This is a genomic window from Limosilactobacillus agrestimuris (assembly GCF_943193105.1).
Taxonomy (GTDB): Bacteria; Bacillota; Bacilli; order Lactobacillales; family Lactobacillaceae; genus Limosilactobacillus; species Limosilactobacillus agrestimuris.
The window spans coordinates 1-57,671 of sequence record NZ_CALPCW010000004.1 but is presented as its reverse complement, the minus strand read 5'-3'; the positions used below and the strand labels follow the sequence as shown (position 1 = coordinate 57,671).

The 57,671-nt window shown below is 39.7% G+C and carries 60 protein-coding genes, 1 tRNA gene, 1 pseudogene and 1 other annotated feature (1 of these 63 running past the window's edge); of the genes and pseudogenes, 55 read left to right on the top strand and 7 right to left on the bottom strand.

Going from position 1 to position 57,671, the window contains the following annotated elements; genetic code table 11:
- From NFR46_RS04045 to NFR46_RS04035, 3 genes are all read left to right on the top strand, one after another.
- On the top strand, nt 1–292 hold the 3' portion of the coding sequence (locus NFR46_RS04045) for an MltG/YceG/YrrL family protein (RefSeq protein ID WP_251574925.1). The gene continues 53 nt to the left of window position 1, outside the view; the window shows 292 of its 345 coding nt (coding positions 54–345); its start codon lies beyond the left edge, outside the window; the stop codon is at nt 290–292.
- Nucleotides 293–373: 81 nt separating this feature from the next.
- The gene (gene greA, locus NFR46_RS04040) at nt 374–850 is read left to right on the top strand and encodes a transcription elongation factor GreA (protein ID WP_191684334.1); all 477 of its coding nucleotides are present in this window, start codon (nt 374–376) and stop codon (nt 848–850) included.
- A gap of 269 nt (nt 851–1,119) precedes the next feature.
- A complete protein-coding gene (locus NFR46_RS04035) occupies nt 1,120–1,518 on the top strand; it encodes a HesB/YadR/YfhF family protein (protein ID WP_191684335.1) in 399 nt (132 codons plus the stop codon).
- Between the two features lie 72 nt (nt 1,519–1,590).
- Here the strand turns inward: NFR46_RS04035 and NFR46_RS04030 are convergent, their stop codons facing one another.
- Nucleotides 1,591–4,224 (bottom strand): YfhO family protein, encoded by a 2,634-nt coding sequence (locus NFR46_RS04030; protein WP_251574924.1) that lies wholly within the window; start codon nt 4,222–4,224, stop codon nt 1,591–1,593.
- A gap of 186 nt (nt 4,225–4,410) precedes the next feature.
- On the opposite strand from NFR46_RS04030, the gene NFR46_RS04025 reads away from it, so the two are divergent.
- From NFR46_RS04025 to NFR46_RS03995, 7 genes are all read left to right on the top strand, one after another.
- Nucleotides 4,411–6,492 (top strand): peptidoglycan D,D-transpeptidase FtsI family protein, encoded by a 2,082-nt coding sequence (locus NFR46_RS04025; protein WP_251574923.1) that lies wholly within the window; start codon nt 4,411–4,413, stop codon nt 6,490–6,492.
- A gap of 137 nt (nt 6,493–6,629) precedes the next feature.
- Nucleotides 6,630–6,779 carry a 50S ribosomal protein L33 gene (rpmG, locus tag NFR46_RS04020; RefSeq protein WP_182581617.1) on the top strand — a complete coding sequence of 50 codons (150 nt, stop codon included), beginning with the start codon at nt 6,630–6,632 and terminating at the stop codon, nt 6,777–6,779.
- Between the two features lie 118 nt (nt 6,780–6,897).
- Nucleotides 6,898–7,455, top strand: a complete 558-nt coding sequence (locus tag NFR46_RS04015) for a 5-formyltetrahydrofolate cyclo-ligase (protein WP_251574922.1) — start codon at nt 6,898–6,900, stop codon at nt 7,453–7,455.
- Nucleotides 7,455–8,117 carry a rhomboid family intramembrane serine protease gene (locus NFR46_RS04010; RefSeq protein WP_251574921.1) on the top strand — a complete coding sequence of 221 codons (663 nt, stop codon included), beginning with the start codon at nt 7,455–7,457 and terminating at the stop codon, nt 8,115–8,117. Before NFR46_RS04015 ends, NFR46_RS04010 begins: the two co-directional genes overlap by 1 nt.
- A gap of 5 nt (nt 8,118–8,122) precedes the next feature.
- Entirely contained in the window at nt 8,123–8,359 is a 237-nt protein-coding gene (locus tag NFR46_RS04005; RefSeq protein WP_251574920.1) for a YqgQ family protein, read from the top strand.
- A gap of 30 nt (nt 8,360–8,389) precedes the next feature.
- Entirely contained in the window at nt 8,390–9,352 is a 963-nt protein-coding gene (locus NFR46_RS04000) for an ROK family glucokinase (protein WP_191684341.1), read from the top strand.
- Between the two features lie 18 nt (nt 9,353–9,370).
- Entirely contained in the window at nt 9,371–9,784 is a 414-nt protein-coding gene (locus tag NFR46_RS03995; protein ID WP_251574917.1) for a rhodanese-like domain-containing protein, read from the top strand.
- A gap of 160 nt (nt 9,785–9,944) precedes the next feature.
- Here NFR46_RS03995 and NFR46_RS03990 read toward each other — a convergent pair whose 3' ends face one another.
- Nucleotides 9,945–10,121 carry a DUF3042 family protein gene (locus tag NFR46_RS03990; protein ID WP_102169472.1) on the bottom strand — a complete coding sequence of 59 codons (177 nt, stop codon included), beginning with the start codon at nt 10,119–10,121 and terminating at the stop codon, nt 9,945–9,947.
- Between the two features lie 99 nt (nt 10,122–10,220).
- Here NFR46_RS03990 and miaA point away from each other — a divergent pair, with 99 nt between their 5' ends.
- The 4 genes from miaA (at nt 10,221) to NFR46_RS03970 (ending at nt 15,727) form a co-directional block, all read left to right on the top strand.
- Nucleotides 10,221–11,144 carry a tRNA (adenosine(37)-N6)-dimethylallyltransferase MiaA gene (gene miaA, locus NFR46_RS03985; protein ID WP_251574915.1) on the top strand — a complete coding sequence of 308 codons (924 nt, stop codon included), beginning with the start codon at nt 10,221–10,223 and terminating at the stop codon, nt 11,142–11,144.
- 242 nt (nt 11,145–11,386) lie between these two features.
- On the top strand, nt 11,387–12,730 hold the full coding sequence (gene glnA, locus NFR46_RS03980; protein WP_251574914.1) for a type I glutamate--ammonia ligase: 1,344 nt from the start codon (nt 11,387–11,389) through the stop codon (nt 12,728–12,730).
- Nucleotides 12,731–12,893: 163 nt separating this feature from the next.
- Nucleotides 12,894–14,396, top strand: a complete 1,503-nt coding sequence (gltX, locus tag NFR46_RS03975) for a glutamate--tRNA ligase (protein WP_251574913.1) — start codon at nt 12,894–12,896, stop codon at nt 14,394–14,396.
- A 155-nt stretch (nt 14,397–14,551) separates the two neighbouring features.
- A complete protein-coding gene (locus NFR46_RS03970) occupies nt 14,552–15,727 on the top strand; it encodes an aminotransferase class I/II-fold pyridoxal phosphate-dependent enzyme (protein ID WP_251574910.1) in 1,176 nt (391 codons plus the stop codon).
- A 136-nt stretch (nt 15,728–15,863) separates the two neighbouring features.
- On the opposite strand, the gene NFR46_RS09385 is transcribed toward NFR46_RS03970, so the two are convergent.
- Nucleotides 15,864–15,989 carry a hypothetical protein gene (locus NFR46_RS09385; RefSeq protein ID WP_259409229.1) on the bottom strand — a complete coding sequence of 42 codons (126 nt, stop codon included), beginning with the start codon at nt 15,987–15,989 and terminating at the stop codon, nt 15,864–15,866.
- 212 nt (nt 15,990–16,201) lie between these two features.
- Here NFR46_RS09385 and NFR46_RS03965 point away from each other — a divergent pair, with 212 nt between their 5' ends.
- Genes NFR46_RS03965 through NFR46_RS03955 form a run of 3 tightly spaced genes read left to right on the top strand, consistent with a single transcriptional unit; the run spans nt 16,202 to nt 18,605 of the window.
- Nucleotides 16,202–17,089, top strand: a complete 888-nt coding sequence (locus NFR46_RS03965; protein WP_251574905.1) for an exonuclease SbcC — start codon at nt 16,202–16,204, stop codon at nt 17,087–17,089.
- Entirely contained in the window at nt 17,076–18,062 is a 987-nt protein-coding gene (locus NFR46_RS03960) for a hypothetical protein (protein ID WP_251574903.1), read from the top strand. Before NFR46_RS03965 ends, NFR46_RS03960 begins: the two co-directional genes overlap by 14 nt.
- A gap of 15 nt (nt 18,063–18,077) precedes the next feature.
- On the top strand, nt 18,078–18,605 hold the full coding sequence (locus NFR46_RS03955; RefSeq protein WP_251574901.1) for a hypothetical protein: 528 nt from the start codon (nt 18,078–18,080) through the stop codon (nt 18,603–18,605).
- Nucleotides 18,606–18,656: 51 nt separating this feature from the next.
- Here NFR46_RS03955 and NFR46_RS03950 read toward each other — a convergent pair whose 3' ends face one another.
- Entirely contained in the window at nt 18,657–18,800 is a 144-nt protein-coding gene (locus NFR46_RS03950; protein ID WP_251574899.1) for a hypothetical protein, read from the bottom strand.
- 519 nt (nt 18,801–19,319) lie between these two features.
- Nucleotides 19,320–19,393, bottom strand: a tRNA-Arg gene (locus NFR46_RS03945).
- 182 nt (nt 19,394–19,575) lie between these two features.
- On the opposite strand from NFR46_RS03945, the gene NFR46_RS03940 reads away from it, so the two are divergent.
- The 16 genes from NFR46_RS03940 to recN all read left to right on the top strand — a co-directional run bounded on the left by NFR46_RS03940 (nt 19,576) and on the right by recN (nt 30,852).
- Nucleotides 19,576–20,220: a TetR/AcrR family transcriptional regulator gene (locus NFR46_RS03940; RefSeq protein ID WP_251574898.1), complete on the top strand. Its 645-nt coding sequence runs from the start codon at nt 19,576–19,578 to the stop codon at nt 20,218–20,220.
- Between the two features lie 264 nt (nt 20,221–20,484).
- Nucleotides 20,485–20,555: a sequence feature (ribosomal protein L21 leader region), on the top strand.
- A gap of 15 nt (nt 20,556–20,570) precedes the next feature.
- Nucleotides 20,571–20,879, top strand: a complete 309-nt coding sequence (rplU, locus tag NFR46_RS03935; protein ID WP_191684352.1) for a 50S ribosomal protein L21 — start codon at nt 20,571–20,573, stop codon at nt 20,877–20,879.
- 14 nt (nt 20,880–20,893) lie between these two features.
- Complete coding sequence (locus tag NFR46_RS03930; RefSeq protein ID WP_251574896.1) at nt 20,894–21,220, top strand: ribosomal-processing cysteine protease Prp; 327 nt, start codon at nt 20,894–20,896, stop codon at nt 21,218–21,220.
- 25 nt (nt 21,221–21,245) lie between these two features.
- Nucleotides 21,246–21,527 carry a 50S ribosomal protein L27 gene (rpmA, locus tag NFR46_RS03925; RefSeq protein ID WP_251574894.1) on the top strand — a complete coding sequence of 94 codons (282 nt, stop codon included), beginning with the start codon at nt 21,246–21,248 and terminating at the stop codon, nt 21,525–21,527.
- 111 nt (nt 21,528–21,638) lie between these two features.
- Nucleotides 21,639–22,715 carry a M24 family metallopeptidase gene (locus NFR46_RS03920; protein WP_251574892.1) on the top strand — a complete coding sequence of 359 codons (1,077 nt, stop codon included), beginning with the start codon at nt 21,639–21,641 and terminating at the stop codon, nt 22,713–22,715.
- Between the two features lie 96 nt (nt 22,716–22,811).
- Nucleotides 22,812–23,183: a hypothetical protein gene (locus NFR46_RS03915; protein ID WP_251574891.1), complete on the top strand. Its 372-nt coding sequence runs from the start codon at nt 22,812–22,814 to the stop codon at nt 23,181–23,183.
- Between the two features lie 44 nt (nt 23,184–23,227).
- Nucleotides 23,228–23,398 (top strand): hypothetical protein, encoded by a 171-nt coding sequence (locus NFR46_RS03910; protein WP_251574888.1) that lies wholly within the window; start codon nt 23,228–23,230, stop codon nt 23,396–23,398.
- 123 nt (nt 23,399–23,521) lie between these two features.
- Nucleotides 23,522–23,959 (top strand): Asp23/Gls24 family envelope stress response protein, encoded by a 438-nt coding sequence (locus NFR46_RS03905; RefSeq protein WP_182581597.1) that lies wholly within the window; start codon nt 23,522–23,524, stop codon nt 23,957–23,959.
- Complete coding sequence (gene nusB, locus NFR46_RS03900) at nt 23,959–24,378, top strand: transcription antitermination factor NusB (RefSeq protein ID WP_251574887.1); 420 nt, start codon at nt 23,959–23,961, stop codon at nt 24,376–24,378. Before NFR46_RS03905 ends, nusB begins: the two co-directional genes overlap by 1 nt.
- A 131-nt stretch (nt 24,379–24,509) precedes the next feature.
- Complete coding sequence (folD, locus tag NFR46_RS03895) at nt 24,510–25,367, top strand: bifunctional methylenetetrahydrofolate dehydrogenase/methenyltetrahydrofolate cyclohydrolase FolD (RefSeq protein ID WP_251574886.1); 858 nt, start codon at nt 24,510–24,512, stop codon at nt 25,365–25,367.
- On the top strand, nt 25,360–26,697 hold the full coding sequence (xseA, locus tag NFR46_RS03890; protein WP_251574885.1) for an exodeoxyribonuclease VII large subunit: 1,338 nt from the start codon (nt 25,360–25,362) through the stop codon (nt 26,695–26,697). Before folD ends, xseA begins: the two co-directional genes overlap by 8 nt.
- Before the next feature lie 2 nt (nt 26,698–26,699).
- Nucleotides 26,700–26,993 (top strand): exodeoxyribonuclease VII small subunit, encoded by a 294-nt coding sequence (locus tag NFR46_RS03885; RefSeq protein ID WP_251574884.1) that lies wholly within the window; start codon nt 26,700–26,702, stop codon nt 26,991–26,993.
- 1 nt (nt 26,994) lies between these two features.
- Complete coding sequence (locus NFR46_RS03880; protein WP_420908579.1) at nt 26,995–27,870, top strand: polyprenyl synthetase family protein; 876 nt, start codon at nt 26,995–26,997, stop codon at nt 27,868–27,870.
- A gap of 8 nt (nt 27,871–27,878) precedes the next feature.
- Nucleotides 27,879–28,700, top strand: a complete 822-nt coding sequence (locus NFR46_RS03875; protein ID WP_251574880.1) for a TlyA family RNA methyltransferase — start codon at nt 27,879–27,881, stop codon at nt 28,698–28,700.
- A 6-nt stretch (nt 28,701–28,706) separates the two neighbouring features.
- Nucleotides 28,707–29,159: an arginine repressor gene (locus tag NFR46_RS03870; RefSeq protein WP_251574879.1), complete on the top strand. Its 453-nt coding sequence runs from the start codon at nt 28,707–28,709 to the stop codon at nt 29,157–29,159.
- Between the two features lie 10 nt (nt 29,160–29,169).
- Entirely contained in the window at nt 29,170–30,852 is a 1,683-nt protein-coding gene (gene recN, locus NFR46_RS03865; RefSeq protein WP_251574878.1) for a DNA repair protein RecN, read from the top strand.
- A 194-nt stretch (nt 30,853–31,046) separates the two neighbouring features.
- On the opposite strand, the gene NFR46_RS03860 is transcribed toward recN, so the two are convergent.
- Nucleotides 31,047–31,376, bottom strand: a complete 330-nt coding sequence (locus tag NFR46_RS03860) for a hypothetical protein (protein WP_251574877.1) — start codon at nt 31,374–31,376, stop codon at nt 31,047–31,049.
- Nucleotides 31,377–31,535: 159 nt separating this feature from the next.
- On the opposite strand from NFR46_RS03860, the gene gmk reads away from it, so the two are divergent.
- The 22 genes from gmk (at nt 31,536) to ffh (ending at nt 57,179) form a co-directional block, all read left to right on the top strand.
- The gene (gene gmk / locus NFR46_RS03855) at nt 31,536–32,156 is read left to right on the top strand and encodes a guanylate kinase (protein WP_182581587.1); all 621 of its coding nucleotides are present in this window, start codon (nt 31,536–31,538) and stop codon (nt 32,154–32,156) included.
- Nucleotides 32,153–32,371, top strand: coding sequence for a DNA-directed RNA polymerase subunit omega (gene rpoZ, locus NFR46_RS03850; protein ID WP_251574876.1), 219 nt, complete (start codon nt 32,153–32,155; stop codon nt 32,369–32,371). The genes gmk and rpoZ overlap by 4 nt, the downstream gene beginning before the upstream one ends.
- 166 nt (nt 32,372–32,537) lie before the next feature.
- Nucleotides 32,538–33,740 (top strand): bifunctional phosphopantothenoylcysteine decarboxylase/phosphopantothenate--cysteine ligase CoaBC, encoded by a 1,203-nt coding sequence (gene coaBC, locus NFR46_RS03845; RefSeq protein WP_251574875.1) that lies wholly within the window; start codon nt 32,538–32,540, stop codon nt 33,738–33,740.
- A gap of 10 nt (nt 33,741–33,750) precedes the next feature.
- Nucleotides 33,751–36,180 carry a primosomal protein N' gene (gene priA / locus NFR46_RS03840; protein ID WP_251574872.1) on the top strand — a complete coding sequence of 810 codons (2,430 nt, stop codon included), beginning with the start codon at nt 33,751–33,753 and terminating at the stop codon, nt 36,178–36,180.
- Between the two features lie 19 nt (nt 36,181–36,199).
- Nucleotides 36,200–37,153, top strand: coding sequence for a methionyl-tRNA formyltransferase (gene fmt, locus NFR46_RS03835; RefSeq protein ID WP_251574871.1), 954 nt, complete (start codon nt 36,200–36,202; stop codon nt 37,151–37,153).
- Nucleotides 37,143–38,495, top strand: a complete 1,353-nt coding sequence (gene rsmB, locus NFR46_RS03830) for a 16S rRNA (cytosine(967)-C(5))-methyltransferase RsmB (protein ID WP_251575078.1) — start codon at nt 37,143–37,145, stop codon at nt 38,493–38,495. The genes fmt and rsmB overlap by 11 nt, the downstream gene beginning before the upstream one ends.
- 18 nt (nt 38,496–38,513) lie before the next feature.
- Nucleotides 38,514–39,254 (top strand): Stp1/IreP family PP2C-type Ser/Thr phosphatase, encoded by a 741-nt coding sequence (locus NFR46_RS03825; protein WP_251574870.1) that lies wholly within the window; start codon nt 38,514–38,516, stop codon nt 39,252–39,254.
- A gap of 3 nt (nt 39,255–39,257) precedes the next feature.
- Nucleotides 39,258–41,159, top strand: a complete 1,902-nt coding sequence (pknB, locus tag NFR46_RS03820; protein ID WP_251574868.1) for a Stk1 family PASTA domain-containing Ser/Thr kinase — start codon at nt 39,258–39,260, stop codon at nt 41,157–41,159.
- Between the two features lie 11 nt (nt 41,160–41,170).
- The gene (rsgA, locus tag NFR46_RS03815; protein ID WP_251574866.1) at nt 41,171–42,055 is read left to right on the top strand and encodes a ribosome small subunit-dependent GTPase A; all 885 of its coding nucleotides are present in this window, start codon (nt 41,171–41,173) and stop codon (nt 42,053–42,055) included.
- Nucleotides 42,056–42,067: 12 nt separating this feature from the next.
- Nucleotides 42,068–42,721 (top strand): ribulose-phosphate 3-epimerase, encoded by a 654-nt coding sequence (rpe, locus tag NFR46_RS03810; RefSeq protein WP_251574858.1) that lies wholly within the window; start codon nt 42,068–42,070, stop codon nt 42,719–42,721.
- A 60-nt stretch (nt 42,722–42,781) separates the two neighbouring features.
- Nucleotides 42,782–43,438: a thiamine diphosphokinase gene (locus tag NFR46_RS03805; protein WP_251574857.1), complete on the top strand. Its 657-nt coding sequence runs from the start codon at nt 42,782–42,784 to the stop codon at nt 43,436–43,438.
- A 130-nt stretch (nt 43,439–43,568) separates the two neighbouring features.
- The gene (gene rpmB / locus NFR46_RS03800) at nt 43,569–43,754 is read left to right on the top strand and encodes a 50S ribosomal protein L28 (protein ID WP_003713527.1); all 186 of its coding nucleotides are present in this window, start codon (nt 43,569–43,571) and stop codon (nt 43,752–43,754) included.
- 202 nt (nt 43,755–43,956) lie between these two features.
- Nucleotides 43,957–44,319: an Asp23/Gls24 family envelope stress response protein gene (locus tag NFR46_RS03795; RefSeq protein ID WP_182583333.1), complete on the top strand. Its 363-nt coding sequence runs from the start codon at nt 43,957–43,959 to the stop codon at nt 44,317–44,319.
- A gap of 25 nt (nt 44,320–44,344) precedes the next feature.
- Entirely contained in the window at nt 44,345–46,051 is a 1,707-nt protein-coding gene (locus NFR46_RS03790; RefSeq protein ID WP_251574856.1) for a DAK2 domain-containing protein, read from the top strand.
- 82 nt (nt 46,052–46,133) lie between these two features.
- Nucleotides 46,134–48,170: an ATP-dependent DNA helicase RecG gene (gene recG / locus NFR46_RS03785; RefSeq protein ID WP_251574854.1), complete on the top strand. Its 2,037-nt coding sequence runs from the start codon at nt 46,134–46,136 to the stop codon at nt 48,168–48,170.
- A gap of 13 nt (nt 48,171–48,183) precedes the next feature.
- Nucleotides 48,184–49,191 carry a phosphate acyltransferase PlsX gene (gene plsX / locus NFR46_RS03780; RefSeq protein ID WP_191684378.1) on the top strand — a complete coding sequence of 336 codons (1,008 nt, stop codon included), beginning with the start codon at nt 48,184–48,186 and terminating at the stop codon, nt 49,189–49,191.
- 58 nt (nt 49,192–49,249) lie between these two features.
- On the top strand, nt 49,250–49,504 hold the full coding sequence (gene acpP / locus NFR46_RS03775) for an acyl carrier protein (protein WP_191684379.1): 255 nt from the start codon (nt 49,250–49,252) through the stop codon (nt 49,502–49,504).
- 84 nt (nt 49,505–49,588) lie between these two features.
- The gene (gene rnc / locus NFR46_RS03770; RefSeq protein ID WP_251575076.1) at nt 49,589–50,287 is read left to right on the top strand and encodes a ribonuclease III; all 699 of its coding nucleotides are present in this window, start codon (nt 49,589–49,591) and stop codon (nt 50,285–50,287) included.
- Nucleotides 50,288–50,292: 5 nt separating this feature from the next.
- Entirely contained in the window at nt 50,293–53,856 is a 3,564-nt protein-coding gene (smc, locus tag NFR46_RS03765) for a chromosome segregation protein SMC (protein ID WP_251574852.1), read from the top strand.
- Between the two features lie 16 nt (nt 53,857–53,872).
- Nucleotides 53,873–55,360 (top strand): signal recognition particle-docking protein FtsY, encoded by a 1,488-nt coding sequence (gene ftsY, locus NFR46_RS03760; protein WP_251574847.1) that lies wholly within the window; start codon nt 53,873–53,875, stop codon nt 55,358–55,360.
- Between the two features lie 19 nt (nt 55,361–55,379).
- Nucleotides 55,380–55,721 carry a putative DNA-binding protein gene (locus tag NFR46_RS03755; RefSeq protein ID WP_251574843.1) on the top strand — a complete coding sequence of 114 codons (342 nt, stop codon included), beginning with the start codon at nt 55,380–55,382 and terminating at the stop codon, nt 55,719–55,721.
- 3 nt (nt 55,722–55,724) lie between these two features.
- Nucleotides 55,725–57,179, top strand: coding sequence for a signal recognition particle protein (ffh, locus tag NFR46_RS03750; RefSeq protein ID WP_251574842.1), 1,455 nt, complete (start codon nt 55,725–55,727; stop codon nt 57,177–57,179).
- Between the two features lie 115 nt (nt 57,180–57,294).
- On the opposite strand, the pseudogene NFR46_RS03745 reads toward ffh, so the two are convergent.
- Nucleotides 57,295–57,671 (bottom strand): annotated as a pseudogene (locus NFR46_RS03745) (IS30 family transposase); the annotation flags it as partial.

Genomic DNA, 57,671 nt, shown 5'->3' with positions numbered 1-57,671 from the left:
AATTCTTGTATGTTGTGGACTAGGGATTCACCAGTATTTTAATTATGCGTTAAAACCAGTTGATCCTTCTTCAAAGCGGATTATTCATGTTGAGATTCCTAAAGGAGCAACCGATCATCAGGTAGGAGTAATCCTAAAAGGCAAACGACTAGTACGGAGTAGCTTCGTTTGCGATTATTACTTACAAACGCATAAGGAAGCTGGGGTAAAGGCTGGAACCTTTAAATTAAAAGGCTCATATTCAACACCGCAGATTGTTAAGATTTTACAAGAATCCCGCGAAAGTCGTTAAAATTATTTTAGAATAAGCATTTACAATTACTTAAACAAATGGTAATTTACCAGTGGATACAAGATAGGAGTGTGTAATTAAATGGCTGAAGAAAAAACATTTCCAATGACCTTGGAAGGAAAACAAAAGCTTGAACAAGAACTAGAAGACCTTAAATTGAAGCGTCGTCCAGAAGTTATTAAACGAATTAAAATTGCTCGAAGCTATGGTGACCTTTCAGAAAACTCTGAATACGAATCAGCAAAGGATGAACAAGCCTTTGTTGAAAGTCGGATTTCTCAAATTGAAAATATGCTTCAATACGCTGAAATCATTGATAATGAAGATGTTGATAAGGACGAAGTATCAATGGGTCGGAAGGTAACAATTCAAGAACTTCCCGATGAAGAACCTGAAAGCTACCAAATTGTTGGTGAATCTGAATCAGATCCATTTGCTGGTAAGATTTCTAATGAATCACCAATGGCTAAAGGGCTTCTTGGTCATAAAGTCGGTGAAGAAGTTGAAATTGAAATTCCTAACGGCACGATGAAAGTTAAGATTTTAAGTGTAGAATAGGAAGCTAGGAATTAGTCTTATCGAGAAAATGGTTGGCTAGCCTATCAGGGTTCCCGCAATTGGAGTTGGAGACTATTAGTGACAGATGAGCGTGAGAAAAAACAAAACGTTTTTTCTCACGCTCATTTCATTTTAAATCGCCATTAAATGACAATATTAGTTAATACTGACTATTTCATTAAGTTTTACCTTTATTCAGCGAAAAGAATATCTTTCTTATCAATGAAAGTGCTATCATAAAGTATGATAACCGGAGGGATGTGAAAAATATGAAAATGATTATAACCGATGCCGCTAATGACTGGTTTAAGGATAATCTCGGATTAGAAAATGGCGGTGGAGTGAAGTTTTATGGAAAGACATATGGTTCAACTGAAGTTCACCATGGCTTTTCACAAGGTTTTGCTCGGGAAGATGTTCCAGTTTCACCAATTCTTGAAGTAAAAAAGGATAATATTAATTATCATATTGATAACCTCGATGAATGGTTTTTTAAGGGATTAATCATGACTGTTGACTACGATAAGAAGTCTGATGGTCCAGTTTTCCATTTTAAGCATGAAGATGGAGATACAACTCCTGACGTGGCTGGGCTGGATAAAGATTCAGATGATCATGCTGATAATAAGGCAGATGCCTCAACTGGTGCCTCAGCTCAATGGAAGTAAATTAATTGTAGTGGATAAGTAAAATCGACCCCAAAGTGCGGACTTTACGTACTTTGGGGTCGATTTAGCTTTTTAGTATTTAAGCCTTCTCCTATTCAATTGGGAGAGGAAAAGTGCTGATAAGAGGCTGAGGAGACTAATGATCATTCCAGTAACAAGGTATGGTGGTCGGTAGTGTAGAGTAATGTGGTGGGTTCCTGGCTTAATCTTGAGGGCTAAGAATGTTCCAATTACTTTTTGACACTTTACCGGGTGGTTATCAATTTTTGCGTGCCATCCTTTATCATAAGGGATGGTTGTCATTAATACTCCCTGATCTTTTTTAATATTAACTGTTCCTTTAAGGGTAGTTGCACTTGCCTGACTAAGCTTTAATGGTGACCGCTGTAGTATTTTAAGGTCATGATTAAATGCTTGTTGATTTAAGCGGTACAAACTAACATTTTGCATCCATAGTTCGGAATGCTTGAGGTGGAAGGTAACAATAATTTTTTGTCCCTTTTGGTGGTGAGCAACGTTCATAATTACGGTATCTCGATATGTTTGGTATTGACTAAAATGACGATTATTAACAGTAATTGAAGCATCATCTTTAACGTTTGGACCAATAGTTAGGTAGTATGAATCGTTAGTCGTAGGGATAATCTCCAACTTCACGCTAGCTCCTTCAGATTGATGTTCTTTTTTGAAGACAGAACCGGTGATTTGTTCAGCACTTTGAACATTTTGAAAATCAACTTGGTTAAAGTTTTGAACTTCAAACAATGGTTTTGGTGAGTTTGCTAGGTCTTGGTAGATCTCAGATTGATAAGCCACCGGATCATAGGTGTCATGAGTTGAATTAAGAATCCGTGAATTAGCACCAAATGCAATTGGAAGTGCAGCAGTATTTTTCCGGATTCCAATATTGTTAGTTACTGCGATCGGTTTTTGAGTATTCCAGTCAGGACGATACCCGGACAATGGTAAGAATGGTTTTGGACGATCAGGATCAATTACAGCCATTGTATAACGGAAGCCTAATAATGAATCAGTTACCTGGGTTCCGTTATCATATGATACGAAGCCATCGCCAGCTGGTTGGCCAATCGCTCCCATAAATGCCGGAAGACTTGGGACAATGGTTGAACCAAAATGATCACCACCATTAAAGCCACTTTGAAGGGGGTCATCTTTAGTCCGCATAAAGGTCTTAGCGATTCGATAAAAACCATGGTCAGCGTGTTTAACCTTTGTAGTAGCGTTATTCAGTGCTGTGGTATACTCGCCAAATTCTGGCTGACTAACGTATGAAATCTGGTTTAATGCAGTGTAAGCACTAGTTGAAATATCGCAAGTTGCTATTAGTACTAGCAAGAGGTCGCTCATGATTGGGGAAGCCGAACGGGAAATCCCCAAGAAAATAATGCTAACAATTGCAAGACCAAGGCCAATGAATTTTTGACTATTGTTAATATATGAAACGGTTAATGTTTCAACATATGTGAAGGTAGCAAGAGTAAGAATTAGTAAAATTGCGAGTTGCCATTTTGATGGTTGAAATTCTTTTTGAAGGCAGGTAGCTGCTAGAAGAATGACCCAGAAGCAGAAGATAAATGAAAATCTTGAGGGATACCATACAGGAAATTGTCCGATATGCCAAAAGAGATCGAGTGGTTCATAGTAAAATGAAAGAACAAAAAAAGCGGTAATCAGAAAAGCAATGATCCGTTGCCCTAGGTTAATTTTTCGGTTTAAAAAGTATAACGTTAAACCAAACATCATTAACATTCCAACGTAAATATTGGCTTGACCACTAGGCATTTGGTTAAAATTGAATGATCCCGGGACAAGCTTAGCCAAAAGTTTTAAGGGATCGTATTCAAAGTGACTCCTAATATGATTATTAGTATATGTGCCCTTGCTTTGAAGAAGGGAATAAATAGTTGGCAATAATACAAAGCAGCTGATCCCAACCGCAATCAACGAAGAAAGAATATAACGGCCAAGTGCTTGTAGACGTGCTTTCCAAGCATTAATTAGTGGGAGCTGCCAGATAAAAAGGAGAATTGTAAAGAGACAGATCATCCAAGCCATATAATAGTTATCGATGATCATGATAGTGAGCCAACTAATATAGCAAGAGAATTTGCGAGCAAAGATAACCTGGTGGAGTCCCCAAACAATTAACGGTAGGATAATCATGGCATCTAACCAGAGAAGGTTCAGTTGGTTAGCAATGATCCAACCATTTAAAGCGTATGCAGTGCTAAAAGCAAGGATTCGGATTCCAGATTGGAGCTTGCTTTTAGTTAATAGCCACGCAAATGATAATCCTGAAAGGCCATATTTTAATAAGGTTAATACTAAAACACCGCTAGAAAGGTGGGCTGCTGGAAAGAAAAGAAGAATTAGGTTGAGGGGACTCCAAAGATAATAGGCATTGGTTCCCCACATTTCCCCGCCAAGACTCTTACTGAACGAATAAATAAATTCGCTTGGGTGGTGTAACAGCGTCCGTCTAAAATAGGCAAAAAAGTCAATATATTGCTGACCAAGGTCGACTGTTAGTAAGGTGCTTTTCCCAAAGGGAGCCATAGAACGATAAGCAAAATAAGCTCCCATTATGAGTATTGGAAGGAAAAAGCTGATTAATAAAATATGTTGTTTTTTTAGTTGAGAACGGAATTGCACAAAATGTCCTCCTAAATAGAATATCTTTGTCATTATATACCGAATTCATTAACTATGAATGTGAAGGTTCTGTTAAGTTTCGGTGATTTAGTCGTTTGTGTATTCATTTTTGCATCAATAAAGTGTATGATTGCATTTTGGTAAGTTAGGTTTAACTGCCAAATGAGGCAAAATTTGCTACAATAGAAATCATCACGGTAAAAGGAGAAGTTTAATACTGTGAAGTTTTTTGATCGAATTACGAACTATTTTAGTTCAAATAAAGGTAAACATAAAAATGCCCAATCCATAATTCCCTCACGGTTGAACTTATTGCTTTGGATTGTTGGAATATTGCTGTTAATGCTCGCTGGTCGTTTATTCTACCTCCAGATTCTTCATGGATCATCATATAAAGCTGAGGTTAAGCGGTCAGATACCACTATTCAGACAAATAACGTTCAACGGGGGATGATTTATGATAGTCGTGGCAAGGTAATTGTAGGTAACCAGACTCACCAAGCGATTACCTATACTAAAAGTTCTAACGTAACTACCGACCAACTTTATAAAATTGCTAACCGCTTAGGGAGATATATTACCGTAAGTAATAGTGATACTCGGTTAACTGATCGGAATGAGGAAGACTATTATTTAGCAGATAAGAGTAACCTTAAGCAAATTACTAAAAAGCTAAATCTTTCAAAAGATGCTAGTGATGATGAAAAGTATGATGCTGCGTTGAAATACTTGGAGAATCATCCAGATGAATGGCATTTATCAAGCCATGAAAAGAGTAATGCGCGGATTTATGCAGCGATGACAGGAGCATACTCATTATCAACAACTTACATCAAAAAGTCTGGAGTTACTAGTAAAGAGCTTGCCAGAGTTGGTGAACATTTAAACCAGATGCCTGGTGTTAAAATTGGAACGGCTTGGACAAGAAACTATCCTCAAGGAAAGGACTTTCAATCATTAACCGGAACGGTCTCATCATCTGGGTTGCCAGCTGATCAGATCAATAGCCTTCTTTCTCAGGGATATTCAAGAAGCGATAACGTTGGTCAAAGTTACATTGAAAAGATGTTCCAAGGTACTTTAGTTGGTTCTAAGTCACAGACTCAAGTGACTACTAGTGGAAGCAAGGTTACTAATGAGACTGTTAAGTATCCTGGGAAAAAGGGTGATAACCTTGTTCTAACGATTAACGCTAAGTTCCAAAAACGCGTTCAACAAATTTTAGAGCAAAATTATTCATCTGCGGGAATTTCATACTCACCAGGTGTTTATGCTGTAGTAATGAATCCTCATACGGGTGCCATTTATGCAATGGCTGGAATCGACCGTAACCAGAAGACTGGAAAGCAAACCCCTGACCAAATTGGTGCGATTAACCACCCAATTACTATGGGTTCCGTTGTTAAGGGTGCCACTATTATGGGAGGTTTAATGAGTGGTGTTATTACACCATCAAACAACACCTTAACTGATCAACCAATCAAGGTTGCAGGAACTTCGACAAAGGCCTCATGGTTTAATAAGACCGGGTCAGCTAACATGGCTTTAAGTGCACCAACTGCCTTGGAAGTTTCATCTAACTCTTACATGATGCAATTAATCATGAAAGAGGGAGGGATGAACTATAAGCCAGGCGCCCAATTGACATTGAAACCAAGTATTTTTGCTAAGGAACGTCAATACTTTAATATGTTTGGTTTAGGACAAAAGACTGGGATTGACTTACCAGGTGAAACAACTGGTTACAATGGTCCATCTTCTCAGAAACATATTGGTTCAGCACTTGACTTGGCATATGGTAACTATGATGGATATACAGTTATTCAACTTGCACAATACATGTCAACGATTGCTAATGGTGGAAACCGGATGCGACCATATATTGTCAAAGAAATTCGGGGAAGTAAGTCAGATGGAAAACTTGGGCGAGTAGAATCAACGACTCAACCACAAGTACAATTTACAATTCCTGCTTCCAAAGAAGATTTTGACTTGGTACGTCAAGGACTTTACCAAGTTACTCACGGAACTAGTAGTTATGTAACTGCTAAGTCACTGGGGAGCGCTAAGCCGTCAATTTCCGGGAAGACTGGGACTGCGGAAACCGTGACTAATGGTCACCAAACCTCAACAATTAGTTTTGCTGGGTATTCGCCATCAGAGAATCCACAAGTTGTTGTTGCTCTTGCAATTCCTGGGGTAACTAATGAAAATGGTGGAGCAAACTTAAATATGGCTAAACAAATTTTTAGTGCCTACTGGAAGATTGTTCAGGATTCTAAGAGTACTAGTAATAATTAACTATTTATGGACCTGTCAAGTGTTTTTCCTTAACAATTATCATAAAAGACTGGTCAAACTGGTTAATTAATGATATAGTTGTACGAGTTAGGGTTAATAACCACGTTAAATAAAATAAAAAATAGGAGGTCATGACAATGCGTGTCAACATTATCCTTGAATGCACATCATGCCACGAACGGAATTACTTAACTAGTAAGAACCGTCGTCACAATCCCGACCGTCTTGAATTAAACAAGTACTGCCCTCGGGAACGTAAGGTTACTTTACACCGTGAAACAAAGTAATTAAAAAAGCACCTTTTTAGGTGCTTTTTTATTACTTTGTGAAAAAACGCTTGCATAAATAACGGTGAGCTGTGATAATTATAGATTGAAAACGTTTAAAAGGAGAGATTGTAGGATAATGACGTATTCAAAGAAGGAGTTGCGTCAGGCGTATATTGCCCGATTGCAACAACTTGATCTTAATACGCGTTTACATGAAGAAAAAAGATTAACTTCAATGCTATTCGATCAGCCTGAGTGGATGAACGCTAAGGTAATTGCAACAACGTTAAGTCAATCCTTAGAGTTGGATACTTCTCCAATTATTCTTCATGCTCGTCATGAGAATCGCCAAATTGTTGTCCCACGAACCTTGCCAGATCGTCAAATGGAATTTGTGGAATTAAACGAAGATAGTGAGTTTGTAGAAACTACTTTTGGGGTTTTGGAACCACAAAACGGTCGAGTATATAAGCCAAGCGAGCTCGATCTGATGATTGTTCCTGGTGTGGCATTTACCCAATCAGGTCGACGGATCGGGTTTGGTGGCGGATATTATGATCGTTACTTGAGTAAGTACGACGGTAATACTATTTCGTTATCATTTACTACTCAATTGGCAAATGAAAATGAATGGCAAAGTGAGCAGTACGATAAACCGGTCGATAAAGTTCTTTCTTTATCGGAGACTGATTGATGAGGGATCAGCTTTGGCGAAGGGCACCAGTAACAGTTGTTCTCTTGGCTATTCAGATTATTGCATTTATCGTAATGACACTATTGGGTGGCTCAACTAATTCAAATGTCTTAATAGAATGTGGTGCCCGTGTTACTCTACTAATTCGTGAGGGGCAGTGGTGGCGACTGATTACTCCAGTGTTTCTCCATATTGGGGTTACCCACTTAATTATTAACAGTATTACCCTTTACTTTTTGGGGATGTATATTGAGGAATTATTTAGTCACTGGCGAATGTTAGTGATATACCTTGTTAGTGCCTTTACCGGAAATTTGGCAAGTGCTTATTTCTTACCGAATACTATTTCGGCGGGAGCAAGTACGGCACTATTTGGTTTGTTTGGTGCCTTTTTAATGCTTGGTGAATCATTTCATGATAATGGCTTAATTCATGACTTGAGTCGACAATTTCTAATCTTGGTTGGAATTAATATCGTAATGGACTTGTTCCTTCCGGGGATTGATTTAGCTGGGCATGTTGGTGGCCTTCTTGGTGGATTCTTAGTGTCATACGTTGTTGGTGCACCATTTGTGGGCCATGTTCGTCTTTATAAACGATTAATCGGTAGTATTATATTGTTCTTTGGCATTGTTGCCATGATAATCGCAATTGGTAGGTGATTGAGATGACAAAACTGCGAGAATATCGAACTTTATATGATGTTCAACAGTTACTAAAAGAATTTAATGTCTATGTTTATGTTGGTAAACGGTTATATGATATCGAATTAATTGCGATTGAATTAGATCACTTATATCAAGCAGGTGTTGTTGATAGCAAGACCTACATGAAAGCAAAAATTGTTCTTCGGAAAGAACATCGCGAAGAAGAACAACGAGAGAAAAAAGGAACGGCTATTTAGGAACCGTTTGAATGAAAGGAAATGAAAATAATGGCTAAAAAATTAATTGGTGTTGATCTTGGTGGAACTACTATTAAGTTTGCAATCTTAACTGAAAATGGTGAAATTCAACAAAAGTGGTCTTTACGGACTAACATTTTAGATGAAGGTTCACACATTGTTCCTGATATCATTGATTCAATTAACCACCACCTTGACTTGTACAAGATGGATCGTGATCAATTTGTAGGAATTGGTATGGGGACTCCCGGAACAATTGACCGTGATAAAGGTACTGTTGTTGGTGCATACAACCTTAACTGGAAGACTACCCAAAATGTTAAGGAACAAATTGAAGAAGGTACCGGAATGAAGTTTGCTTTAGATAATGATGCAAACGTTGCTGCCCTTGGTGAACGCTGGAAGGGTGCTGGTAATGAAGGTGATGATGTTGCCTTTATTACTCTTGGTACTGGTGTTGGGGGTGGATTAATCTCCAATGGTCGCCTAGTTCATGGTATGGTTGGTGCCGGCGGTGAAGTTGGCCATATGATCGTTAAGCCAAATGGTTACCTTTGTACTTGTGGTAACCGGGGTTGTCTTGAACAATATGCTTCTGCTACTGGGATTGTTCACATTGCCCAAGATAAAGCAGAAGAATATGAGGGTGACAGTCGCTTAAAGGCAATGATTGATAATGGTGACGAAATCACTGCTAAGATCGTCTTTGATTTAGCTAAGCAAAACGATTACTTGGCAAATACTGTTGTTGATGAAGTGGCATTCTACTTAGGTTTGGCTGCTGCTAACTTAAGTAACGCTCTTAACCCTGAATACCTTGTTATTGGTGGTGGGGTATCAGCTGCTGGTGACTTCTTATTGAAGCGGGTTAACGAAAACTTCAAGAAGTTTGCCTTCCCAACTGTTCGGACATCAACTCAACTGAAGTTGGCTGAACTTGGTAACGATGCTGGTGTTATCGGTGCTGCTTCCTTAGCTCGTCAATTTATGTAAAAGTAAGGGAGCGTTAACGTGATTCTTGGAGTTAGTAGTGGGTTATTAACCTTCAATATCGTTATTATTGTCCTTCTTCTTGTCTGGGGTTTTAGTTGGCTTTTCCAATATTACCGGCGAAAGAAGTATGCAACTGTGTTGGATCAGGGTGCATTTCATAAGGGAATGCGTAAAGCACAGGTAATTGATCTGCGTCAACCAAATGACTTTAAAAAGGGCCACATTTTGGGAGCACGGAGCTTACCATATATTTACTTGAAGCAACAGTATGGTGAATTACGCCCAGATCTTCCCGTTTATATGTATGATCAAGGAATTGCAATCAGCACTCAAGCAGCAGCTTTCCTTGCAAAACACGGTTATCACCAACTATACATCCTTAAGGGTGGTTATAATGGTTGGAAAGGGAAGACAAAGAAGTCAAAGTATTAGAATAAAGAGTGTTATTGTAAGCTAGTGTGGCAAATAACACGGAATAAAAAATGACGCCCAAAGTTCTCTTAGTTTGAACTTGGGAGTCATTTTTATACCAAGGAGTGTAATAAAGTTATGAGTAACTTCTTTTGCACTCCTTTTTTATTTATAATAATAATTAAGCTTGATGAGCGGAACGACTCTTCCGGGTAGCAGCTTTCCGGTTCTCATCAAATTTTTCTTCTTGGTCTTCGATTGGTTTAACAACAGTCTTGTGGAAGGTGAATGCACCACTAGCGATTGCAGCTAATGTACCGAAAGTACCGATTAAAACACCCTTAGCAAAATTTTTCATGATATAGCCTCCTCTTATTTCTAAGTTACCTCTATTATGCAAGACTTAACGACTTTTTACCAGTAAGAAGGATCAAAATTTATTTTAAGGAGATAAAAAATGTCTAAAGTTATAGCAATTGTTGGACCGACAGCGGTTGGTAAGACCGCACTATCAATTGACTTAGCAACCACTTTTAATGGTGAAGTAATTTCTGGTGACTCGATGCAAGTATACCGACACTTAGATATCGGAACAGCAAAGGTAACTCCTGAAGAAGTGGCAAGAATTCCTCATCACCTAATTGATATTTGTGATGTTGATCAACAGTATTCAGTTGCTAAATTCAAACAAGAAGCAAATGGGTGGATTAAGGAGATTAGTAATTCAGGGCATTTACCGTTAATTGTTGGCGGAACTGGATTTTACTTACAGGCGTTAACGAAGAACCTTTCCCTGGGTGGTGAACAGAATCAGCAACAGTCTGAGGAGATCCGTGAGCATTGGCACCAGACTTTAAAAGAACATGGAGCTCATTACGTTTGGCAACAACTAGAAAAAAAGGATCCTAAAGCTGCTAGAGCAATTCCTGAAAATAATTCACGAAGGGTAATTCGGGCGTTAGAAGTAATTGAAACCGGGAACCAGTTATTCTCCCAACAACAGCAGTCGCATGCAAAAGACGAGTTCTTGCTAATCGGTCTTACAACGGCACGCCCAGTTTTGTATAAACGGATTAACAAACGTGTTGACTTAATGATGAGTTCTGGACTGCTTGATGAGGCAAAATGGTTATACGATAAGGGAGGAATCAATTTGCCAGCTGGAAAGGGAATTGGTTATCATGAGTTGTTTCCATATTTTGCTGGTGAATGTTCACTTGATGAAGCAATAGTAAAAATTAAACAGGATTCGCGACATTATGCTAAAAGACAGTTGACCTGGTTTAGAAATAAAATGGATGTTCACTGGTTTGATTTAGTAAGTGGACAGAATGATACTAATGAAATCAAACAATTTATTGATTCGTGGTTAAAAAAATAAAGTATTTACATTAATTTAGTTATGATTAGGTTAAAACGTTTTCAGTAAATTGACTTAATGGTTTTCAATTGGTATCCTTAAGCAGTATTAAGAAAAACAGGTTTTTCTAATGGAATGAGGTTAATTAGATTAAATTGGTCTAGGTCGTTGCGAGGGCTGAGAAGTTAATCATGATTACTTATTACTTTGTTTTATTAAGAAAATTAAGCTATTAGGGTGTCTTCAGGAAAGGGAATGAATTTATGGCTAGACATTTGTATACCAAGGATGAAGTTCGTCAAATGGTGAAGGATGAAGATATTCGCTTCTTGCGGGTAATGTTCACCGATGTATTTGGAACAATTAAGAGTGTTGATTTACCAGTTAGTCAACTTGATAAGTTAATGGACAATAAGATCATGTTTGATGGCTCTTCAATTGACGGGTTTGTTCGGATTGAGGAAAGTGATATGTACCTTTATCCAGATATGTCAACATGGTTAACTTTCCCTTGGGGAGCTGATCACGGTAAGGTTGCACGAGTAATTTGTAGTGTTCACATGACTGATGGAACACCATTTTCAGGTGATCCACGGAATAACCTTAAGCGGATCCTTAAAGAAATGCAACAAATGGGATTTAAATCATTTAACATTGGTCCAGAACCAGAATTCTTCCTCTTTAAGACTGATGAAAATGGTAACCCAACAACTAAGGTCAATGATTCTGAAAACTACTTTGATATGGAACCAGCTGATGTTGGTGAAGATTGTCGGCGCGACATTGTCCTTGCACTAGAAAAGATGGGCTTCGACGTTGAAGCGGCTCACCATGAAGTTGCTCCTGGCCAACATGAAGTTGATTTTAAATATTCCGATGCTCTTGAAGCAGCAGATAATATTCAAACCTTTAAGTTAGTTGTTAAGACGATCGCTAAAAAGTATGGCCTTCATGCAACGTTCATGCCTAAACCATTATCTGGGATTAATGGCTCTGGGATGCACCTTAACATGTCCCTCTTTACTCAAGATGGTCAAAACGCCTTTTTTGATGAAAATGATAAGGAACAGCTATCAGAAACTGCCTATCACTTCTTGGGCGGTTTGATGAAGCATGCCCGGAGTTATACCGCAATCGTTAACCCAATTGTTAACTCTTATAAGCGGCTTGTACCTGGTTATGAAGCTCCGGTTTATGTTGCATGGTCAACCTCTAATCGTTCACCATTAGTTCGAATTCCAAATGATCGGGGAATGGGGACCCGTCTTGAATTACGGTCAGCTGACCCAGCTGCAAACCCATACTTAGCAATTGCCGCTGTTCTTGCTGCAGGCCTTGATGGTTTACAAAATAATTTACCACCAGTTCATAACGTTGACGAAAATATCTATGATATGACTGCTAAGGAACGGAAGAGCAAGGGAATTGTTAACTTGCCTGATACTTTACATAGTGCATTGAAGGACTTAGCTGAAGATGATGTAATTAAGGGTTCAATGGGTGAACACCTTTACCAAAGTTTTGAAGAAGCTAAGACCCGCGAATATGATGCTTACCGTGCCCATGTTTCAGATTGGGAACGCCGACGGTACATGGAACAGTATTAGAGCTATAAGGCAGATACTAAGAATGAGGGACTGAATGTTAAAACTTGCGGTCCCTCATTGTCTGTGCTTGAATGAAATTGACAAATAGCAACATTCCGATACAATTAAACATGTTGCAGTCACGAATCTATTCGTGAAACAGATATAAAGGAGAATCGCAAACATGGATGACAAGAAGGTCAGAGTTCGCTACGCACCTAGCCCAACAGGTTTCTTACATATTGGTAATGCGCAGTCAGCCCTTTTTAACTATTTATTTGCTCGTCACTTTAACGGTACAATGGTATTACGGATTGAAGATACCGATACTAAGCGGAACGTTAAGGATGGAGAAGAAAGTCAACGAGAAAACTTACATTGGTTAGGAATTGACTGGGATGAAGGTCCAAATAAGCCTAATCCAAAGTATGCTCCATACCGTCAAAGTGAACGGAATGAAAAAGGAATTTACCACAAGTATATTCAAGAACTCCTTGATAAAGGTTTAGCTTACAAGGACTACTCAACTGAGGAAGAACTTGCGGAAATGCGTGAACGTCAACGAGCTAATAATGAAGCACCCCACTATGATGGTCGCTGGTATGGTAAGAGCGAAGAAGAACAAAAGGCAGCCGAAGCAAAGGGCTTAAAGCCAACGATTCGCTTCCACTTACCAAAGGATCACGAATATGAATGGGATGATATTGCTCGTGGTCACGTATCATTTAATTCTGACAACCTTGGTGGTGACTTCATCATTGAAAAGAGTGATGGAATGCCAACCTATAACTTTGCGGTTGTTGTTGATGATCACACAATGGATATTACCCATGTTCTTCGTGGTGCTGATCATATTTCAAATACGCCAAAGCAAATTGCTATTTATGAAGCACTAGGCTGGGATCACCCAACTTTCTGCCATATCCCATTAATCTTCAACCCAAAGACACGGAAGAAGTTAAGTAAGCGGGATAAGGATACCCTTCAATTCATTAGTGAATACAAGAAGCATGGTTACCTTCATGAAGCAATCTTTAACTTTATTGCATTCTTAGGTTGGTCACCAGTTGGCGAACGTGAAATTTACTCTAAGGATGAATTAATTAAGGTATACGATCCTGAACGGATGTCCAAGGCACCAGCTTACTTTGACCAAAAGAAGTTGGATTGGATGAATGCTCAGTATATTAAGAGCATGTCTGTTGAAGAATTAACTGACCGGACAATGGAATTAGTTAAGGAAGGCGAAACAGAAGAAGCAAAGCGTCTTCAATCAATTCCAGAAGATCAATTAAAGGACTTAATTGCAAAGACAATTCATGTTCACCAACGCGATGTTAATAAGTTACTTGAAGTAATTGAATATGCATGGTCTTACTACAATGTTCTTGAAGAACACTTTAACTATGATCTTATTAAAGACAATGAAGACTTTAATAATGATGAAGTGTTGGCTGTTTTGACCGGCTTGAAAGAAAAACTTGAAAATGGTGCAGATGATTACAGTCAAGCCATTAAGGAAGTTGGTAAGAATACTGGAGTTAAGGGCCGGAACCTTTACTTCCCACTTAACCTAGCATTTACTGGTTCAACTTCTGCTCCACAAATTTATGAAATCATGGATATCTATTCTCGTGATACAGATATTGAATTACTTGATCGAATGATTAAGGCACTTCAAGCTTAAAATTGATAATTTGGAGCTTAATAAGTCTCCAAAGTCTGGTTTTACTAGGCTTTGGGGATTTTTCTTGCTTAAAAATAAACTAACAGCCTTGACCATTACTGAACAAAAGACGTAATCTAATAAAAGACGATCAATTAAAAACGAGGTTATAAGAAATGGTTGAAATGAAACAATATATGCGAAAGGCGTTAAATAACGTTCCAAAGTTAAAGATTTTTGAATTTAGTAATTATGCTTCACAGTTTGATGATGTGATTAAGTTTACAATTGGTGAACCAGACTTTAATACACCAGAATATATTAAGAATGCAGCGATTCAGAGTATTAAAAATAACCGAACCCACTATGCACCACAACGGGGCACCGCGGGACTTCTAAAGGTGGTTTCTGACTTTTTAGCTGAAAATTATGACCTTCATTATAATCCTAAGACCGAGATTTTAATTACTAATGGGGTAACAGAAGGGGTTTATTCAGCTATTACTGCGATTACTAATCCGGGCGATGTTGTTTTGGTGCCAACACCAACTTTTTCGATTTATAGTCCTGATGCAGTTATTGCGGGTGGAACTGCCGTTGAAATTGATACATCAAAAACAAACTTTAAGTTGACTCCTGAGTTACTGAAATCTTATTTGGATAAGTATGGCGATCGGGTGAAAGGGATTGTATTTGTTAATCCTTCTAACCCAACTGGGATTGCATACACCCAAGATGAATTAAATGCTCTTGCTGCTTTAATTAAGGGGAAACCAATCTTTGCCATCAGTGACGAGATTTATAGTGAATTAATTTATGACGGTGGCTATGCGTCGATGGCTCGAACTCTTCCTGAACAAACGATCCTCACAAATGGTCTTTCAAAATCATATGCCATGACGGGGTGGCGGATTGGCTATCTCTGTGCACCGGAAGAAATTACTAGTGAAATCTTCAAGGTTCATTCCTTTGTAATGACAGACGTTGCTACCTTTACTCAGGATGCTGCTGAGGCCGCCTTAAAGGGTGGAACAGCAGCCACAAAGGAAATGGACGCAAAATACATTAAACGCCGTGATTACATGAAAGAACGGCTCACAGCAATGGGCTTTGACTGTAGTCGTCCAATGGGTGCGTTTTATATTTTTGCTAAAATTCCTAAGTTCTTAGAACAGGATGATACAAAAATTGTCTATGATATTGTAAAAAAGGCCCGAGTTGCTGTAACTGCAGGTTCCTACTTTGGTAAGGGAGGTAGTGGCTACTTACGCTTTAGTTATGCTACTAGTATGGACCAGATTAAAGAAGGAATGGATCGATTAGGAAAGTACGTTAATGCTGCACGGCAATAGAGTAACTACTGAATAAAAAGTGGCTCAGGATACCTCACATTGTTAAGTATCCTGAGCCATTTTAATTTGTCTTTAAAAGAATTCAAGAGGCTTTGATTAAGCCTCTTGAATAAAGAGTGAATTGCTTCAAAAAAAGTTAATCGCTCAGCTTCTTGGCGTCAGCATCAATCTTTGCAAAACCAGAACCATCTGGCTTCTTGCTGCCACGCTTTTCCATGGCTTTACGAGCCATTTCCTTACGTTCTTGCTTACTAAGTGCCATTTAACTTCGCCTCTTTTCGAAACGCTTCGACAACACATAGATACTCCACATACGTGTTATATCTATATATTTTATTATAATTCATTTCTTATTAAAATCAATATTCAGAAACTAAATGTAAAGAAACTCTTCAATAATTTATGAAGTTCTTTAAATATTGCCGCAAGTCGATTAAGATAAAAACTAGTTATTAAAGTGAGGAGCGGTGTACAATGGCAAATTCAGGACACGAACAGGCTGCTCGTGATGTGAGTGGGATTATTAATCAACGAATTTCAGAAAAGGTTTCTTTCTTACGTCAGGTTGAAGAAGCAGTCAAAGATCACCACGATAAAAAAATATATCAATTACTAGATACTCAACGTTACGCTAAAGAGATTGAACATCGTGAACAACAACCAAATAATCAAAGTGTAATGAGCTTGGTTGACGATATTACTAATTATTTGAGTAATTTTTTGAGTGTTAATTTAATTAACTATTTAGGGAAAAAGTACCCATTCTTTTACTATGAAGAATATGAGACTGGACATTACCGGATCTATTTTGGTAATTGGTGGGATCGACGCGAATTTGGGGAGTTAGATGTCCTTAATGTTCGCTTCCTATTTAATGATGATGAGTATGATAAATTAAAAAAGACATTTGAATTAGCACATAATAATAAGCGTTATAACAGTGATAAAATTGATAAAATCTCTGCAGAAAATGATCGTTTACAGGATTTGATTGATCATCAACGTGAACGAGAAGAAAAGCGGGCTAAATTGCAAGAGCAATTAAAGGAGGTTAGCTCACGTTCAGGGATTTGGGAAAGTAGTAAAAATAAAGAGAGTCGGCAAAACTTGTTGGACGCTCTTCAAAAACTAGAGGATGAAGAGGAAGAAGCACGGACAGCTGCACAAACGATAAAGGATAATGAGCAAGTTGTTCTCTCACTTTCAAAAGAAAACACAATTTTAAGTTATGAACAAAAGAGTATTTTAGATACTTTTAGTTCCTTTGAGGATTTCGAGTTAGCTAATCGGAATTTATATGCTGATTATATTAAGAGTTTATCTGACGATGGGGAAAAGCAGGTGACAGATGATGAACAATAATCGAATGTTGAATCAACCATCTGAACAATTAAATGCGTTAGCTCATTCATTTGAGCATGGGTTAGAAATTGGCCAACACTATGTCAAATTGTTAAGCAAACTTGCACAAACTGATGATGCTCATGATCTTCTTGCTGCTACGGATGAATTGGTTAATTTAGACTTGGATGATGCATTTGTTAAGTTTCCTCAACACTATCAAGTTGCAGACTATTACTTGCTCTTGATGGGACGGTTATTGGAGATGCACTCCAACGAAGAATTAAAGATTACGGAAGATCCTACTAGTCACCGGTTTTATGCGACAATTTCTTCGTTAGGTGAAAATGTCTTATTTCACTTTACTAAAGATGCAGAAGGAAATGCTGCTTTTACGGATGTAAATGATAATGAACCCCTTTTTTCCCTAAGCCTTGAACACCAAATGCTTCGTTTTAACAATAAGGCATTGGTTAATTATTTTATTATTAAAGGATTGAAGAAGTATTCTGACCTTGATTTGCGTTCGGCAATCAAGCCACTATTACTTTTTGCTCAAGTTCTTCATGATGATTTAGACTTTGTAATTGATCGGGGGATTCTTGGGACAAATAACCAACAGCACTATGACTTGGCTAAACCTGAATTATCATTAACAGTAATTGACCGACTATTTGTTGCTACGGCAGAAACTGATTATATGCTATTTAACTTGCCGAAAAACAATGGTGCTGAATTAAGGCTTGATCGGCAGGTAAATCTTGAACTCTCATTTGATCCTGACGATTATAGTCAACAATGGTTCTTTGCCGTTCACGATCCTAATAACCAAGTTTCGTTTTTCGATTTGCTCCTTCACTACCAACTTATTCGTGATTGGTACTTAAGTAACCGTGATTCACTGGCTGTTAAGTCTGATCCATTGATGTTCGCTGATGATGAACGAGAAGAGCAGGAAGAATCAGTAACGACTGAGTCAACTGTTGAGGATTAGCTTAAGGAGAAAGAAATGATTAATTGGACAACATTATTGCATCAGGTAATTGATTTGGAGCTTGATGTTGACGAAGCAAAGCAACTTGAAATTGGTCCCGAAGCGCGTAAGCAAACAATTTTTGTTGCTTTGGACGTTGAATTGGCAAAGCTAGCAAATAGTGATGGATGGTTTGATGTTCTTGATCATCCAGCTGAAAACGTCCAAGGCTCGTTTGAACATTATTTAAAATCACTTGAATTATTTTTGCTTTTTAGTGCAAAACAGCAATGGACTCATTTGATTGTAATGGATCAAAAACAGTGGGACTTAATTAACCGAACTGAGCCAACAAAAAAGCTTGCTGAACTTAACAAGCAATACTTAGCAATTAAACATTTTCTTAATGATGCTTATTATAATCATCGTCAAGAAAGCTTCCGTCATGCTTGGCACCTCCTAATAAAGTGGGGATTAGTTGATCTAGGATTTAGTAGTGAGGAGATCAGTACTAAATATAAAGAACTAATTAAGCAACAACGGAATCGATGGGTTAAGGAATAACAAAAGAGGACTAGCAAAAAAGCTAGTCCTCTTTTGTTGAATCGAAAACGATCATGCTTTTCGACTATTATAAGTATTGCGAGAAGCAACATGCTTTCCAGTCGCCTGGTCATCATCACTGTTTTTATTACCAAACATAATTTGACCAACAACTGAACCAATTAAAATTATGATAATAACAAAGAATGGTAACATGATTAATCACCTCAAAAAGCATTCTCTATTTTTTATTATTAGACTTTTTAATTATTTTGCAATTAATAAGTAATGAGAATACTTAATCTTTATCAAATGTTTAAAAAATGTTCTTTATTTAATGGATATTATTAATTTTTTTACTTCATTTCTATAAAATAAGCATCTTGAACCATGATAAAAACAAATTATAAAATCCTATTTTCTTTTTAGTTATCTTGTGATAACATGCTTTGAGCTTAGCTTTTCGGTGAATCTTAAATAAAGTGAGAAGAGTTTTAATAAAGTATTAAAGTATTATTGTAGAATTTTATATTTCGTTGGATAAGTTAATCATATGTAAATAAAAAATAATTTAATGAATATTAGTAAATACATTTTGAATTTAAATGATCATTGAAAAGAGACTGAGTAAATAAGAATTATTGTAACATTAAAAACACTAACTCTCCTTTAGTACAAAATTTATATGTAAAATAAAAAAGAGCCCAGTATAGTAGGCTCTTTGTACACTTTTGATGAAACGAGAGGGACTTGAACCCTCAACCCTCGGTTTAGAAGACCGATGCTCTATCCAGTTGAGCTACCGTTTCAGACAGATTTAAGTATATAATTTCGTCACCCAAATTGTCAATACAATTCGATGAGATATTGCGTTTTTTATAAAATGATTGTTTTTATAGTTTGACGGGGATGAGTTCTGAACCTATACTTTAAATTAGTAGAAGTACGAAAGCGAGGGGAACTTAAGCTGAAATCGAAGGGATGATGATTTATGGCAGGTAATAAGACGGATCCACGTGTAGTGAAGACTCGTAATAGTCTTCGCAAAGCGTTAGTTTATCTGATGCAAAGAGAAAAGTTAGAAGACATCAGCGTTCAAAAAATTACTGAAACCGCCAACATCACCCGAGGAACTTTCTACCTTCACTATAAAGATAAGAAGGATTTCATTAAGTCGGCAATCAATGAACTTCTTGATGAATTCTTTGATCAAGTGATGGTAGAGAGTGAGGACCTTAGTTTTACTAAAGGGCAACCGGTGAAGGTGTTCTCACTCCAGAAGGCGTTTCAGTACATTGAAAGTGAAGCTGATATTTTTGATGTATTACTGAACAATAAGAGAAATGACTTCTTTTACGAACAACTTTATGATCGTTTATCCGATCAGTTATCAAAGTATTATGCTGCGGTAGCTGAACCAGACAAACAATCAGAAGTTCCACTAAATTTGCAGATCTCCTTCATTGATTCGGCACTTCTTGGATTGATAAGTCATTGGCTGAAAGACGGAATGATTTATACGTCACGTTACATGACACAAAGCGTTGGGAAGATGCTCGATCGGCTAGATTCTAATAATGTCCTCTTGCTTAACTTCTTTAGCCACGAAACTGAGTCGACATTACAGGATATTTAATGAATCTAAATTGTGGGAGGAAAACTAGCTTGCTAGTTCGTTTTTCGAGGCGAAACTAGCCTCTAGGATTCCCCGCAAGCACAAAGAGGGCTCTAGCGTTCGGATTTATCGAACGATAGATCCTTTTGTGTACTGCACTGTAGAATTTTCAACCATGTATGGAAAATAATTTCACAGTCATTTTTCTTCTTTTGTGCCATTAGTGAAGTTATAGTTGACTAACGAAGTAATCTTTGATATTATGCAAATGTTGTATTTGTGACCCAACAACTACAACCGCACGCTGCCAAGTTTAAAGCAAAATGCTGCTTGGTTCGGCGAGTCTTAGAATTAAGGAGGTGCACAAATTTATGTACGCAATTATCGTAACTGGCGGTAAGCAATACAAGGTAGAAGAAGGTTCATCCATCTACGTTGAAAAGCTTGATGCTAAGGAAGGTGACAAGGTTACTTTTGATCAAGTAATTTTTGTCGGTGGCGACAGCACTAAGATTGGTACTCCATTAGTTGATGGTGCATCAGTTGAAGGAACTGTTGACAAGCAAGGTAAGGAAAAGAAGGTTGTTACCTTCAAGTACAAGCCTAAGAAGCACACCCACACTAAGCAAGGTCACCGTCAACCATACACTAAGGTTACTGTTAACAAGATCAATGCTTAATGCGGAGGTAAGTAATGATTCGGGTATCATTTAATTTTAATTCGGATCACCAAATTACCGCTTTTCAGATGAAGGGGCACGCTGATGCTGGTCCATATGGGCAGGACATCGTTTGTGCAGCTGTATCTGCTTTATCAATATCCACTATTAATGCTTTAGAAAGAGTCGCAAAGGCTCCTGCGGCGGTTAATAGTGATGATAATAATGGTGGCTTTCTCAAAGTTACTGACATTAGCTTAGCTCATGATGCTCAAGTTATTATGCAAACATTCTTTAATGGGATGTGTGATATTACGGAAAGTTACCCTCAAAACATTGAAGTTAAAATGTTTGAAAATTAGAATTATTTGCTGGAGGTGAACGATTATGATTATGGATTTGCAATTCTTCTCTCACCACAAGGGGGGTGGTTCCACTGCTAACGGTCGGAACTCAGCTGGTCGTCGTCTTGGTACTAAGGCTGCTGATGGTTCAATCGTAACAGCTGGTTCAATCATCTACCGTCAACGTGGTACTCATATCAACCCAGGTGAAAACGTTGGTCGTGGTGGTGACGATACTCTTTACGCTAAGATTGCTGGTCGTGTTAAGTTTGAACGTCTCGGCCGTGACAAGCGAAAGGTTTCTGTTTACCCAGTTGCCGAATAAATAAAAAAAGGACTGAGCTTTAATAGTTCAGTCTTTTTTAGTTTAAAATTAACTAATTACTGTCCAAAATGCATATAATAAAATCAAGACTAACATAGGAGATTAAAATCAATGACAAGAATTAGTAGGTTACAAAAGAAATTCAAACGATTGGCTATTGATGCTTTTTTGGTGACTGACCAAAAAAATATCTATTATTTAACGGGATTTAACCTTCTTCAGGGAGATGGTTGTTTACTGATTACTCCTCAAAATGCGATTATAATTACTGATGATCGTTACCAACTTGCTTTAGAAGAATTTGAATCGGATGAGGTTGTTGCAACGATTAGTCGTGATTATTATGGTTCCGTTAATAAAATTTGCGAAGGTCTTAATTTAACGGTTCTTGGCTTTGAAGATTCAATTTCTTATCAACTCTTTGACGTTTTCGACGAATTGATGACTTCTGATATTGTACCATTTCATCACTTGATCGAACGCATGCGTTTAATTAAGGACAGTACTGAAATTACTAAATTGCGAGCAGCCGCTAAACTTCAATCAGCTGGATTTGAATATGTCTTATCAATCGTTCATCCTGGTATCTCCGAACGTGAACTGGCAATTAAACTGGATTACTGGATGAAAATGCATGGCGCATCTTCTGCCTCATTTCCGACAATTATTGCTAGTGGCACTAATTCAGCAAAGCCCCATGCTACTGCTTCGGATAAATTAATCATGGACGGCGATGTGGTTACACTAGACTTTGGTTATTACCTTGATGGTTATACTGCTGATATGACGAGAACTTTTGCAGTTGGTTCCATTGATCCTGAACTTCGTGACGTTTACCGGATCGTTAATGAAGCTCGTGAATTAGTAATAGCAAAGGCAAAAGTGGGAGTTCACGGTAACGAACTTGATGCCGCGGGTCGTTCACTAATTGAAGAAGCTGGTTATGGTGATGAATTTAATCACGGGATGGGACATGGTATTGGCTTAGCCGTTCATGAACTTCCGGTAACTTATGCCCCAGGGACAACAAATGTTATGTTAAAGAATAACGAAGTAATTACAGTTGAACCGGGAATTTATATTCCTGAAATTGGCGGAGTCCGAATTGAGGATGATATTGTGGTGACTCATGGGGGTGCTGAAATAATTACGACTGCGCCGACAGAATTGATTATTGTTAAGGACTAATAAATAGATAAACTGAATCAACTTTATTCTCGTATTGAAACTCAGGGAGTACAGAAAATTAGTGCTCACTATGAACAGGTTGACCCTAATTTACAAATGTTAAAAAATGATACCCGGCGAGGATTAACTTTACTTGTGCACTTGCCAGCTCATGTTACCAGGAATATTAACTTTGTCTTAAACGACCTTAAACAACTAGAGCCATCTCAGTATTATTATGCGGCGGATACTATTTATATTACTGTGATGGATATTCGGCGTGCGGTTCCGGAACTTTGTTTGAGTGAAGAAGAATTAGTTAACTATCAACAAGTTCTCCGAGAAACGGTTAATAATGTTGGCACTATTAACTGGCATTTAGCTGGATTGGTTTGTAGTCCAGGAGCAATCCTTGTTAAGGGCTTTTATTTTTCAGAATTGCAACAGCTTTGTAACGCTTTGAGAAAAGATTTCTCAAAAATGGGTTGATTTTAGATGAACGATACGAAACGTTTTCTGGTCATGCAACAGTAGTGAGATTTAAGAAAAAACTTACTCATCCGCAAGCACTTTTAAATGAAATTAATGGTTTTCGTAATATTGAATTTGGTGACTTCCAAACTAGTAAGGTTGATTTGGTAATTCATGATTGGTACAATCGCCATTCGCAATTGATAGAGCGTTTCTCGCTTAAAACTAGCTAATGGGATTGTTGCTTTTTTCTATTAGATAGTGCAAAATAATAATGAGATACTTCGATAGAGAACGGAATTACTAACTTAATTTAGTAGTCAGATTTCTGAAATACTACAAATGGAGGACTTACAATGGCAGAAGATTCAAAGATCATCTTAAGCAGCGAAGATCAATCTCTTGGTACGATTGAAGTAGCGCCTCGTGTTATTGAAATTATTGCTGGGGTTGCTGCAAGTGAAATTGACGGTGTTTCAAAGATGTATGGCTCGCTCGCCAATAGTTTTGGTGAATTATTGGGACGGTCTGATCAGCGTCGTGGTGTTAAGTTATCAAACCAGAATGATAATTTAATTATTGATATTGATGTTTATATCGATTACGGTGTATCTGTACCTAAGCTTGCTGCAAAGATTCAAGATCGGGTTAAGCAACAAGTAACCTTGATGACTGATTTGAATGTTAGTGAAGTTAACATTCACGTCAGAGGAATTGTTCAAAAGAAGGAAGAACAAACGGTTGATCCAGACGATATTTTTGGTGAACATGATGATAAGGCTGGTGAAAAGTAATGGTGGTTAACCGACATGTAATTCGTGAAGAAGCTTTTCAAATTTTATTTGCTAAGCAATCAAATCCAGATGCAACGTTGGCTGACATTTATGATTCATTACCAAATCATCCTAATAAAATTCCGGCCTACTTACAAACGCTGGTTGAAGGAGTTAGCGAACACCAAGAAGAGCTTGATTCACAGATTAGTCAATTATTAGCGAGTGGTTGGGAAATTAACCGTCTTGCTCAAACTGACTTAGTAATTTTACGGTTAGCCTTGTACGAAATTCAATTTGTGAGTGAGATTCCAACTGTTGTTGCCATTAATGAGGCATTGGAATTAGCAAAGTCTTATAGTAATGATAAGTCCCGTAAATTTATTAATGGCGCATTAGGAAAATTTGAACGTCAATTAGAAGCAAAGGAAAACAAATAGTTCTCCTAAAATAATTTTGCGAGAAAGAGAGGGTGCGAAAGAAAACGCAAACTCTCTTTTTTCCTTTAAACTTCTCTTCGCATTGATATGGTAAAATATTTTTAGTCAAACTGGAAAAGGGGAATGGCAGAATGGCAACATTAATTGATGGTCGTACCGTAGCCAAAGAGGTTAACGAAAACACTGCAGAGCGGGTAAAACGATTAGCTAGTGAAGGAATTGTTCCTGGATTAGCGGTAATCTTAGTTGGTAACGATCCAGCAAGCAAGATTTATACGCGAATGAAAGATAAAAAGGCCAAAAAATTGGGGATTCATTCTGTCCTTTCAACTTATCCAGAAGATATTCGTCAAGATGAACTTTTACATGATATTCGCCAATTTAATGCGGATGAAAACATTAACGGGATTCTTATTCAAGAACCTCTTCCTAAGCATTTGGATGGGGATGAGCTTTTAAACGCAATTGATCCCGGAAAGGACGTTGACGGTTTCCATCCTTTTAACGTTGGCTGCTTGTATAACAACGTAGATGCAAACTATCCTGTTAGTTGTACACCGCGGGGGATAATGACACTGTTAAGGCAGTATCAAGTAAACCTGGACGGCGCTCGGGCGGTTGTAATTGGAAGAAGTATCCTTGTTGGCAAACCAATGGCTGCTCTTCTTGAAAATGCTAACGCAACCGTAACAGTTGCCAATAGCCATACTAAAAACCTTACAGAATTAACTAAGCAGGCTGATATCTTAATTGTTGCTGCGGGAGTTAAGCACCTGGTTACTGGCAAAATAGTAAAGGAGGGTGCAGTGGTGATTGATGTTGGGATGCACCGGTTAGCGGATAAAACGTTAACTGGGGATGTTGACTTTGACAGTGTTGCACCAGTGGCAAAGATGATTACACCAGTTCCGGGTGGTGTTGGACCAATGACAATTGCGTCATTAATGGAACAAACTGTTGATCTTACGGAGTGGAGTCATAATGGATAGAAGTCAGTACTTAACAGTTAGTGAGCTGACAAGTTATTTAAAGCAAAAGTTTGATCGAGATCCTTATTTGAAAACCGTTTATTTGACTGGGGAACTTTCAAATTTTCGGCTTCGTCAGCGTCACCAATATTTTAGTATTAAGGATGAAAATGCGGTTATTGATGCCGTAATGTTTGAACGCCAATTTCGCAAAGTAAACTTCCGTCCGGAAACAGGAATGAAAATTTTAGTAGTTGGTCATATTGGACTTTATGAAAAGAGTGGCCGCTATCAGATCTATGTTGAACGGATGGAGCCAGATGGACTTGGTGCTCTCTACCTTCAATTTGAACAGTTGAAAAAGAAATTAGGGGCTGAGGGACTATTTGATCAGATTCCTCGACCAATTCCCCAATTTCCGAAGAGAATTGCTGTGGTAACTAGTTTGGATGGTGCCGTAATTCGTGATATTAATACCACGGTTCGCCGTCGTTACCCAATTGCTCAAGTAGTTTTATTCCCAACTGTTGTTCAAGGGGATAAAGCCGCTGCAGATATTGCACGCCAAATTAATCGTGCTAACCAGATGGGAAATTTTGACACGATGATTATCGGTCGTGGTGGTGGATCGCTAGAAGATCTTTGGCCATTTAACGAGGAAATTGTTGCGCGAGCGATTGCAGATAGTCAAATTCCGGTAATTTCTTCGGTAGGTCACGAAACAGATACTACCATTGCTGACCTGGTTGCTGATCAACGGGCCGCAACTCCTACCGCTGCCGCAGAATTAGCGACACCCAACCGGCTTGCTGATGTATTAATGGCCCTTCAGGATGATCAAGTCCGGTTGAACAATACGATGAAAAATCTGATTAATTTCGACCGGAAACAGTTACAAAAGCAATTACAAAGCTATATTTTTCAACAACCAAGTAGGCTATACGAGAACTATGCACAAAAGTTAGATCAACTGACGCAGACGCTAAATAATAATGTTAGGAACTTGGTGAAAGATCGTTTGAGTACTGTTCAACAATTGCAGGGGCGCCTTCAAGCTGTTTCTCCGCAACATACGATTGAGCGTTCTCAGGAAAAAGTTGATCAGCTTCAAAATCGATTGTTAAATAGTGCCAAGAATAGTCAGCAACAACGCCAACAGAAATTAACGGGTCTAATTCAACAATTAGATTCCTTGAGCCCCTTAAAAATTATGGGACGGGGATATACATATGTAACCTACCATGGCTCTGTTGTTAATACGGTTAAAGAATTAGAAGACAATCAAGAGGTTACCCTCCACTTTAATGATGGAAAAGCAACTGCAAAAATTACTGGAACGAAGGAGAAATAAAAATGGCAGAAAAAAAGAAGCCGACATTTGAAGAACAATTGAACCAACTTCAACAAATTGTTAGTCACCTAGAGCAAGGTAACGTTCCGTTAGAGGAGGCGTTGAGTCAATATAAAGATGGGATCGAATTAGCTCGGGCCCTCCAAAAGAAGTTGACGAGTGCTGAAAAGACATTAGGAAGTCTGATTGATGACGACGGAAACGAAAAGCAGTATGAAAAGGCAACTGACGATCCTAGTAATAACGGTGGCGGTAACCGGGGATACGGCAGTGATGATGAGCCACTAGGAGAGTAAATTGATGCTTGAACTTAAAGAACTAAAAGGGCTGATTGATCAATTTTTAAAGCAAAAAATGCCTGCTGACATCGATCAAGACACTTTGGCAGCGTCGATGGAGTATTCAGTTAATGCCGGCGGAAAACGGTTGCGTCCGGCATTAACGTTAACAACTGTTCAAGTATTAGGTGGGCAGCTTAATCAAGATGTTATGAAGGCGGCAACTGCCCTTGAATTACTCCATACCTATTCACTAATTCACGACGACCTTCCTGCAATGGATAATGATGATTTACGTCGTGGTAAACCTACTAACCATAAAAAATTTGGAGCGGGGATGGCAACCTTGGCGGGAGACGGTTTACTGACCATGGCATTTCAATGGGTAACTGATAACCAACTACCTGCTGACACCCGTGCTAATTTAGCATTGGCGCTTGCTCAAGCTGCTGGTCCAGCTGGAATGGTTGCTGGCCAAGCGCGAGATATTGAAGGAGAACATGAGCATTTGAGCCTTGAACAATTACAATACCTCCATCGCCAAAAGACGGGTGCACTTTTGCGGTATGCTGTCTTAGCTGGCGGAATTATTACAGGGCAGGATCAAGCGGTTAAGACTTTTTTAGCTAAGTTTGGTGCTCAATTCGGGCTTGCGTTTCAAATTTATGATGACTTAATGGACGTTGTTGGCACCACGAAAGAAATGGGAAAGGCAGTTCATAAGGATGCTGGTGAGCACAAGAATACTTATCCTGGATTATTGGGAGTTCATGGTGCTGAGGAACAGTTACATTTAGCATTACGGCAAGCAAAAAAGACTCAAGCAGACTTGAGTGAGGTAACTAACCGTGACTTTAGTGCGTATGACCAATTCTTGGCATACTTTAAATTGTGAGGATAATGATGGAAAAACAACGAGTTGATATTTTATTAGTAAAACAAGGCCTTTTCGATTCCCGCGAACAAGCAAAACGGGCCGTGATGGCTGGTGAAATTTTAGGAAAAAATAACGAACGCCTAGACAAACCAGGAGAAAAAATTCCCGTAACGACAACGTTGCATATGAAGGGTCATAAAATGCCATATGTAAGTCGTGGTGGCTTAAAGCTCGCCAAGGCATTGAAAGTCTTTAACATTAGCGTTAAAGATAAAACTGTGTTAGATATTGGTTCTTCAACTGGTGGCTTTACCGATGTGATGTTGCAGAATGGGGCAAAGTTGAGTTATGCCCTTGATGTGGGGACTAACCAATTAGTTTGGCAGCTTCGCGAAGATCCACGAGTAGTTGTGATGGAGCAGACCAACTTCCGGTATAGTAAGTTAGCAGATTTTGAACAAGGTCAGCCAGAATTCGCCTCGATTGACGTTTCCTTTATTTCTTTGCGCTTAATTCTTCCGCCATTAGCTAATATTCTTATTCCAGGTGGTGAAGTTGTTGCCCTAATCAAGCCACAGTTTGAAGCGGGCAGAGACAAAGTCGGTAAGCACGGGATTGTTAAGGATCATGCGGTTCATAAAGAAGTCCTCGAAGATGTATTAGCTTTTGCACAAGAAGATGGCTTCGATGTTCTTAATTTAGATTTCTCACCGATTAAGGGTGGTCAGGGAAATATTGAATTTCTTGTACACTTGAAATTACGTGATGAGCAAGGAAAAATTGCAGATCAAGTCAATATTGATCAAGTATTAGCACGTGCTGACGAAGAACTTAACCATAAGGAGTGAAAATAAATGAAGAAGGTTGAGCGTCAACAATTAATTCGCGAAATTATCGCTAAAAGTCAAATTGAACGACAAGATGATTTAGTTGCCGCATTAAAAGAAAAAGATGTTTATGCGACCCAAGCAACGATTTCTCGTGACATTAAAGAATTACAATTAGTTAAGGTTCCTGCTAATGATGGTGGTTACCGCTATGCATTACCTGCGCAGGGGAATATTGATAACCAGACGCGGTTAAGTACTGAGTTATCAAATAATATGGTTTCTTTAGAACGACAAGAGCAGTTTCTCTCAATTGTAATGCGTCCAGGAAATGGTCCAGTAATGGCTAGTCTGATTCGCCAATTAGAGATTGACGATGTCTTTTCGGTAATTGGTGATGATGCTGGGGTCTTGATTGTTTGTCGTTCAACCGATGCGGCAATTAATGTCGAAAAAATGTTTCGAAATTTAATAAATTAAGGGTGACTAAATGTTACAGGAACTAACAATTGATAATTTGGCAATCATTAAACACCTTTCGTTAGACTTTTCTGATCACATGACAGTTCTGACTGGTGAAACAGGTGCCGGAAAATCAATCATTATTGATGCGGTTGGATTACTTGCTGGAGGAAGAGGCTCACAAGAATATATTCGTCGTGGTGCGGATAAACTTTCTCTCCAGGGTCAATTTGCCCTCCCTCAGGATCCAGAATTTAATGAATTGTTGGATTCACTTGGAATTGATCATGAAGACGGAATCCTAATCATTTCCCGAGAGATCTATCGTCGTGGCCGAAACGTGATCCGGGTTAATGGCCAATTAATCAATACTGCAACATTGCGACAAATTGGTTCCCGATTAGTTGATATTCAAGGTCAGAACGAACACCAGTTATTATTACAGCCGGAAATGCATTTGGGGATGCTGGATCAATTTGCCCATAACGATATTCAAGAATTGTTGGATCGTTATCGGGTAGAATATCAGGATTATATGAAATTAAAGGCTGCCGTTAGTAAGAAACAAAATAATGAGCAGCAGTGGGCACAAAGATTGGATATGCTCCGTTATCAAGTAAAAGAAATTTCAGAGGCTAACCTAAAAGTCGATGAGGAAGAGCAACTAACGAGTGAACGTGATCGGTTAGAACACTTCCAACAAATTAATAACTCTTTGCAACAGGCTATGACGGTCTTTAATGGTAGCGATCAAGGCGCAGTCCTTGATCAAATTGCCACCGTGATGAATTCAATTAATGAGATTGCCGAATTTGATGATGCTTATGATTCATTGAGCAAATCGTTAAATGACGCTTACTATGCTCTTCAAGATGTAGCAACAGAGGCCAGCCACCAGCTTGATCTCCTGGAATTTGATGATAATCGTCTTGAAGAAATTGATCAGCGACTAACTACAATTGGCGATTTGGAGCATAAATATGGTGATAGTGTTAAGGATGTCCTTGATTATTACGCTAAAATTAAACAGGAACTCGATTCAATGGAAGAGGCAGCAGATTCAAATAGTGATTTAGAAGAACGGCTATCAACTGCTGAGGAAAAGTTAACTAAAACGGGTCAACAATTAAGCCAAATTCGCCAACAGGCTGCCCACCAGTTAACAAAACTTGTTCATCAACAATTGAAAGAATTGTATATGGATAAGGCAGTCTTTGAGGTTCATTTTGCTAAGCAGTCTCGTCCCCACTTTACCCCAACAGGAATTGATGAGGTTGAATTTTACATTCAAACTAATCCTGGAGAAACGATGGGCCCATTAGCAAGGATTGCTTCTGGTGGTGAACTTTCGCGGGTAATGCTAGCTCTCAAAACAATCTTTGCGCAAAACGAGGGTGTAACAAGTATTATTTTTGATGAGGTTGATACTGGAGTGAGTGGCCGGGTTGCACAATCAATCGCGGATAAAATTAAGGTGATTGCTGATAAGTCACAGGTTCTTTGCATAACCCACTTACCGCAGGTTGCTGCGGTTGCCCAACACCATTTCTTAATTCAAAAGCATGTTAAGGACGAACGAACAACAACGATGGTAACAATTCTTGATGAAACTCAACGAGTAAATGAATTAGCACGAATGCTTTCAGGCGAGAAAGTAACAAAGCTAACAAAAGAGCATGCTCAAGAATTATTAAAGATGGCTCAGGAATAAAAGGGAGTGAGACAGAACTAGCTTGCTAGTTCGTTTTTCGACGCGAAGCTAGCCTCTGGGACCCCCCGCAAGCACAAAGAGGCTCTAGTGTTCGGAAAATCCGAACACTAGAGCCCCTTTGTGTACTGCGCTGTAGTATTTTCAACTGTGTAGATAACTTATATCATAGCTTCCTTTTTTATTTCTTAGTCTAATTAAATATTTGCAATATAACGTATTTGGTTAATACCAACAACGTAGCTAACGTTATGGCTTTGAATTAAATACCGCTTATCCCCAATTTTCTTAACGGTACCACGGACATTAACTGGGTACCCAGCGTTATTAACTGGCATTAATTGGACAAGAACCTTAATCCCGCTGTTAATTGTCCTTTCCAAGAATGAGAGGCGTTGTTTTATCGGTTGGGGAGTTAGTAATTTAATTTGTTCTTTTTGAACTGAAAAGTCATTTTCAAGGAGTTGTTGTAATTTCTTATTAAGAAAAGTTGATGTTGATTTGAATATAGATTGTTCCATTTGCATTTCAAGCATCTCCGAACGTTTGTTTGTGGTTATAGTATACGAACAAACGTTCAAAAATGCAATAGTCAATTTAAAAATTGCCTTACCGGAATAGTTGATTTTAGAATTCATTTAGTGCATTATAGTAATAATACGTTATATTTGGATAGGAGTATCAGCATGGCAAAAAGGGGAATGTTAATCGTACTTTCTGGTCCCTCTGGTGTAGGTAAAGGAACAGTACGTAAAGCGATTTTTGATTCCAATGATAATGATTTTCAATATTCTATTTCGATGACAACACGGAAGCCACGTCCTGGTGAAAAAAATGGTGTTGACTATTACTTTGTTTCAAAGGAAGAATTCGAACATGAAATTCAAACTGGTGGAATGCTTGAATATGCAAAGTATGTTGACAACTATTATGGGACCCCATTAAAATATGTTAATGAGACCTTAGATTCTGGGAAAGACGTTTTCCTTGAAATCGAAGTTAACGGTGCGATGCAAGTTCGTTCAAAGTGCCCAGATGGTGTTTTCATTTTCTTAACACCACCTGATTTGGATGAATTGAAGCAACGTTTAATTCACCGTGGTACTGATAGTATGGAAGTTATTAACAAGCGGATTCGGAAAGCCTTTGATGAAATTCGGATGATGCAAAATTACGATTACGCAGTTGTTAATGACGAAGTTCCAAATGCTGTTGCTAAAATTAAGGACATTATCCGTACAGAACGGCTTCGGGTTAACCGAGTAATGCCACGATATCTTGAAATGTTAGGAGATTCAGCACAATGATTCTTTTTCCATCAGTTGATGAATTGTTAAAGCGGATTGATTCCCGTTACTCTTTAGTGATGCTCGCAAGTAAGCGTGCTCACGAATTGGAGCAGGGTTCCGCACCACTACTTGATCATTACTACTCAAGTAAGCCAGTAGGTAAGGCATTGGAAGAAATTGAAGCCGACAAGGTTACAATTGATCCAGATCACTTTGAAGACCTACAAGATTAGTTTTGAGTAGCTAATATTAAATTGAAGCATTCGTAATTTCTAGATGATTTATTCTCTGAGGTTACGGGTGCTTTTCTTTTATGGATAGTTATTCGGGCAGTAGTAAGGGAAAAGTGGCTCGAGAATGATATAATCGATTTTGGATTTGAAATTTGGAGGGTGTGAAATGGCAAAAATAGCGGTATACATGACGGGAGGGATCGCTCTTTACAAGGGAATTGAGGTAATTCGTTCTTTAGAAAAAGACGGTCACCAGATCCGGGTAGCAATGACCACGTCTGCAACAAAATTAATTGCTCCTGCAACATTACATGCGTTAACTCACGAACCCGTACTAACGACATTGTGGGAGCAAAGCAATTCTCCTGTTCCCCACATTGAACTTGCGGATTGGTCTGATTTTGCGATTGTGTTGCCCGCAACAGCTAATATTATTGGCAAAATGGCAAACGGGATTGCTGATGATGCGGTCTCAACCACTCTTTTGGCTACTGCAGCGCCAAAAATTGTTATTCCAGCAATGAACACCCATATGTGGGAAAATCCAGCTGTCCAGCGAAATATTGCTCAGTTAAAGCGAGATGGAGTGAGAGCTATAGAACCGGCGACGGGGATGCTTGCTGAAGGTTATGAAGGGAAAGGACGACTTCCAGAGCCAAATGAAATCATCAATCAATTACGTCTAATTATTAATGGCTCAGACAGAAGTCTCCTTTCCGGTAAACATCTTCTCATTACTGCCGGGGGAACCCGTGAAGCAATTGATCCGGTTCGCTTTATTGGAAACCGTTCTTCCGGAAAAATGGGGATCGCGATTGCCGAAGCAGCTGCCCATGCCGGTGCACATGTTGAGTTAATTCTTGGGCAAATTACGGTTCCACAACCAGTAAATAATCAGATCGAAATTTACCGCGTTGAAAGCACTGAGGAGATGCAAGCAATGGTGACAAAGCTGTTTCCTGCATCTGATATTTTGATTATGGCAGCAGCTGTTGCTGATTTTCGGCCAGTTCAAATTGCTGGTCAAAAGATAAAGAAGCAACCCGGACAGGAAGAGTTGGGACTGCAATTGGTAAAAACAACAGATATTCTTAAGACAACAGCCGCAAAGAAACGTTCCAACCAGTTTGTAGTTGGCTTTGCTGCTGAGACCGATTCTTTATTGCAGAATGCTAATAAGAAACTAGAAAGTAAGAACGCTGACTTGATTATTGCAAATAGTGTTGCTGGTAATGATAGCGCCTTTGGGAGCGATTTAGATCAAGTCACAATTTTGCAATTAGGTGCATCGCCAATCAAGTGGCCGAAAATGACAAAGAAGGAAGTAGCGACAAAGCTAATTCAGTTACTTGCTACAAAGATAAAGTAAGGTGAAATATGTGGCACAGTTAGCACAAGTAATTGTTGATGTTCCCACAATGCAAACAAACCAGCCTTACACATACCAAGTTCCCCCTCGACTTGAAAACCAGATTCAACTGGGGATGAGGGTTATCGTTCCCTTTGGTAATGGAAAACGGCAGGTTCAGGGATTTGTTGTGGGGTTAGATCAGCCAACAAAGTATGATGGTCAATTAAAAGCAATCAGTGCCTTGATGGATCTTCAACCGGTAATTAATGACGAATTATTAAGATTGAGTAAGTGGCTTGCTGACCAAACCTATGCTTTTTGGATTTCTAGTATTTATACAATGCTTCCTAATATGCTAAAAGCTAAGTCTACGCGGATAGTGCGGATAATTGATGAGGTTGACGAGCAGACCGTCTTTGATATTTTTCATGGTAAAAACGAACTTGATTTTGCAACAGTACAATCTAATCCACAAATTGTTAGTCGTTTACTTAAATTACAAAGACAAAAAAAGGTACGATTTGAATATGTAGTAGCGGATAAGGCTAAACCCAAAACGACGGTTGGTATTCAACCACAATTGGACTTTGAAGGACTCGAGGAAGCACGAACTTCACTTCATCCAAATGCCCATGCGCAGAATCGCCTTTTGTCTTACCTTCAAAGTATTGTTGGCAAGACAGTCAAACAAACGGATGCTGAAAAAGTTAGTGGATTGAAGGCGGCAACATTTAATGTTGGTGTTCAAAAAGGGTGGTTAGCAAAAGTACCGGTTGAAGTATATCGAACTCCTCATAGTCAGGAAAATTTGCCTGATGATGAACACCTTTCGAAGCCTTTAGAGTTGAACGATGAACAGCAAGTAGCGGTTAATAAAATCGATCAGGCCATTGATGATTCTCAAAGTCAGGTCTTTCTTTTAGAGGGAGTTACTGGTAGTGGAAAAACTGAAGTCTACCTGCAATCAATTGCTAGAGCGCTCCAAAATCATAAAACAGCATTGATGCTTGTTCCGGAAATTTCGTTAACTGCCCAAATTGTTAACCGGGTTCGTCGCCGTTTTGGTTCAAAGGTTGCGGTTCTTCATAGTGGTCTCTCTAACGGTGAGCGTTTTGATGAGTGGCGACGTATCGAACGCGGAGAGGCTAAAGTGGTAGTTGGGGCGCGGTCCGCGATTTTTGCTCCATTAAAAGATCTAGGAATTATTATTCTTGATGAAGAGCATGAATCAAGCTACAAGCAGGATGAGTCACCGAGATATCATGCTCGAGAAGTTGCTAAATGGCGGGGAAAGTATAATAATACTCCCGTTGTTCTTGGTTCTGCCACCCCAAGCTTAGAAAGTCGCGCACGGGCAATGAAGGGAGTTTACCAGCTTCTTTTGCTAAAACACCGGGTAAATAAGCAGCCGCTACCGCCAATCCAGGTAGTTGATATGCGTCCTGAAATTAAGGAACGCGGAGAGAGTAATTTTTCTCGAGAACTATTAGTAAAATTAACGGACCGCTTGGCAAGAAATGAACAAAGTATATTGATGCTTAATCGGAGAGGCTTTTCCTCGTTTATGATGTGTCGTGACTGTGGGGAAGTCCTGAAATGTCCTAATTGTGACATTTCTTTAACTCTTCATTTAGATAGTCACACGATGAAGTGTCATTATTGTGGGCATGAGGAACCAATTCCACGCTATTGCCCAAATTGTGGTAGCTGTGAAATTCGTTATTATGGAACTGGAACCGAAAAAGTCGAGCAGGAGTTAAGTCGCCTGATTCCTAATGCGCGGATTATACGGATGGATGTTGATACCACAAGACGTAAGGGGATGCATGAAAAACTTTTACGGCAGTTTGGTCAACACCAAGCAGATATTCTTTTAGGAACCCAGATGATCGCAAAGGGACTAGATTTCCCTAATGTGACTTTGGTGGGGGTCCTTAATGCTGATACTGGCCTAGGATTGCCGGATTTTCGGTCAAGTGAGCGAACTTTTGATTTATTAAGTCAGGTGAGTGGTCGGGCTGGTCGGGCTGACAAAAAGGGAGAGGTAATTATCCAAACCTATAACCCAGACCATTATGCAATTCGATTAGCACAGCAAAATGACTATGAAGCATTTTTTAAACAGGAAATGGCATTGCGTCATCAAGCGAGTTACCCACCCTACTACTTTACGATTCGGATTATGGCGAGTCATGAAGAAGAGGCAGTGGCCGCCCGTGCGATGACGAAGATTAAGCAAGAATTGGTTGATAATTTAATGCCATCAACGATTATTCTTGGTCCGACGCCAAGAGCAATTGCGCGAATGAAGCGCCGTTATTATTATCAGATTGTAATCAAATATAAGCAGGATCGACGATTGCACTCAACTTTACAAAGAATTCTTCAAGAAACTCAAAGTAAAGGACGAGCGGACGTCCAGGTCTCAATTGATCCTGATCCACAATATTTTATGTAAATGAAAGGATGACGTACTTATGTCAACATCAATCGTATTTATGGGAACTCCAGAATTTGCAGTACCAATTTTACAAAGCCTTATTGACACACCTGAATATGACGTTCGGGCTGTTTTGACTCAACCAGATCACCGGGTTGGTCGTAAGCATATTTTGACTCCTTCACCAGTAAAGAAGTTAGCCGTAGAAAACCAAATTAAAGTTTTGCAACCAGCTAAATTAGGTGGGAGTGAGGAAATGGCAGAGATCATTGAAATGCAACCGGATCTTTTGATTACGGCTGCTTATGGCCAATTCTTGCCAACTAAGTTATTAGATGCTGCCCAAATTGCTGCAATTAACGTTCACGGTTCGCTATTGCCTAAGTATCGTGGTGGTGCACCAGTCCAATATTCAATTATTAATGGTGATAAGGAAACCGGGATCACGATTATGTACATGGTAAAGAAGATGGATGCCGGAGACATGATTTCTCAACGTTCAATTCCGATCGAACCTGATGATGATAACGGGACGATGTTTAAGAAATTGAGTATTCTTGGAAGGGATCTCTTATTAGAAACATTGCCTGACCTAATTAGTGGTAATGTTCATCCGCAAAAGCAGGATCCCGAGAAGGTTACTTTTTCACCAAATATTTCTAGTGCTCAAGAACAAATTGATTACACAATGGCAGCTGACAAAATTGATGACAAGGTCCGTGGATTACGTCCGGCCCCAATTGCTAATATGAAAATTGATGGTTTGCGGACGAAAATTTACGATGTTACTCCCTTAGATGAGAAGACAAGTCTGGAACCAGGAAAAGTTGTTCGGGTTGATAAACACCACCTTGTAATTGCTGCTGGTAATGGAACAACTTACCAGATTAACGAATTAAAACCTGCTGGTAAGCAAAAGATGAATATTACTGCTTATTTAAACGGTCACCAAAACATTAAAGAAGGGATGCAAGTGGTAACTGATGACTAAGTTTACCCCACATAATGCTCGAGAATTAGCCTTTACTTCTCTAGAACGGGTGAGTAAAACACGGGCATATTCGAATTTACAAGTTGATGAAACACTTCGGCGACATGAATTGAGCCCTGCAGATCGGCGACTAGTAACAACGATTGTTTATGGCACTCTTCAGCACCAGCTTACTTTGGAATACTGGTTAAAGTCATTAACTCCTGGTAAAAAGTTAGATTCATGGGTTGAAACTCTTTTATTAACGGCACTTTACCAATTCCATTATTTAGAGCGAGTTCCTAACTGGGCGATTACTGATGAAACAATCAAGATTGCTAAACGACGTGGAAATCCGGGAATAAGGAAATTTGTTACTGGGGTTCTTCATTCTGCGTTACGAAATGGTTTTCCTGATTTTTCTGAAATTAAGCCCCTTTCAAAGCAACTTGCACTTACAGCTAGTGTGCCTCAATGGCTGGTTGAAACACTTATTAATGAGAATGGCGAGCAGGTTACTAAGGAGATCCTTCGGGCGATTAATGATCCAGCACACGTTTCAATTCGAATCAACACTAAAAAAAGCGATTTGAAGACTGTGAAGGAACAGTTAAGCGAAGAAGGGATCGAGACTGATGAGAGTCGTGTTGCGGCTAATGCCCTAGTTGTAACTTCGGGTAATGTTGTTAATTCTTCATTATTGAAAAACGGTACCATTACAATTCAGGATGAAAGTGCAATGCTAGCAGTTGAAAGCATGGATCTAAAACCACAATTTAAAGTTTTAGATGCCTGTGCGGCGCCTGGTGGAAAAACAGTACAAATTGCTGAACAGCTTTCATCTGAACAAGGTGGTGAAGTTGTTGCACTAGATATTCACCAACATAAGGTTCGACTAATTGGAAAAAATGCTCAACGGATGGGTGTTGAAGGAGAAGTTTCTCCATTGGCACTGGATGCCCGGAAAGTTACTGAACGATTTAACGATGAGGAATTTGATCGAATCCTTGTTGATGCCCCATGTAGTGGGATTGGCTTGTTACGGCGTAAACCAGAAATTCGATACACAAAAACTGCACAGGATAGTCAACAACTACATAAAATTCAGTTGGCAATTTTAAATGCGGTTGCCCCAAAAGTAAAAAAAGGCGGTATAATTACTTTTAGCACGTGCACAATTTTGCGGGAAGAAAATGACCATACTGTTCATGAATTCCTGCAGAATCATCCAGAATTTAAACTGGAGCGGACAAAGACTGCACGGGCGATTAAGGACGATCGAGATTCGGCAACCTTGACAATTATGCCGAGCGATTACGATTCCGATGGCTTCTTTATTAGTAGCCTTAAGCGAAATCTGTAGAAGGGAAAAGCATTATTTATGAAAGTTGCTTATCAAACAGATATTGGTCATCTACGGAAAGAAAATCAGGATCGGGTAGCTAAGTTTACTGCTCCTGATGGAACTATCTTGGTGGTCGTTGCCGATGGAATCGGTGGTAGCCGGGGCGGCGATGTTGCGGCACAGGTTACTGTTGATCACCTTGGTCGTCAATTCCAAGCGGCCTCACCAAACTCATCACTGGAAGCAATTCGGTGGTTCGCACGTGAGGTCCAATTAATCAACGACGAAATCTTAAAAAAATCAAAGAAGAACCCAAAGTATCAGGGAATGGGCACTACCTTGGTTGCCGCCATTATTTTTGAGCAGGCAATGGTAGTGGCTAATATCGGTGATAGTCGGGGATATGTCCTCCACGGTGATTTGTTAACGCAGGTCACGATCGACCATTCATTAGTGAACGAACTGGTCAAGCATGGCGACATTACAGAAGAAGAAGCCCGGAATTATCCACAAAACAACATAATTACTCGTGCTATTGGGGCATCAGCTGATGCAAGGATCGAAGTCAACCGCTTTGAGATTGCTCCTGGTGACCAAATTTTGTTGTGCACTGATGGTTTATCCAAGATGGTTACTCGAGAGCAAATGAAAAAGATGCTAGAATCCGAACTCTCGGTAGCAGAAAAGTGTTCGCAACTGGTTAAGATGGCAAATGATGCTGGTGGACTAGATAATATCACTGTCCTGATTGGGTTGGTAGAAGACCAGGAGGGGTAGTAAATGAATCCTGGATATAAGATCGGTAAACGATACAGGATTATTCGCACGCTTGGTGAAGGCGGAATGGCGAATGTTTATTTAGCGTATGATGAACTTCTCGATCGCAAAGTATCAGTTAAGTTACTTCGCCTTGATTTACGGGATGATCCAAATACGCAACGTCGCTTTGAACGCGAAGCAATGGCGGCGACCCAATTAAACGATCCCCATATTGTTGGGGTTTACGACATTGGTGAAGATCATGGAATGCAGTTTATGGTAATGCAATACGTTAAGGGGACTGACCTGAAGGCGTATATTAAGAAAAATTTTCCGATCCCATTACCACAAGTTGTTGATATTATGGAACAAGTGTTATCGGCGGTTCAGACTGCCCATGATCATGGAATTATTCACCGCGATTTAAAACCGCAAAATATTTTAATTGATGAAAATAAGAATATTAAGATTACTGACTTTGGGATTGCAGTTGCAGCTTACCAGGACTCATTAACACAGACAAATACGTTGATGGGTTCTGTTCATTATCTTTCTCCAGAGCAGGCACGGGGAAGTATTGCCACTAAGCAGTCTGATATCTACTCTTTAGGGATTATTTTGTATGAATTACTAACGGGGAAAGTGCCGTTTGAAGGAGAAACAGCTGTTTCAATCGCCCTCAAACACTTTAAAGAAAACATTCCATCAGTTCGTAATTTTAATCGGGATATTCCACAAGCATTAGAGAATGTAGTGATTAAAGCTACTGCTAAGAACCCGGCAGAACGATATCAATCAGCTGCTGCAATGGCGGCCGATTTAAAGACAGCATTAGATCCGACAAGAAAAAATGAACCACGACTTGAGCTTAACGATGAAGATGATGGTGAAACGAAAGTGATTGACTTGCCGAAACATCACGATAAGCAAGAATCACAGGATGCTGAAAAGCAACCTAAAAATGAACCTGAATCTTTCTGGCATCGTTATAAAAAGTATCTTTCGTTAGGAATTGGAATTGCTGTTTTGATTGTTGTTTGTAGCAGTGGTTGGTGGTTCTTTGGCCGAACTGTTGTAATGCCAGATGTGGATGGTCAAAGTGCTGTAAAAGCAGAGCAGACACTCCACAAGCATAATTTACGGGTTGGAAATATTACTCGCGGTTATGACCCGAATGTGCCAAAAAATCATGTGATCAGTAGCTCACCAAATGGTAGCGATAAAGCACGAATTAATAGTTATGTTGATCTAAAGGTGAGTCAAGGCGTCAAGCAAATGACAATGGCTGATTATGTTGGCTCTGATTATGATGATGTTGCAAGTAGTCTCCGGGCGAAAGGCTTTCACGTTGAACAAGTTAAAGTCCATTCAGAAACGGTTGATCCTGGACAGATAATGAAACAGAATTATGCGAAAGGAAAGACAGTTGCTACAGCTGCCCATACCATTCGCTTTGAAGTGAGTGCTGGAAAACCACAGATTAAAATTCCTGATTTTAAAAACCAAGATATTAGTGTTGTTCAGGAATTTGCTAATGAGCATAACTTACAATTAACCACTCAAGAAAAGACATCTAAAACCATTGCAACTAACCACGTCATTGCGCAAACACCTAAAGCGGGATCAACATTAAGTCGTGGCGATACACTAACGGTGACCGTGGCTAACTCTGGTAATGAGACAAAGACCACTAATATTCAGATTAATATTCCGTTTGACGGTAATGGTGGTCAGCATGAAAATCGTGTTCAAGTTTATATTAAGGACGCGCAGCATAACCTAACCATGCAATATCAAGATATTACAATTAACCAAGAGACAACGATTAATGTTCCGTTTACCCTTAGACAAGGAGAAACAGGTGCTTACCGGGTTGTTCGGAATGGTCGAACAATTATGAGCGCAACGAACATTACAGCTTAAGGAGGTAAAATGTGAAACAAGGGATAATTCAACAATCATTAAGTGGCTTCTACGATATCTTAGCTGATGGTGAAATTTACCGAACACGGGCACGAGGCAATTTTCGTGCCAAAAAGATTAAGCCAATTGTTGGTGATCGGGTAGAATTTGAAGATGGATACCTGCTTCGTGTACTGCCACGAAAGAATGAACTAGTTCGTCCACCAGTGGCTAACGTTGACACTGCTGTGGTAGTGACTGCGGCCAAGAAACCAACCTTCTCAACAAATTTGTTAGATCGCCAATTGATTGCCCTTGAGGCACAAAAGATAACTCCAATAATTTACTTTTCAAAGACCGATCTTCTTGACGATGACGAGTATTCAAAACTAGAAAAAGTTGTTGCTGGTTATCTAAAAATTGGGTACCGCGTTTTCTTTAGTCGCGAAGCATTTGCACCTGAACAGCTTCAACAGCTTAAAGAGCTTTTGCAGGGTCAGATTGTTACGATGATGGGACAAACAGGTGCTGGGAAATCAACGTTATTAAATCATCTTGCCCCCGGCTTAGACCTTGCAACAGGAGAAATCTCAACTGCATTAAAGCGGGGACGACACACGACGCGGAAAGTCAGCTTGATAAATGTTGCTGGTGCTTGGATTGCTGATACGCCTGGTTTTTCTTCATACGAAACTTTTGATATGACGGTTGAAGAGTTACCTAACCTTTTTCTCGAAATGAAGGGCTTAGCGCGAGAATGTAAGTTTCGTGGTTGCCTTCACTTAAAAGAACCTCAATGTGCGGTTAAAGATGCAGTAAAAAATGGTATAATCATGGAAAGTCGGTATGACAATTACGTTCAATTTCATAACTTGATTGCCAATCAAAAACCTGACTATGGTAAGAATAGGAAATGAGGGATTGATAAAATGATTAAAGTAGCACCTTCGATTCTCAGTGCTGATTATGTTAACTTACAAAAGGATATTGAAAAGGTAGACAAAGCTGGTGCTGAATACCTCCACATTGATGTAATGGATGGTTCATTTGTACCAAGCATTTCTTATGGACCTGGCTTTGTAAAGGCAATTCGTCCAATTACAAAGATGGTTCTTGACTGTCACCTAATGGTCCAAAAACCTGAGCACATTTTACCTGCATTTATTGATGCTGGTGCCGATATTATTGGGGTACAGGTAGAAGCAACCCAACATATTCACCGGGCACTACAAATTATTAAGAATGGTGGGGTAAAGGCAGAAGTTGTCATTAACCCGGGTACACCTGTAGCGATGATTGAACCGGTTTTACATATGGTTGACCAAGTTTTAGTAATGACTGTTAATCCAGGATTCGGTGGTCAAAAGTTCCTTCCTGAGACTGTTGAAAAGATTGCTAAACTTAACCAGATTAAGAAGAATAAGGGTTACAATTTCGATATTGAAATTGACGGTGGGGTAAATAATCAAACCGTTGTTGATTGTTATAACGCTGGAGCAACAGTAGCAGTTGCTGGTTCATACGTTTATAACGCTGATGATCCTGCTGGACGGATTCAAGCATTAAAGGATGCAACTAAATAAACTAGTAAAAGCATCGGGTGACATTTTAGTCAGCGGTGCTTTTCTTTTAAGGAGAGGTCAATGCGAGTAAATATTATGGTAGGGGGACCAAAAGACTTAATTCCCTTAGAGGAAGTTCGGGCTCGTAAGAACGAGAAATGGCTGGGTGTCGATATTGGGGCAACTCGTCTCCTTAAAGAAGGAATAATTCCGGTAGCTGCGATCGGTGACTTTGACTCGACAAATGACCAGCAATTTAAACGAGTAAGAAAGATGATTAATAATATTCGGCTATTTCCACCAGAAAAAGACTATACTGATACCCAACTTGGTGTGAAGAACGCAATTGAACTTTACCACCCAGATAAGATCTCAATCTTTGGGGCCACTGGTGGTCGGCTAGATCAATATTTAAGTAACCTTTTTTTACCGTTAGAAGAAGGTTTTCGCGACTACCTTGAAAAAATTCAGTTTATTGATAAGCAAAACATTGTTGATTACTATTTGCCGGGGGAATATGAACTTAGTATTCAACCTGGTTTTAAATATTTAGCATTTGTTAACTTAACTCCAGTGGTTGGCTTAACACTAGTTGATGAAAAATATCCATTGAATAATTGGAATTCGACGATGCCTTTCTGTTGGTCGAGCAATGAATTTAATGGTGAACGAAATCATTTCAGCTTTAAGTCAGGGATAGTAGCCGTCATTAAGTCACGTGATCTGGTAGCTAAATAGCCTGTCAAGGAAATTTACTTGAAAGAAAACTATTGCATTGTCACCCAGCCTATGGTAAATTGTTTAAGTGAGTTATAGCGCAGATGCGTAAAAACGAAAAAACATAGATGAGAAGAGGAGGGTACCACCAATGGCTAAAGATTTTATCAACGGTAAACGGACACGCTTTGGTAACAAGCGTTCTCACGCCCTTAACTCAAGTCGTCGTAGCTGGAAGCCTAACTTGCAAAAGGTAACCATTTTGGTTAACGGCAAGCCTAAGAAGGTTTACGTTTCAGCACGTACACTGAAGTCCGGTAAAGTGACTCGGGTTTAATTAAATCAAAAAATATGGTCGTTCAGTTTTGAACGACTTATTTTTTATTTAAAAAATAGTATATGCCCTTAACTATCATTAACCAGGCGACTTTTTTCATTTCGTCTGCTATGGTATTATTAATATGAGTTTTTAACAGTATGATTGCTGAAAATGCTTATTTTTAATGGGCATTGGTTGACCAAAATAAGGAGGCCATATAATGGCGGTTAAAATTAAAACACAATCTGGAATAATCGATATCGATAATGACGTGATTTCAGCAGTTGTTGGTGGCGCTGCTACTGATAACTATGGTGTAGTTGGAATGGCAGCACGGAATCCATTACGGGACGGTGTTAACCAAATCCTACGCCGGGAAAACTTCAGTCGTGGAGTTGTCGTTCGTCAACAAGATAACGGTGTTGCTATTGACGTTAATATCATCGTTGGCTATGGCACTAAGATCTCTGAGGTCTCAAAAAGTGTTCAATCAAAGGTAAAATATAACCTTGAATCGATGCTTGGCATTACAGCAAACTCAGTTAATGTTTGTGTTCAAGGTGTTCGGTCACTTGACGATTAATTTGCGTTACTAGGAGGAAAGATAATTGGCTGTAACTGAAATTACGAATCTTAAATTTGGCAAGATGGTTCAAGCTGCTGCTAGTAAGCTGAGCAAGAATGCTGAATTTATCAATTCATTAAATGTGTTCCCGGTTCCGGATGGGGATACAGGAACAAATATGACGTCTTCTATGGCAAGCGGTGCCAAATATGAACGTAATGCAAATAGTACCAAAGTTGGCGACCTTGCTGCTGCATTAGCTAAAGGCTTATTAATGGGTGCCCGGGGGAATTCTGGAGTTATTCTTTCCCAAATTTTTCGTGGCTTTGCTAAGGGAGCTGAAGGAAAAGATATTCTCAATGCTCAGGATTTTGCCGATGCCTACGCTAACGGTGCCAAAGTAGCATACAAGGCCGTAATGAAGCCAACCGAAGGAACGATCTTAACAGTTGTTCGTGAATCTGCTCAAGCTGGTTTGGAAAAGGCTAAAGAAACTGATGATGTTGTTGAAATTATGCATACGATTTATGAATCATCAACAGTTGCTTTAAAGAAGACTCCTGAACTATTACCTGTTTTAAAGCAAGTTGGCGTTGTTGATTCTGGTGGTCAAGGCCTTGTCTGTGTTCTGCAGGCTTTTGATGAAGCATTAAGCGGTAAAGTTGATAAGGATGACAGCTATAAGCCTGATAACGCTGAAGTCGATGAGATGGTTAAGGCAATGGACCACCAAAGCGTTCAAGGAAAGTTAAATCCTGAAGATATTCAATATACTTATTGTACCCAGATGCTTGTTCGTCTTGGTAAGGGTAAGCAAGTTAAGCAAGAGTTTGATTACGATACTTTCTACAACTACCTTGCTAAAATGGGTGATAGCTTACTCGTCTTGAATGATGATTCTGTTGTCCGAGTTCACGTTCACACTGAACACCCTGGTAAAGTATTATCTTGGGGTCAGCAATTTGGTGATCTTCAAACCATTGAAATTCATAACATGGTTTGGCAACAAGAAGAAATCATGGAACATGATGAAGAAGAAGCAGAACGTTCAGAAACGCCAATTGAAAAGGCCCGCGAATCTGCTAAGCCCAAACCTGAAACCGCAGTAGTTGCAGTAACATCTGGTGATGGAATTGCTAAGTTACTCAAGAGTCTTGGGGTTACTCACATTATTAAGGGTGGACAGACGATGAACCCAAGTATCCAAGATATTGCGGATGCAATCAATAGTAGTGAGGCTAAGCAAGCAATCATTTTACCTAATAATGGTAATATCTTTATGGCCGCTGAACAGGCTGCTGAAATTGCGGATATTCCAACTGAGATTGTCCACAGTAAGACTATCCCTCAAGCAATGACAGCTCTTCTTGAATACAACCCAGAAGCATCTCTAGAAGATAATCAAAAGCGTATGGAAGCAAACCTCTCCACTGTTAAGAGCGGTGAAGTAACCAATGCTATCCGTGATACTGAAATTGATGGTCAATCAATTAAGAAGGATGACTTTATGGGAATTGTTGATGGTAAGATCGTTGATACTGATCCTGACCTTAAAGAAGCTGCAATCAAGATGGTTAAAGCAATGCTTGATGAAGACAGTGAAATTGTAACAATCCTTTACGGACAAGATGGTGATAAGGAAACAGCAGAAGAGATTAAAGCCGCTGTTGAAGAAATGGATGATGAATTGGAAACCGAAATTTATGAAGGTGACCAACCAGTATATCCATACTTGATTTCCGTTGAATAATTTAAATTAATTATGGAGTTGGATGTAGAACACCAGTTACCTGATGCCCATCCGGCTCTTTTTAAAGTAGGAGGGTAGGATGATGAAGAGTCTTCAGGACCCAGTTTCAGTACTAAAGGGAGTTGGTCCCAAACGGGTTGCGGATCTAGCAACTTTAAATATTGATACGATTGAAGATTTGCTAACGTACTACCCAACTAGGTATGACGACTTTACGCCAAATGACTTGAGTACGGTTAAGGATAAACAAAAAGTAACTGTTAAAGGAAAAATTGTTTCTGAACCATTATTTAGTCGTTTTGGATACAGGCGTAACCGATTAAGCTTTCGGTTAAAAGTTGGTCAACAAGTAATTATGGCAACCTTTTTTAACCAGCCATATTTGAAAAAGCAGGTTGAATTGGAACGCCCCGTAACCGTAATGGGGAAATGGGATGCTACTCGTCAACAAGTAACCGGGACAAAGCTAGTTACTACTACGGGCACACCAGAGAATGAGTTTGGAGCGGTATATCCGGTAAATAAACATCTTCGGCAGAGTACTTTGCGATCATTGATTCGTCAGGCATACGAAGATTATCAGCGGGTGATCCCGACCTTACTTCCGACTACGCTTCGTCAACGTTACCGGTTGATGGATCGACGTGAAATGATTAAGGATCTTCACTTTCCGGAAAATCAAGCTCTTGCTAAGGCGGCTAGACGTACGGCGACTTACGAAGAGTTCTTTCTCTTTCAGCTACGACTTCAAGCAATTAGAAGGGCGCACCGGCAAGAGGATGGGACGCGGATCCTATATCATAACGATGAACTAAAAGAGTTTATTTCTCAGCTCCCGTTTGAACTAACTAATGCTCAAAAGAAGGTTGTTAATGAGATTTGTCGTGATTTACGTCAGCCAATTCAAATGAACCGCCTCCTCCAAGGAGATGTTGGTTCTGGAAAAACGATTGTTGCGGCGATTGCAATTTATGCCACGATTACGGCTGGGTACCAAGCTGCACTAATGGCTCCTACTGAAATCTTAGCAACTCAACATGCAGAAAAACTAGCGAAGGTTTTTGCTGGTACCCATGTTCATGTTGGCTTACTTACCGGTTCATTAACTGCTAAACAACATCGTGAATTAGTTAATGCGATCAAAAAAGGTGAGATTAACTTAATTATTGGAACACATGCTTTGATTCAAGAAGACGTAGAATACGCTAACCTCGGTTTAGTAATTACAGACGAACAACACCGTTTTGGGGTTAACCAGCGTCAGCAATTACGAGAAAAGGGAGAGCATCCAGATGTCCTTGCGATGACAGCAACACCAATACCACGGACTTTAGCGATCACGTCCTATGGTGAAATGGATGTTTCGGTAATTGATGAGTTGCCTGCTGGTCGTAAGCCAATTGAAACACGGTGGCTAAAGGATAAACAAAGTAATGATGCGTTAAAATTCCTTCGTGAACAGTTGGAAAGTGGCGCACAGGCATACGTTGTTAGTCCCCTGATTGAGGAATCTGAGGCACTTGATGTTCAAAATGCGACTGATCTTTACCAACGGTTAGCCGCTTACTTCCATCCCGACTACAAGGTTGGCCTTCTTCATGGTCGCTTAAGTGGGGATGAAAAGGATGAGGTAATGAAGGATTTTCAGGATGGTAAAATCCAAGTTCTTGTCTCGACAACGGTTGTAGAAGTTGGTGTTGATAATCCAAATGCAACGGTAATGATAATTTATAATGCTGACCGTTTTGGCCTAGCCCAGTTACACCAGTTACGAGGTCGGGTAGGTCGAGGAGAACGACAAAGTTACTGTTTGTTAATTGCTGATCCCAAAACAAATGAGGGAACAGAAAGAATGAAAACAATGGTTGCCATGACTGATGGCTTTAAAGTGGCCCAACGAGATCTTGAACTTCGTGGAGCAGGGGACGTTCTTGGTGCAAAACAGTCAGGGGTTCCTGATTTTAAGGTTGGTGATCCAATTAGTGATTTGAAGATTTTACAAATTGCTAAGGAGGATGCGACTAACCTGCTGGCAATCCCTCATTGGGATCAGGTTGACGATAATTTACCACTTGTCCTTTATTTGAAACGAAATCAACTCGAAACACACTTTGACTAGGAGGTTAATGTTAATGAAAATTGCTGTTGATGCAATGGGTGGCGATAATGCTCCCCAAGCGATTATTGAAGGGGTTGAAGAAGCGCGGGATCTGTATCCTGATCTGACCTTCGATCTTTATGGTGATCCAGATAAGTTTACGTCAATGATTAAGAATCATGAGCGTTTGAATATTGTAAAAACAACTGAAGAGATTGCAATGGGTGAAGAACCTGTTCGTGCCATCCGGAAGAAGAAGGACTCATCAATTGTTCGTGCTGCTAATGCGGTTAAGGAGGGGGATGCTGATGCCTTTTTCTCTGCTGGTAATACTGGGGCGGTTCTTGCTGCCGGAATCTTTATTGTTGGTCGAATTCGAGGAATTGATCGTCCCGGATTAACAAGTATCCTGCCAATTACTAAGCCGGGTGCTAAACAACAAAATTTTGTTTACCTTGATAGTGGTGCTAACGCTGAAAGCAAGGAGAAAAATTTAGTTCAATTTGCTTACCTGGGTAAGTTTTATGCAGAAAAAGTTCTTGGCGTTGCTAATCCACGAGTTGCGCTTCTTAACAATGGTGCTGAAGAGGATAAGGGAGATAAGCTACATAAAGCAGTTTGGCAACTCTTAAATGCTGAAGAGGGCCTCAATTTTATTGGAAATATTGAATCTGGCGACCTTCTCTTTGGTAAGGCAGATGTGGTTGTTAGTGATGGCTGGACTGCTAATGCTGCTTTAAAGGCAACTGAAGGAACTGCTAAAATGATGTTGACCTTAATTAAGGATGGAATCTTAAATGGTGGCCTTCGTGCTAAGCTCGGTTATTTAATGCTTAAGCCTGTTTTCCACCGGATTGGTCAAAAGATGAATACGTCAACATATGGTGGGGCTGTTCTTCTTGGACTAAAGGCGCCTGTGGTAAAAACTCATGGTTCATCAGACGCGACTGCAGTTAAGAATACTATTAGTCAAATCCGTACAATGATTAAAACCGGGGTCGTAGATAAAACGGTTGAATTTTTCAACCAAAACAATGAGTAGACAAGAAGGCAAAAAACGCCTAAAATAGTAGCGAACTAATAAAGAGAGGTAACAGTCAATGGCTGAAGATAAAAAGCAAGAAATCTTTAATAAGGTTTCAGAAATTGTTGCTGATCACTTTGATGTTGATCGGGCAAAAATTACCGATGAATTAAATTTGAAGACAGATTTAGATGCTGATTCAATTGACTTTGTTGAATTTGTTCTTGAATTGGAAGATACGTTCGGTGAAGAGATTGATGATGAAGATGCTGAAAAGCTAAGTACAATTGGTGAAGTAGTTAATTACATTGCCGAACATACTGCTGATTAATAGCTCTTGGAGGTCCGTGATGAAGGCTTGTACTTTGTCGCGGCTTTTTTCGCATCTTTAATTAAGAGAAAGGAAGTTTTTACTATTAAGGATTTACAAGACTACTTGGCCAAGGAATTTGATATTCACTTCGACAATCCTGATTTACTTGCGGAAGCATTTACTCAGGCCTCATACGTTAATGAACATCCTCATCAGGGACTCAAATTCTATGAACGGATTGAATTTCTTGGCGATGCCGTGTTGGAATTAGTTGTTTCTGAATATATTTACAAACGATTCCCAGAATTACCCCAAGGAAAGCTAACCCGTCTGCGGGCAGCGATGGTATGTGAGGATAGTTTTTCCAAGTTTGCTAAGGAATGCCACTTTGATCAATACATCCGCCTTGGTCATGGTGAAGAAATGGCCGGTGCGCGACAACGTCCAGGACTACTTTGTGATATTTTTGAATCCTTTGTGGGTGCTCTTTACTTAGATCAGGGACGTCCTGCCGTGGAAAAATTTGTCCGGCGCGTTATTTTCCCTAAACTTGATATGGGGTGGTTTGATCATGCCGTCGATGCCAAGACCAGCCTCCAAGAATTCTTACAACGTGATGGTGATGTTGAGATTGAATACCACCTTTTAGAAGAATCAGGGACTGAGAATGATCCTAAATTTAAGGTTAACGTATCAGCTGATGGTAAAGTTATTGGTGAGGGAATCGGTTCATCAAAGAAGCATGCTGAAATGCAAGCTGCTAGCCAAGCCCTTAATAAGTTGCGTCAAGAAGGTAAGTAGGTATTATGCAATTATTATCTCTAACATTGGATGGTTTTAAGTCCTTTGCTCAGAAGACGACAATTAAGTTTAAACCTGGAATGACGGGAATCGTTGGCCCTAATGGTAGCGGGAAAAGTAATATTATTGAGGCAATTCGTTGGGTAATGGGTGAACAATCTGCCCATCAGCTTCGTGGTGATAAGATGGCAGACGTTATTTTTAATGGCTCAACTGACCGGAAACCACTTAACCGTGCCCTTGTTTCAATTACTTTTGATAATAGTGATCATTACCTGGCAAGTGACTTTACTGAACTAACCATTACGCGAAAGTTGTATCGGAATGGGGATAGTGAGTACCTCGTTAATGGTCAAGAAGTCCGCTTGAAAGATATTACCGATCTCTTCATTGATTCTGGATTAGGGCGAGAATCATTTTCTGTAATTTCTCAGGGTCAAATTGAAGCAATTTTTAACGGCAAACCGGCTGATCGTCGTTCAATTATTGAAACAGTTGCTGGGGTTGCAAAGTACAAAAAGAATAAGGATACCGCGGAAAAACGGCTTAGTTCGACAATGGATAACCTGAACCGGGTTAATGATATTATTGCTGAATTAACAAGCCAATTAGAACCATTGGCTGATGAGAGTGCTCTTGCTGAGGATTATCTAGAGCAAAAGGGGCAGTATGATCTATTGGACAGGACACAAACCGTGCGCCTTTATGACCGGACAGATAAGTCACTTGTGAGCTTAAAAGATAAACTAGAAAATGACCAACGAATGGTTGATGGTTACAGTTCCCAACTTACAAAGTCAACAGCCAGTTTGAATAAGCTAAAGGAGCAACGAGCTAACCTCCAATCACGCAAAGATCAACTCCAAGCAAAGATTTTGACGAGTACTGAAATGATTGGGAAATTACAAAACCAGCAGTCAGTTTCTTCAATTAAGCGTGAGCAACAACTTCAAGAACGTGAGCGGTTAGCTGCACAACTTAAAAAACTTCAGGATCAGCAAACGGAAGTTAGTCAAAGTTTAGCTCAGGTCAATGCTCAGGTTCGTTCTCAAGAGGAGGCTATTTCCTCACACCAATCTGAATTAACTGCCGCAAAACAAATGAGCAGCAGTCAACGGATCCAACATGTTAATGCTCAGTTGGAAAAACTCCGGGGGACACAAGTTGATTTAATGCAACAAATTACGACCCTTCAAAATCAACGAGCTTTTCTGAAGAGTAACCATGAGCAGACAATGAATGCTCAACAGCAAAGTAATGCAGAACTTCAGTCAGCGCGTGAACGTCTAAATGACGTCAAGAGTCAAGAAAAAGTTACCCAAAAAACGGTTGGAAGTCATCAAGAGCAAGTTACCATCTTACAAAAACGCTTGGAGGCTCAGCAGAGTCAGCAAAGTCAATTACAAGAAAAGTACCAAGAAGCTCAGCGTTCATGGTACCGTTCCCTGGGAGATGTCCATTCACTCCAGTCACGGATTAAAAACTACCAATCAATGCAAGAAGAGTATTCGGGGTACTATCAAGGTGTTCAGAATGTTCTTAAGCAACGACAACAATTTGTCGGACTTGAAGGGGCAGTCAACGAATTACTTGATGTCCCTGATAAATATACAACGGCAATTGAAACGGTTCTTGGTAGTCAGCTGCAACAGCTGGTAGTTGATCAACAATTGACGGCTAAGCAAATCATTAATTATTTGGTTCGCCGCAGGGCAGGACGGGTAACAATCTTGCCTCTTGATACGTTAAAGTATCGCCAACCTTCAACAATTTTTAGTCAATTAGAATCATTGCCTGGTTATATTGGTCGGGCAACTGATTTGATTAAGTATAATGATAAGTATGAAGTTGTTGCTCAACATCTTTTGGGTAATACGGTTGTTGTCGATAATCTTGATCACGCAACGGTAATTTCTCGTCACGGTCACCACTACGTCAGAATTGTAACACTTGATGGCCAACTGATTAATGCCAGTGGGGCAATGACTGGGGGTGCCAACCGTCACCAACGGATTGGACTCCTTAGTCAAAAGCAATTAGCAAACCAACTTCAGGATGCCCTTGCTAAAGAACAATCAACTGCTAGCCAATTGGAAAAGCAGGTTGCTCAATTGCAAGAAGACCAAAAAACGGTTGGTGAACAATTACAGGATCTGCAATCAAAACTTCATCGCGCAACTGAACAACTTCATTCGGCAAGTGGTCAAGAGCAGGTGTTACAAAGTCAGCGTCAAGTACTTGAACGACAAGTTTCGGCACTTGAATTTCAATCAGGACGTCAAGATGATCAACACGGTGATTATGAACAACAGCTGACCAATAATGACCAGAAGTTAGCAGATGCCCAGCAGCAATTTGATACTAATAAACAGCAAATCACCGAATTGCAAGAGCAGGTTAAACAATTACAAAACGATGAGTCAGTACAGAGTCAGCAGCTTCACCAGATGGAACAATGGATTGCTGTTGCTAAGGAGCGGTTGCAACAGGTTAAGAATCGCCGGCATGATTTGCAGCAAGAGAGACAAACGCTTCAAATTAATATTGAGCACCTTAACGATCAGATCCAACAACTCAATTTGCAGATTAATAGTAATCACGCAGATAATGAATCCGATGAATCGGCGTTACGTGATGCTAAGCAACAATTAGGATCCGCAAAGCAACAATCGACGACAGTAAAGGAAAAATTAGCGTTGCTTGATGAACAGGTTACAACAGCTGAAACTAAGCATGATCGGCTACGTGAATTGCTAGCAGCTGCAACCAATGAACGGAACCAACTGGATGCTCAGCGAGTTCGTCAGGAGTCTCAAATGGATAATTATTTGAATCATTTGAGTTCACAATACTCAATGACAATTGGTGAAGCCCGAGAAAATATTAGTGATTTACCAGATGATCAACTAAAAATTAAGTTGAAATTACTAAAACGGGGACTGGATGACCTTGGTGAGGTTAATACCGGGGCAATTGCTGAATATAAACGGGTTAAGGAACGATATGATTTCTTGTCATCACAGCAAGCCGACTTATTAGCTTCGCGTGATCAGTTAAATGAAACGATGAGTGAAATGGATCAGCAGGTTAAAGCGCGATTTAATGAAATCTTTAAAAAAGTTTCTGCCGCCTTTGATCAAACATTTCAACAAATCTTTGCGGGTGGTCATGCTCGACTAGTTCTGACTGAGCCTCATGACCTGTTGACAACGGGAATTGATATTATGGCTCAGCCACCAGGAAAGAAGAACCAGCGAATGAGTCTCCTTTCCGGTGGGGAGAAAGCATTAACGGCAATTACCCTTTTGTTTGCCATTTTGAAAGTTCGTCCAGTGCCATTCGCAATCTTGGATGAACCTGAAGCAGCCTTAGATGAGGTCAATGTACAGCGTTTTGCTAACTACTTGAGTCACTTTGGTAATGATGGTCCACAATTTATTGTGATTACTCACCGTAAGGGAACAATGATGAATGCAGATGTCCTCTATGGGGTAACGATGCAAGAGTCAGGGGTTTCCCGGATGGTTTCAGTTGATGTTATTGATACATTAGATGGTTCAAATGATTAGAAAGAAGGCGTAGATTATGGGACTATTTGATATTTTTCGTCGTCATAAGAAACATGAGGATAATCAAGAAGAGGAAAGTCAAGCTCCAAAGTCTGAAGAACAAGTTGAAGAGCATGTAGAGGATACCGATAAGGATGACGTAGCCTCGCAAAGTGATCTTAGTGAGTCAGCTGTAAATGAAGATACCAAGGATGCTGAAAGTAATTCGACAAGTGAAGAAAGCGCAGCTGAACCAAGTACCGAGCCTAGTTTTGAATCTGATTCTGAATTGGCTGCATCACCACATTCAAATGGACAAATTGCAGAAGAAAGTGAAAGCACAGAAGATACTACAACGGTAGCTGAAGAGGCCACTGAAAGTGATACTCCTGAGCCTATTAGTTCCTCAATACCCGACTCAGAGCAAGTTGAAACTGAAGAAGTCGCAGAAACAATTACTAAATCAACTGAATCTTCTGAAGTTACAAGTGAGGCCGAAAGTGAGTCTGCAGAAACTGCAAGTGAAGCCGATAGTGAACCAGCCGAAGTGGCTACATCAGAAGAACCCGCTGAACCGGAAGAAGAAAGCACAGCCAAAAAGTATGATCACGGACTCGAAAAGTCACGGACTGGATTTGGTGCCCGATTGAACCGCTTCTTAGCTAATTTCCGGCATGTCGATGAAGATTTCTTTGATGACCTCGAAGATATGTTAATTGAGTCAGATGTGGGTTACGATATGGCGATGAAACTCAGTGATGAGCTACGTGAAGAAGTAAAACTGCAAAATGCCAAGAGTAAGCAGGAAGTTTCTAATGTTATCATCGAAAAGATGGTAGAGTTATACAATGAAGCCGGTAAAGATGAAAACGCTAATTTAAACTTTGCTCAAGAAGGACCAACCGTAATCATGTTTGTTGGTGTTAACGGTGCAGGAAAAACAACTACAATTGGGAAGATGGCAGCTCTCTTTAAGGGACAAGGCAAGAAAGTCTTGTTAGCCGCTGCCGATACTTTCCGTGCTGGGGCAACCGAACAATTAGATGTCTGGGCTAAGCGTGATGGTGTTGACATCGTTACTGGTCCAGAAAAAGGTGATCCTGCGGCTGTTGTTTTTGATGCTGTTCAAAAAGCAAAGAAGGAAAATTATGACATCCTCTTTGTTGATACCGCCGGCCGGTTACAAAATAAGGTCAATTTGATGAAGGAATTGGCCAAGATGAAGCGAATCTTAACGCGTGAAATTCCCGATGCTCCACACGAAGTTCTCCTTGTCTTAGACGCCACTACGGGTCAAAATGCCCTTAACCAGGCTAAGTTATTTAAGGAAAGTACGGATGTTACGGGAATTGTCCTCACTAAGCTTGATGGAACAGCGCGTGGGGGGATTGTCTTGGCAATTCGAAATGAGCTCCACTTACCAGTTAAGTACGTTGGATTAGGTGAAAAAGTTGACGATCTGCAGAAGTTTGACGCTAGTGAGTTCGTTTATGGTTTATTCAAGGATTTGGTTGAAGTTAATTAGGTAAGGGGTCTGCTTACTGATGGAAATTGAAAAGAATGAACGAATTAATTCACTGTTTGAATTTTATCAACCACTCTTAACGGAGAAACAAAACCAGTACCTTGAGCTTTACTACGCTGATGATTTCTCGCTTGGTGAAATTGCTGAAAACTTTCAAGTAAGTCGGCAAGCAGTGTATGATAATATCAAGCGAACAGAAAAGATCTTGGAAGATTACGAAGCCAAGCTACACTTAGATGCTGAATTTCAAGCGCGGAATAAACAAGCTGACGAAATCCAGCGATACGTTAAACAACATTATCCAAAGGATCGACAGTTGAATGAACTTGTGGGTCACTTGGAGAATTTGGAGGAAGAATAGAAGATGGCATTTGAAGGATTAACTGATCGTCTACAAAAGGCGATGGAAAAGCTGCGGCGGAAGCCTAAGGTTACCGAAGCAGATCTTCGTGAAACAATGCGGGAAATTCGGCTAGCATTACTTGAGGCCGATGTTAACTTCACCGTTGTTAAGGATTTTGTAAAGAAGGTTCGGGAAAAGGCTGCAGGTGCGGAAGTTCTTAAGGGATTAAACCCAGCCCAACAAATTGTTAAGATTGTTAATGATGAATTAACCCAATTAATGGGGGAAGAAGCAGTCCCTCTGAATAAGGCAGCCCATATTCCAACCGTAATTATGATGGTTGGTCTTCAGGGTGCTGGTAAAACTACCACAGCCGGTAAATTAGCACTTCGGTTAAAGGACGAAAATAAGGCACGACCACTCTTTATTGCGGCCGATGTTTACCGTCCAGCTGCCATTACTCAGTTAAAACAAGTTGCTGATCAGATTGATGTTCCGGTCTTTGAAAAGGGAACTGACGTTGATCCGGTTGAAATTGTTCGTGAGGGGATGGAAGTAGCTAAGCAGAACCATAATGATTACGTAATCATTGATACTGCTGGTCGTCTCCAGATTGATGAGCAATTAATGGACGAGTTAGCAAACATTAAGGAACTCGTTAACCCTGATGAAATCCTCTTGGTAATTGACTCAATGACGGGTCAAAATGCCGTTAATACTGCCCAAGGATTTGACGACAAGCTTGATATTACCGGGGTTGTATTGACCAAGCTTGATGGTGATACCCGTGGTGGTGCTGCCATGTCAATTCGTGCTGTTACCGGTAAGCCAATTAAGTTTGTCGGTGAAGGTGAAAAGATGACCGACCTTGATGTCTTCCACCCAGACCGAATGGCTTCCCGGATCCTCGGCATGGGGGACATGATGACCCTGATCGAAAAAGCGCAGAAGGATTTCGATGAGGAACAAGCCCAAGCAACGATGGATAAGATGCGTGAAAACACCTTTGATTTCAACGACTTCTTATCCCAAATGGATCAAGTGACTAAGATGGGACCGTTGGAGAACATTATTAAGATGATGCCGGGAATGGCCAATAATCCTGCCCTGAAGAACTTGAACCTTGATCCTAAGCAGCTGGATCACATTCGGGCGATTATTTACTCCATGACTCCTGAGGAACGGGAAAATCCAGATTTGATGAATCCAAGTCGTCGTCGTCGGTTAGCTGCTGGTGCTGGTCGGCCAATTGTTGAAGTTAACCGGATGATTAAGCAATTTAACCAAATGCGGAAGATGATGAAGCAGGTTACGAACGGTAACTTTAGCGGAATGCAAAATATGTTTGGTGGTCAGATGCCAGGAATGCCTGGTGGCCGGATGGGTCAAATGGCAATGAGTCACATGGCCCGGAAGATGAAGAAAGATAAGCAAAAGCGGATTAAAAAACTCCGGAAATTGCGTAAGCGTCGCTAAAAAATAGTAATTATTGTAATAAAGACTGGTTAGTAGGGCTAGTAAATTCTCTGTAAATGAGATTATTACTAGATAAGGAGACTACTAACCAGTCTTTTTTTAGTGGGGCGAATTGTCAAACTAAGTGCAACGGTTTGTCAAAAAATACTTCATATGGGGTTTCATAGTTTAACACTTTGCACGGACGTTGATTTAACTGCTTTTGGCACTGTTCAACGTCCAGTTCTGTATAATTATCAATATCTGTTCGCTTGGGAAAATATTCCCGGATTAATCCATTTGTATTCTCATTTGTTCCACGCTGCTCAGGCGAATATGGATCAGGCCAATAGACAATAACACCTAATCTTTCGCTGATTTCATCAAGATGAAGAAATTCGGTCCCATGATCTGGTGTAATAGAATGACCAAATTATTTAGGAATGGCCCCTAATAGTTCAAATAAGCCTTTATTTATCTCCTGCGAGTCCTTTTGCGCAACCTTTTTGATAA

Coding starts and splice junctions, on each gene's coding strand:
- greA (WP_191684334.1), top strand. CDS start 374: ATGGCTGAAGAAAAAACATTTCCAATGACCTTGGAAGGAAAACAAAAG.
- NFR46_RS04035 (WP_191684335.1), top strand. CDS start 1,120: ATGAAAATGATTATAACCGATGCCGCTAATGACTGGTTTAAGGATAAT.
- NFR46_RS04030 (WP_251574924.1), bottom strand. CDS start 4,224: ATGACAAAGATATTCTATTTAGGAGGACATTTTGTGCAATTCCGTTCT.
- rpmG (WP_182581617.1), top strand. CDS start 6,630: ATGCGTGTCAACATTATCCTTGAATGCACATCATGCCACGAACGGAAT.
- NFR46_RS04015 (WP_251574922.1), top strand. CDS start 6,898: ATGACGTATTCAAAGAAGGAGTTGCGTCAGGCGTATATTGCCCGATTG.
- NFR46_RS04010 (WP_251574921.1), top strand. CDS start 7,455: ATGAGGGATCAGCTTTGGCGAAGGGCACCAGTAACAGTTGTTCTCTTG.
- NFR46_RS04005 (WP_251574920.1), top strand. CDS start 8,123: ATGACAAAACTGCGAGAATATCGAACTTTATATGATGTTCAACAGTTA.
- NFR46_RS04000 (WP_191684341.1), top strand. CDS start 8,390: ATGGCTAAAAAATTAATTGGTGTTGATCTTGGTGGAACTACTATTAAG.
- NFR46_RS03990 (WP_102169472.1), bottom strand. CDS start 10,121: ATGAAAAATTTTGCTAAGGGTGTTTTAATCGGTACTTTCGGTACATTA.
- miaA (WP_251574915.1), top strand. CDS start 10,221: ATGTCTAAAGTTATAGCAATTGTTGGACCGACAGCGGTTGGTAAGACC.
- glnA (WP_251574914.1), top strand. CDS start 11,387: ATGGCTAGACATTTGTATACCAAGGATGAAGTTCGTCAAATGGTGAAG.
- gltX (WP_251574913.1), top strand. CDS start 12,894: ATGGATGACAAGAAGGTCAGAGTTCGCTACGCACCTAGCCCAACAGGT.
- NFR46_RS03970 (WP_251574910.1), top strand. CDS start 14,552: ATGGTTGAAATGAAACAATATATGCGAAAGGCGTTAAATAACGTTCCA.
- NFR46_RS09385 (WP_259409229.1), bottom strand. CDS start 15,989: ATGGCACTTAGTAAGCAAGAACGTAAGGAAATGGCTCGTAAAGCCATG.
- NFR46_RS03965 (WP_251574905.1), top strand. CDS start 16,202: ATGGCAAATTCAGGACACGAACAGGCTGCTCGTGATGTGAGTGGGATT.
- NFR46_RS03960 (WP_251574903.1), top strand. CDS start 17,076: ATGATGAACAATAATCGAATGTTGAATCAACCATCTGAACAATTAAAT.
- NFR46_RS03955 (WP_251574901.1), top strand. CDS start 18,078: ATGATTAATTGGACAACATTATTGCATCAGGTAATTGATTTGGAGCTT.
- NFR46_RS03950 (WP_251574899.1), bottom strand. CDS start 18,800: ATGTTACCATTCTTTGTTATTATCATAATTTTAATTGGTTCAGTTGTT.
- NFR46_RS03940 (WP_251574898.1), top strand. CDS start 19,576: ATGGCAGGTAATAAGACGGATCCACGTGTAGTGAAGACTCGTAATAGT.
- rplU (WP_191684352.1), top strand. CDS start 20,571: ATGTACGCAATTATCGTAACTGGCGGTAAGCAATACAAGGTAGAAGAA.
- NFR46_RS03930 (WP_251574896.1), top strand. CDS start 20,894: ATGATTCGGGTATCATTTAATTTTAATTCGGATCACCAAATTACCGCT.
- rpmA (WP_251574894.1), top strand. CDS start 21,246: ATGATTATGGATTTGCAATTCTTCTCTCACCACAAGGGGGGTGGTTCC.
- NFR46_RS03920 (WP_251574892.1), top strand. CDS start 21,639: ATGACAAGAATTAGTAGGTTACAAAAGAAATTCAAACGATTGGCTATT.
- NFR46_RS03915 (WP_251574891.1), top strand. CDS start 22,812: ATGTTAAAAAATGATACCCGGCGAGGATTAACTTTACTTGTGCACTTG.
- NFR46_RS03905 (WP_182581597.1), top strand. CDS start 23,522: ATGGCAGAAGATTCAAAGATCATCTTAAGCAGCGAAGATCAATCTCTT.
- nusB (WP_251574887.1), top strand. CDS start 23,959: ATGGTGGTTAACCGACATGTAATTCGTGAAGAAGCTTTTCAAATTTTA.
- folD (WP_251574886.1), top strand. CDS start 24,510: ATGGCAACATTAATTGATGGTCGTACCGTAGCCAAAGAGGTTAACGAA.
- xseA (WP_251574885.1), top strand. CDS start 25,360: ATGGATAGAAGTCAGTACTTAACAGTTAGTGAGCTGACAAGTTATTTA.
- NFR46_RS03885 (WP_251574884.1), top strand. CDS start 26,700: ATGGCAGAAAAAAAGAAGCCGACATTTGAAGAACAATTGAACCAACTT.
- NFR46_RS03875 (WP_251574880.1), top strand. CDS start 27,879: ATGGAAAAACAACGAGTTGATATTTTATTAGTAAAACAAGGCCTTTTC.
- NFR46_RS03870 (WP_251574879.1), top strand. CDS start 28,707: ATGAAGAAGGTTGAGCGTCAACAATTAATTCGCGAAATTATCGCTAAA.
- recN (WP_251574878.1), top strand. CDS start 29,170: ATGTTACAGGAACTAACAATTGATAATTTGGCAATCATTAAACACCTT.
- NFR46_RS03860 (WP_251574877.1), bottom strand. CDS start 31,376: ATGCAAATGGAACAATCTATATTCAAATCAACATCAACTTTTCTTAAT.
- gmk (WP_182581587.1), top strand. CDS start 31,536: ATGGCAAAAAGGGGAATGTTAATCGTACTTTCTGGTCCCTCTGGTGTA.
- rpoZ (WP_251574876.1), top strand. CDS start 32,153: ATGATTCTTTTTCCATCAGTTGATGAATTGTTAAAGCGGATTGATTCC.
- coaBC (WP_251574875.1), top strand. CDS start 32,538: ATGGCAAAAATAGCGGTATACATGACGGGAGGGATCGCTCTTTACAAG.
- fmt (WP_251574871.1), top strand. CDS start 36,200: ATGTCAACATCAATCGTATTTATGGGAACTCCAGAATTTGCAGTACCA.
- NFR46_RS03825 (WP_251574870.1), top strand. CDS start 38,514: ATGAAAGTTGCTTATCAAACAGATATTGGTCATCTACGGAAAGAAAAT.
- pknB (WP_251574868.1), top strand. CDS start 39,258: ATGAATCCTGGATATAAGATCGGTAAACGATACAGGATTATTCGCACG.
- rpe (WP_251574858.1), top strand. CDS start 42,068: ATGATTAAAGTAGCACCTTCGATTCTCAGTGCTGATTATGTTAACTTA.
- NFR46_RS03805 (WP_251574857.1), top strand. CDS start 42,782: ATGCGAGTAAATATTATGGTAGGGGGACCAAAAGACTTAATTCCCTTA.
- rpmB (WP_003713527.1), top strand. CDS start 43,569: ATGGCTAAAGATTTTATCAACGGTAAACGGACACGCTTTGGTAACAAG.
- NFR46_RS03795 (WP_182583333.1), top strand. CDS start 43,957: ATGGCGGTTAAAATTAAAACACAATCTGGAATAATCGATATCGATAAT.
- recG (WP_251574854.1), top strand. CDS start 46,134: ATGAAGAGTCTTCAGGACCCAGTTTCAGTACTAAAGGGAGTTGGTCCC.
- plsX (WP_191684378.1), top strand. CDS start 48,184: ATGAAAATTGCTGTTGATGCAATGGGTGGCGATAATGCTCCCCAAGCG.
- acpP (WP_191684379.1), top strand. CDS start 49,250: ATGGCTGAAGATAAAAAGCAAGAAATCTTTAATAAGGTTTCAGAAATT.
- smc (WP_251574852.1), top strand. CDS start 50,293: ATGCAATTATTATCTCTAACATTGGATGGTTTTAAGTCCTTTGCTCAG.
- ftsY (WP_251574847.1), top strand. CDS start 53,873: ATGGGACTATTTGATATTTTTCGTCGTCATAAGAAACATGAGGATAAT.
- NFR46_RS03755 (WP_251574843.1), top strand. CDS start 55,380: ATGGAAATTGAAAAGAATGAACGAATTAATTCACTGTTTGAATTTTAT.
- ffh (WP_251574842.1), top strand. CDS start 55,725: ATGGCATTTGAAGGATTAACTGATCGTCTACAAAAGGCGATGGAAAAG.